Raw genomic sequence first — 57,671 nt, 5'->3', positions numbered from 1 at the left:
TTTCCTGACCGTCCCGTCCAATATTACGCACCCATCCGCAAACCGTGTCTGCGCTTTTTTTCTGCAACAGAATTTCACAGGCTCTACGCAAATAATCCGAACGCTTTTTAGAGGATGGATTGTACAGACAAATTACAAAATCGCCTTCAGCCGCACAAGCCAATCTACGCTCAATTCTATCCCATGGTGTGAGCAAATCCGACAATGAAATCACACAAAAATCATGCATCAGCGGTGCGCCCAAGACGGCCGCTCCTGACAAAGCAGATGTAACGCCTGGAACGACCTCCACTTCCACTTGAGGATACTGAGCTGCCAATTGTACCACAGGCCCTGCCATTCCATACACACCAGCGTCTCCACTGCAAACCAAAGCCACTGTCTTCCCATTTGATGCAGTCTCCAGCGCCCAGTGACAGCGCTCCAATTCCTTGGTCATAGGTGTCACAAAACACTCTTTTTCCGGAAAAAGATCCTTTACCAAATCCACGTATACCGTATACCCGCACAATACATCTGCGCGTTCCATCGCAGCCAATGCCTGCTGAGTCATAAATGTTTTTTTGCCCGGACCAAGACCAACTACATACACTTTATTCATCGTTCCACCGCCAATCTGGAGCAAAGGGAGCCAAGGCTACCGCCATGGTCACTCCATCGCTCACCTGTTTTTTTCGATAGAGAACACCTTCACTGCCCAGCACAGCACTCCGTTCACATACATTGTCCACCCCTGTCACGCTCTGCACAAAATCCGACGCAGAAAATGTTCCGGAAACACTGCGCAACTGAGATGCAGTAAAGGTTTGAAACGCCAATCCCCGATTGGCACAAAATGCCCGCAGACCTGGCTCATTCTGTTTCAAATCAATGGTACATACCTTATAAAAGGCTTTTTCGGACAGACCGCTTTCTTGTAAAAGAAGCTGAAAGGACTGTTCTAACAGACTTTGTGATGTTTGTTTTTTACACCCCACACCCAATACTGCGATTCGGGGAACCACTCTCAAAACACCTTCATCTCGACCGTATAACGTGAGTTCAAAATCACCGGGTTGACCGAGCTGCATCCCCTGCGGCGGAGTCCCCTGCACCGGCCAAAGGCTGTGAAGGGTTACAGTCTTCCCTCCGAGTATCTTTGCCGAAATTTCTTTGATTCGTGAAGGATCTAATACTGCACAGTTTTGTCTTTTAGCCCATTCATCGACGGCAAACACGCCATTTACGTCTGTGGCAGTCGTGATGACAGGCGTCGCACCGCAAATGGCGGCGATACGTTTTGCCAATTTGTTTGCGCCGCCCAAATGACCGCTAAGAAGCGAAACTGCAAACTGACCGCACTCATCCACCACGATTACGGCAGGATCCGAAGCCTTACTCTTGACATATGGCGCCACCGCACGCACTGCAATACCGACAGCTCCTACAAATATCAAAGCATCCGCTTCAGAAAAAGCTTGTTCAGTCCATGCACTCAACGAAAGCGATTCATTGCACCGAAATGCTTTTCCATCCAGCGCTTGTGCTAACTCATTGGCCAACTTCATCCCCTTATCCGTAAACGCCAAAAGCCACGGTCTCATCTTTCTGCCTCCCGAAATCCAGTGGAAAAAGTCGGATCATAAAGACGACTTCTTTGATATTCTTTAGACAAAAAATCTCCTACCAACACCAGCGCCGTTTTGGAAATATCATGTTTTTTCCCCATGGCTGCTAATTCTCCTACTGTACAGCGAACCACTTTTTCTTCCGGCCAACTGGCCTTATAGACCAAAGCCGCTGGTGTATTTTCGGTATATGCCCCCTTTAAAAGAGCCTTCTGAACGCCATCCAGCATTCCGGAGGATAAAAAAATCACCATAGTCGCGCCATGTAAAGCCAGTGTGGAAAGATTCTCCGATTCAGGCACAGGCGTACGTCCTGCCAGACGCGTAATGATCACTGTCTGACTAACATCCGGAAGTGTATACTCTGCATTTAGCGCTGCAGCCGCAGCACAAAAGCTGGAAACACCCGGTGTATCATCATATGGAATGTTTAAACGATCAAGCGCATCCATTTGCTCCCGAATAGCCCCATATAAACATGGGTCTCCCGTGTGCAAGCGAACTACTTCCTGTCCCTTTTCTGAGGCTTTTTGAAAAACCTGCAAAACTTGTTCCAAAGTCATGTGCGCGCTATTGTAAACAGAGCAGTCTTGCCGACACATGCCCAAAATCACGGGATTTACCAGGCTTCCCGCATAAATGACCACGTCCGCTTTCTGGACAAGGAATGCACCTCGCTGGGTGATCAAATCCGGGGCTCCCGGCCCCGCTCCCACAAAATGGACCATCGATTTAATCCTCCTTGACAACAATTGTAGCAAAATAACCCGCCTGCTGCTCCACAGGAAACTTTGACAAATCCTGGTATACCTGTTCGTCTGCAAGTCCGCAGTTACACACCATCGCGCTGGCTTTTAATTTCCCGCTTTTTTCAAGTTGTTCTAACACTTCCGGAAGCTGACGACCGGATTTCATCAAGACTTTCGTTCCAGGCATCTCCAAAGACTTTGACAAAGCCTCTTGACTGGAACCAGGAATAATATGCACAGGCGTATCCATATCGGTTAGACTAAGATTCAATCTTGCAGCCACCGCACAAAAACTTGTCACACCCGGTACCATTTTCGTCTCATATCCATCCTCTTGCAAAATTTGTGCAAGATAAGAGGCGGTCGCATAAATGGAGACATCCCCCAAATTCAACATAGCCACATCTTGGCCCAAATCGAGATAATTTTTTACCTTTTGTGCCGCTTTGAAATGTGCCGCTTGCTGTTCCTTTCTGTTCCGAGACATGGTAAATTGCAGAGGCAAGACCTGCTTATCCTCCAAGTTTACCGCCTGGCGTGCAATGGACAACGCCAACATTTCCCCGCTTTTTGTCTGAGGCGCTGCCACTACCGAGCATTTTCTCAAAATTCGAATTGCTTTCAGTGTGATCAGCTCCGGATCCCCTGGCCCAATTCCAACACTGTAAAAAATACCTTTTCTCACTTTTTGATAGCCTCCCATTGAGCCAAAATCTTTGCGGCTTCCTTTGTCTGCCCTAAAAAACCAAATTGATTTGTAAACAATACAGCACCAATACGATAAGCTCCTGCAGCTCGCCGGTATAGATGGCGTTCTATTTCCTGCAAAAGGCTTTCCAGCACCATTTGTCGTAATCCGACTTTGTCCAAAACGGCAATACACTCATCCACCGTCACAGCATCCATCACTTGAGAACATATCTGTTGGGATGCGCCACAGATGGCGGCGTGCGCACAAAATAGTTCGCTGCGGCAATCAGCCCACCGGCTATGAGTATTCATAATTCCGCCCGCCAGCTTGACCAATTTCCCCGCATGCCCTACTAACAACACTTCTTCGAATTCCAACACAGCGATTTCATCCAACGCATCGCCTATAAAGTTGGAACACTTGATGATGGGAATTCCCATTTGATCCATTCCGGTCTGTGTCAAAAATGCCTCTCCATAATTTCCGGGGGTTAGAACAATTCGCTTTGCCCCCTGCGCTCTGGCCTGACGAAGAGAAATCGCAATCGTATCAACCAGCGCCTGTGTACTCATCGGCTCCACAATTCCGGATGTTCCCAAAATGGAAATACCACCTTCAATTCCAAGGTGTGGATTAAAGGTTTTAGGAGCCAGCTTTTCTCCGTCAGGTACCCGGACAACGACCCGCACTCCGCCTTCAAATCCCCAAGACCGACATATTTGTTGTACCGCATCCTGTATCATCCTGCGAGGTACACTGTTGATGGCTGCTTGTCCCACGGGCTGATCCAGCCCGGCTCTGGTCACTCTTCCTACTCCCGGTCCCCCTTCTATTTGAATCCCATGGTCGTCTGTAAGACAAACACAGGCCTCGATCCATGCACCATTCGTCACATCTGCATCGTCGCCACCGTCTTTTTCAATCGCACAACAGGCATAATCTCCTTCCATGCGGCAAAATTTCGGTTCGACGGTGACCCTAATTCCCTTGGGCGTCATAATGGAAAGGACATCCGGTATCCGTTTGCTCAACAAAAATTGAGTCGCACCAGCAGCCGCCAATGCAGCACAAGTTCCCGTAGTATAACCACAGCGCAGCTTTTTTCCGCCTGACTGAATGTAATATTCAAAGGACATTTTGTTCCTCCGGTCGTAAAATTTCCCGCAGTCGCTCTTGGTACATCTTACGTACTTCGGGAATAGCTCCCAAACCATTGATGCAACATTGCACTTTGAGTCCCGCAGCTTCTAACCGACATTTCCAGCTATCGGGCTGCTCTCCCGCCATGTCATTTAAGGCATGATCGCCCGCCACCAACATAAGCGGGGCTAAAAGAACTTGATGACATCCATCTTCTCTAAGTTGATCCAGTACATCCTGGCAAGATGGCCAACCTTCTATTGTTCCAACGTAAACATGTTGTGCACCCGCAAGACGAAATGCTGTTTGCAGCGCCGGGTAGACCATGTTTGCAAAATGCTCTGTCCCATGCCCCAAAAGAACAAGACCATCCTGTACCGGATAAGTGTGCAGAATACACCTTACCATCTTTTGCAAACTTTCGCTATCCGCTATAAGTGGCCGTCCAAGGCGCAGTCGGCAAAACCGATTTTGAAAACTGAGTGTTTCTTCCCGGAGCTTTTCATACTCAAATCCGTACAAAAAATGTGTGATTGGCACCACTACATCCATATATCCGTTGTTTGCCAAGTACTCCAATGCCTCTGGCAAATTCAAAATTTTTTGTCCCTGCTGTGCGAGGATACGCCGAATCGTGGGGCTGGTATACACACGATAAAAATCCCGCTCGGGCGTTTGGGAAATCCATGCCCGTTCCACTTCATCAATTTCCTTGCGTGCCCGCTCTACACTGCTTCCAAAACTAACCGCCAACAAGGCCCGCTTATTTAGCTGTTCCATCTATGCTCCAACTCCTCTATGGTTCGCGGCGGTGGCGTCATTCCCAACAAGCGCGCGACCCGCAGTAATACCGGCTGCTCCAATCCGCATTCTTTCAAAAGCTGGTCATTTTCCAAAACGACATATGGGCTTCCATCGGCCCTTAAACGCCCTTTTTGAAAAATCAGTACTCGATCAGCCCATCTCCATGCAAAATCCACATCATGAGTCGAAATGACAAGTCCCATTCCACTTTCCGACAACGTGTCTAAATTTTCTTCCAAGCGACGTGTATGGAACGGATCCAAAGAAGATGCTGGCTCGTCCAACAGTAAAAGACTTGGATTCATGACGATAGAATCTGCCAGTGTGACCCGTTTTTTCTCTCCGCCAGAAAGATCATGAGGTGCACGATTTCTATATTCTTGCAGTTCAAAACAACTCAGCGCATCGTTCACACGGCGAAGCACTTCATTTACTGGAAGCCCCAAATTCATAGGGCCAAAACTAATCTCTTCTTCTACGCTTCCTCCCAGAATCTGAACATCCGGATCCTGAAAAACCAGGCCAACTCCCTTGCGCAGCACATTCAAACTTTTTTTATTGTTGTTAATGGCCGTTCCTTTAAAAAAAATCTTTCCTTTTTCAGGGCTTAAAACACCATTTGCCAACAAGAAAAAGGTGGATTTTCCCGCGCCATTTTCTCCCAGCACAGCTACGCGCTCACCAGCGTTGATAGATACATTCAAATCGTGTAGCGCTTCTTGCTGTCCTTGATATTTATAATCTACATGCTCAAATCGAAGTAATTCAATCACACTCTGCTCCATATTATCCCTTATATAATACCGCAATTGCCATCGCGCACATCAATACCGTCCCAACTGCAATATGTGAGATTTTCACCGTATCTTTGCGGGTATAGAACTGAATATGTTCCATACAGCAGCGGCTTTCCATCGCATCAAAACACGCCTGCGCGCGTCGAAAACTTCGTGCCAAAAGGTTCCCATAAAGAATACCCGCTGTTCGGATGCTTCGTCCTGCTCCCACAAACCCTAATCGGCTTGTCGCTGCATGATTCATATTTTGAAAGGTAACGAGCAGCAAAAATATATACCGATAAATCAGAATGCACAAATCCAGGACTACTGGTGGAAAGTGAAAACGACGCATAGCCTCCACTATTTCTGACATAGTCGTAGTAAGACTTAAAAAGTAAAGACAACTGACGGATCCCAACGCACGTGCTGCTACCAGCCTCGCGATTTGCTGACTGGCGTATTCTAAAACTAGATACCCCTTCCCCAAGGGTACGTATACTATTCCACTGGATACGGGAGAATAGGTCCACAACATCGCAACCGTTCCAGCCACTAAAAATAGAGCCGGAACCGTTAAAACCGACCAATAAACACGCACATCAACCCCACCCGCACATGTCATCGTTGCCAGCAGCAAAAACAACACAATCGGTGGCCACGGCGTTTGAGACAAAACGCATAGAATAACCAATCCCATACAGAAAAACAACTTTACACAAGGATCGACCACTGAAAACCGAGAATGTCGTGCTAAATAATCGACTTGGAGCGCAACGGCATGGGAATGTCCATGCCGCTTCAGCATCATGCCTAAAATCGCACCGACGAAAATCGCTCCAGCAGAGGGAATGCTCCCTACCAGAAGACTCCAAACCACAAACGCTGTAAAAACGACGATCAACACCTTTTTAGCGCTCCTTTTCGGATTGGGAGGAATACTTTTTTCTTGCTACCAGATAACCAAATCCAAAAGCTAAAACACCTACTCCAATCCCTGTCTGGACACAAAACAGCAAACTCTCGATCTCTCCGGGCAATTCGCTGCCAATTGCCCTTTCCAAAACAGGTGTAAACCAAGGTTCAAAGGAACCTTCCTCGATTTCTTCTACAACTTCACTCCCCGCATCGTCGGTTCCTTTAAATTCCGCACTTGGGTTTATGCACAAAGGAAGAACTACCAAGAAGATTACAAAAGCCAACGCCAAAAGGACCCATTTACTTTTTTCTCTCATTGCGCGCCCTCCTTCAAAAATCCAATTTCGCGCAATTCCGGTTGCGCATAGCTCTCCATTCCCATCACTACTAAAACCGTCATAATCCCCTCAATAATTGCCAACGGCAATTGAGTGGGCGCAAAGACACTCAAAAAACGTACCGCACTGGCAGCGATTCCGCCTTCAGCAGAAGGATATGCGAGAGCCAATTGTACACTGGTCACGCAATAGGTAAATAAATCTCCCAAGGCTGCAGCAAGAAAAATTGACAACTTTCTATTTACTCGCATCTTTTGACACGCCTGGTAAATCAGCCAAGAAAGCAATGGCCCTGCTACGGCCATGCTGAATGTATTGGCTCCCAGTGTGGTCAAACCACCATGCGCCAAAAGAACAGCCTGAAACATCAACACAATAATTCCCAATACAGATGCAATAGCCGGCCCAAACAAAAGGGCAGGCAAACTCGTTCCTGTCATGTGGCTACAGCTTCCGAATACTGAGGGAATTTTCAGTGAAGATACAACAAAAACAAACGCGCCCGCCATCGCTAATAGCAGCAACGACTTTCTTTTCTCGCGCGCTGTTCGACGAATACGGAGTATTCCAAAAGATAAAAAGGGAATACACAATGCGCCCCAAACTATACAATACAGCGGCGGCAAATACCCTTCCATGATGTGCATTGCAGATGCGCTTTGTGGTACAGTCAAAACGCCGCTTATCCCCATGGAAAAAGCCAAAAATCTTTTTTCATTTTGAGTCATTTTAACATTCCTTTCTATTTTTTTCGGAGCGCAAAAAGCCCTTTCCCGAAACCGGGAAAGGGCAGAAATATCCAAGTGTCCCCAAAATGGTGCACTCCGATCTCTCCCATACGAGCGTTTAGTCCGTCCGTCGTATGGTCCTGCCTTCCGGCAGTGCTGATGGGCAGGTCTTCCGGCTTGAGCATCCTCACCCAACTTCGTCTTCCCGTGTGTACCTCACAGTGACTTGATGAAGTCGGACTCCACTCTTACGGCGGCGGTCCCGCACAGGTCTTGCACCTGTTTCCCTATTCTCCCGACCATTCATAGAATGCCGGGCACCCTTCAACACTTTTACTTATCCACAGTAACATACATCACGTGCTGTTACAAGCGTCTTGCGCAAAATACTTGGAAAAATTTGTGTCAGTATTCTCCGAATTTTACAAAAACCAGAGTCGCCGAAATATCGGCGACTCTGGTTTCTTAATTATACCACGTTCGAAAGAAAGACAATTACAAATCCTATGAGATTGTTTACCTACATACATCAAGAAATTTCTCAAATCGTTCCACAGAGCACCATTTGTCCGACTTAATCGCCTTCCAACAAATACAGTGTTACGTCACTGAGTTGCTCATTCGCCTCAATTTGTACCGCATTTACATCCCCAAGATACCAGTAATAATCTGCACTGCATCTGATCATATAATCATGATATCCTTCTTTGAATGTTACTATATAACGATACTTCGGTTTAAACTGGCCATCGTCTTCATACGTACCCAATGTCACAATACCATCAATAGATTCATCGTCTGCTTCAAACAATCCCCCTGTGTCATTGCCGTTATAAGTGGCAGAGATTTTTAAATAATTCCCATTCGCACGATTGATTGAATCGGCCTCAAATAAATAGACATCGTTCTGTTTTACCATTTTCTGCAATACGGAATTTTCGCTGGACTTTTTGACATCACCCTCTGCCCAAATTCTTGGCAAATCCTTTAGAGTATGATTATGGTTACTGCTCACATAACTATAGGAAACCGTTCCGTTTTCATCGACAGACCGAACCGGACCGTCATATCCATAGGAAATAAAATCATCTGCACCACCCACAGAGAGAGACCGGATTTTGACCGTAGCCTGATCTGGAAGATCTAACCGAATTCGCGTATATTCCGTAACGGGAACTGTAAACGAGGCTACTCCTTCGCCGGAGACAGCAACCGTTTCAGACTTTTCTTCCTGATAATTTTCGCCTGCAACAGTTGTGTAGTAAAGCTTCATCGTTCCATCGTTGTCTGTTTCATACGCTACGTTTACGACCATCTCCAAATTCATAAAGGGAGATAAATCTATCAGGGTTTGCAGCTCCATGATCATCGGGTCTGCCTGCGTATACGCCACAACAGAAGTTCCTTCTTCTGCGGACAACTCCAGATTGTCGAAAATTAAGCCCTCTGAATCCAACAAGGAACTGACATATTCCGTATCCGCAAGATAATCCGTCAATTTCTCACGGTATTCTGTATATTTTTCAGGAAGGCACCAGATAGAATAATCCGCACCGTATTTATAAAGTGGTTGATAATTTTGGTAAATATACTCTGAAATCTTATAATACTTATAGGCATTTGTGATTCCATCCATTGCAATGGAATAGTTGTCCTCCAATTCCGCAGGCATAAGAACAATCGGGATTCCCTCAATCTCTTCAACAAATTTTTCCTGCATAAACTCTCCGGATAACTGTAATGGCGATTGAGAAATATAAACCGGACATTCTCTGCCAAGCATACAATAAAGCAATGTTTTATTAGTAAAATCCACAAAGGTCTCATCGTCCTCCAAGAGGAACTCAATTACTTTATACTTGTCCGCATACTGCTGCAGCCCCTCCGTAAACTGTACTCTCTGAACGATCTGACCATCCGCTTTCAACTGTTCCCAATAAGTATTTTCACCTTTTTCATCAAAGCGACCAGGATTCCAGCTTTCCACTATGGATGAAGGTTTTGCGACAGCGGTCTCTAGCATCGGACTTTCAGAGAAATTTGCATCACTTACAAAGAGAGTACCACATAAAATGAGCACCAAGAAAGAGGGCAAAAACAGCTTCGGATTCTTTTTATAGAAACTTACTGTCATTGCCAAAAACAAATACCCGCACCAAGTCATAAATTTTGTGGCCATCTCAAAAAGTGAGTGACGAACCAGACCTCTTGGAATATTTATAAAATAACTCCACCCGAATATCATAAGCATCAGCCATTTTTCCGGTCCAATGCGTTTTCTTAATTCCTTGGAAAATAGCACGTAGATTAATGAGACAACCATCAAAAATGGAATAATTACATAGAACCAACTGAACGAGGCAAGCGATGGATCGCCGATTTCAGCATATGCCCAGTTCTGATTGGAAAAATTCACCATTAAAAATTCCAATAAACGACTGATGGGATTGACTTGTTTGGCAATGCAAAGGATGCACCAAAGGCAAGTGCCGCCAATTGCCCAACCGATCAATGTAATCGATAATTGTTTGGCAACAGTCACATCCCTTTTAACAATGCAATAAATGGCCATCGAAATAATAAGAGCCAAACCAAAAGCTGTCCCCAAATCCAATCGATAAAAGGCACACCAAATAAAAGCAGCCCAAACCAGAATCGCTTTGGGGTAAGTAGGTTTTTTAATATATGCCATAGCGGCAAGACAAATTAGCATACCCAGCCCGTAGTAATTCCAGGAAGCATAGAACGGGAACAACAAAGCCGCAAAAAGAGCTATATTCTCATTCCAAACGTATTTTACCAAATAGTAAAATAACACACACAGAAAGACATCAAATAATGGGGAATATGGAGACACAAACGCCCCTGCAAAATCTCGATTCACAATTCCGTATAAAATGCCTTCCCAAACCGCCATCATCATATGGCCGCCGTAATGCTCCACATTGGGTATAACACCAAAATTCAAAAAATCATTGATTAAAATTCCTGCATTCGCTTCTTCAAAGATGTGCGAATTGTTCGTCTCCGATACGGGATAAACTTGGGAAAGCGGAATCTGATTGGCCAAACAAGCGAATCCCAAAACAAGTAACGGAAAAACGATTTGTTTCCATTGCGGCAACCTAATTTTTTTCTTGTTGAATATCGCTGCAGCGAGAATCCAGATTACAAACCCCAATAGACAGGCAACCTTATAGTACTTTGCCGGATGTGCTACAAAAATTCCCCATTGGTTCAATACGTGAATCAGCTCAATGTAAACGGACGTCATCAGTGGTGCAAACGACAGAACAAAGACTCCGGTTTGCAAAAGGGAATCAACTCCTGAACGACTAAAAAGACGCCCTCCCCCTAGTTTGACAAATAAAACAATGCCAATTTCAAGGATGAACAATATGCCCAATAGTATTCGTCCCGAATCCCACTCTGTAGCAATGATCACATTGAGAGGATAACTGAGACATGCCCCTATAAAGCACAACTTGCAAAATTTTTCTACCGAAATACAGCGATCCAGATGAAAAAATATGTACGCAGCAGCCATGCCAACAATCAGAAGCATGACATATTCCGAAAGATGAAACGCTTCCTTTGTTTGTGTATTTTCCTGAAAGTAATTAATGCATTTTATCAGCAGTCCACAATTCGCCAGAACAATAAAATGGTCCAAAAATCTTTGCGCTTTTTCCGCCTCTTCGCCCTTTTTGACATGGTGTAAAGCATTGAAAAGCAAATAAAAACCAACAAACGCCAAGCCAAATAACAGATACCAAACGTAAAAATTAGACACACGTTTAGAAACATCCACACCAGACACTACACCAGTGCCAATAACTCTTGAGAACTTTGTCATTTGGTTTCGAGCACTGGCCAAAGGATTGAACAACATGGCAACAATCACCGCAAAAAAAGCGGCGTAAGGCAAACCTGCCTTTTTTTCTGCTTGTTTAAATGCTATCCACATCGTCTCAATGTGGAAGACTGTATAGGATAATAAAAGCCACAAAATGAGCGCAGAAAAAACTTTTATGAAAATTTCAAAAATACTTCCTAAAGTGAGATAGGTATATGTAAACTGAAATCCTATTGCCAATGAGCCATCCATTTCGCCGGATGCGTCAAAGCAATTTTGAAAAATCCCGGATGAACCTGCAGTATTAATAACAAGAAAATTTAAAATATTCTCTCCTGAAAAAGAGATTGTGTAGGCCTGACCTCTTTTCAAGCCATCACAGGAAAAGCCAATTGTATTCCAAGCGTTTTGAGAATAGTCAGCCGTCCGAAACTCAAGCTCTTTCAAAACCTTCCCTTGGGAATCTGAGAGCGTAATCAAAACGTTCTGGTCTGAACCCGCAGCAAGATAAACGGAAAGATTATTTAACAAATTTCCTTCAGAGATAAAAGTCTGTGATACGGACATTTCCGAAACAGGAACACTCGTCTCCGGTGAAAAGATATTTGTAGATTCAAAATCCTTGTAGCTTTGATAAGGTCGTATCCCATTTAAAAACAGTGACTGTAAAAAGACCAGTAGCAACAGCATAGATACAATTATTTTTCCAACAAGCCATATTTTTCTGTTGCTTGTCATTGCACGCATACTAAATTGCATTTTTTAATATCCTCTTTCAACTTTGGCAATCACATTTTAAAATAGAGAAAATTCTCCACTGAATTTCCTGAAGTATATATCTACAAACAAAAAGGACATTTTCCTAAAATGTTTTCCGGAAAATGTCCTTAGGCTCAGGAATCTTAATAAAATACGCAAGCCGGAATATCTCCGTGCCGATTTCCTTTGGCTACACGGTACACACTTTAAACATTCTGCCCCGTATCACAAAACTCCACTAATCCAACGGTTTCATGGTGGGGAACAGCAAAACATCACGGATAGACGCGGAATCCGTTAAAAGCATAACCAAACGGTCCACACCAAATCCCAAACCACCTGTGGGAGGCAATCCATACTCCAAAGCTGTTACATAATCGTAGTCCACCTGTGCTTTGCTGGTCGGCTCCAACTGTTTGCGCTCTGCCACCTGGCGTTCAAACCGCTCCTTCTGATCGATCGGATCATTCAATTCGCTGAACGCATTGCCAAATTCCGTTGCATTGATAAAATATTCAAACCGTTCTGTAATCATCGGGTCATTTGGCTTGCGTTTAGCAAGCGGGCTAACTTCCACAGGATAATCGTAGATGAACGTCGGCTGAATGAGATTGTCCTCTACGAAAGCATCAAAGAATTCGGCCAAAATTGCTCCTTTGGTCGGAATTTCTGGAAGCTCCACATGATGCTCCTTGGCCAACGCAATGGCTTCTTCATCCGACTGGATGGCATTAAAATCAACACCAGAATACTTCTTAACCGATTCTACCATCGTCATGCGTTCCCAATGAGAAAGGTCAATCTCTTTGCCCTGATAGGAAATTTGCAGACTACCGCAGACTTTCATTGCCACGGTTTTCATCATATCCTCAACCAGGTCCATCATGCCATAATAGTCTGTATATGCCTGATAGAGTTCGATGGTCGTAAACTCCGGATTATGCTTCGGATCCATTCCTTCATTGCGGAAAATTCTTCCTACCTCATAAACCCGTTCCATTCCGCCAACGATCAACCGTTTCAGATAAAGCTCCGTCTCAATGCGCAGAACCATGTCCATATCCAGCGTATTATGATGCGTCAAAAAAGGCCGCGCTGCCGCGCCAATTTCGAACGGTGTCAAAATCGGCGTTTCAACCTCTAAAAAGCCTTTGCCATCCAAATAGCTGCGCAACTCTCGCAAAATCGCACTGCGTTTCACAAAAGTCTCTTTGACATCCGGATTTACGATCAAATCCACGTACCGTTGACGATATCGAGTCTCGGTGTCCTTTAATCCATGGAATTTCTCCGGCAAAGGCAAAAGGCTTTTGCTGAGCAAAACAATTTCTTTTACATGGACGCTGATCTCACCCATTTTGGTGCGGAACACAAAACCTTTTACACCAACGATGTCACCGATATCAAATTTCTTGAATGCCTGATATTCCTCAGTGCCTACATCATCCCGGCGAACATACATTTGAATATGTCCCGTGCGATCTTGCAAATCAGCAAAACTTGCCTTACCCATAATGCGTTTGGACATCATACGACCCGCCATACAAACATCCGGGCCGTGCTCTCCTTCGGGTACATCCTCAAAATTGGCTTTCACAACAGCCGCAAAATCGCTTTGAGGATACTTTGTTTGTTCAAAAGGATCTTTGCCGGTTTCCTGCAGTTCTTTCAACTTCTGCCGACGCACCGCCACCAGTTCATTGTATTCCTGTGCGCTCATTTCCTGTTCCTCAGGCTGAGTCGCTGCATTTCGTTCTTCAATCGCCATGTTATCCTCCCGATTGTACCAAAATCATTCTGATGTAGTTGTAGTATAACACAAAAACAGGTGCCGTGGGCACCTGTTTTTGAAAAAAGTCTTTTTATTTGACAACTTTCTTCTCAAATCGAAGAACGGCTGATCTCTAAAAGTTCATAACAGACTACTGCACCATTTGGCAGTGTAATTTCTACTTTATCACCTGCTGCATGCCCAATGAGTGCCGCACCTACCGGAGATTCGTCCGAAATTTTTCCTTCCAGGGGATCCGCCTCCGTGGAGCCGGTAATATCATATTCTTCTATTTCTCCGTCCTCATCCCGCAATTTTACGTGGCTGCCTACGCTGACTGCGTCGTTGGTCAAATCGTCTTCATCGATCACACGAGCATGTTTCAACATTTTCTCCAACAGGGCAATGCGTCCTTCAACCATTCCCTGCTCATTTTTAGCCTCATCGTATTCGCTATTCTCGGACAGATCGCCATAGCCGCGCGCAACTTTAATTTTTTCAGCTACTTCCTTACGTTTCACCGTTTTGAGCATTTCCAGCTCTTCTTCGATGGCACGCAGGCCCGCGTATGTCATTACGATCTCTTTCTCCATGGTGTTCGGTCTCCTTCACTCTGACTATATGACATACCATTTTAAAATGGTAAACATACAATACGAGATATTATATACATTTTATAATGCCATGTCAAGCATCTTAACATTTTTTGTGCATTTTGTAACCAAAACCCAAAAAATACGCTAGATTGACAAAAAGTTGGCATTTGTTAAAAAATGTTTCCTTCTTTTTGTAGGAACACGATGCATTTTATGCATCTTTCCGTCTCTATATGCATTCAAAACTGAAATAGCGCCAATGCAAAGCATTGGCGCTATTGGAAGTGCAATTACTCCTCATCGGACTTAATGTCCATAAATTTCTTTGCGTCTTCGATGACCTTTCCTTCGAGCATAGAGGGCAGCGGCTCATACCGCACAAAGTCAAAGGTAAAGCTACCTCTTCCCTGTGTTGCCTGACGCAAATAATTGGTAAAATCATGCATTTCGCTGACAGGAACTTCCGCTTCCACTATCTGCATATTATCTTCGTCGGGATTCATTCCCAACACACGGCCACGCCGCTTTGTTACCTCACCCATGATATCGCCGGTCACATCACCAGGCACACAGGCTTTCAGAGAACCGATGGGCTCCAGAAGAATTGGGCCAGCCTCTGGAAGAGCTGCTTTATAGGCCAATTTGGCTGCCATTTTGAAGGCCATTTCTGAAGAGTCTACCGGATGATAACTACCATCCAAAAGCGTAGCCTTCAATCCAACGACCGGATATCCAGCCAGAACGCCATGGCGAACTGCTTCCTGCAAACCTTTTTCGACCGCAGGGAAGAAATTCTTCGGAACGCTGCCACCAAACACCTTTTCTTCAAAGATGAAGTCTCCTTCTGTGGTGGGTTCAAATTCAATCCACACATCACCGAACTGGCCATGGCCGCCAGTCTGTTTTTTATGACGTCCCTGTGCCTTGCATTTTTTACGAATTGACTCACGGTAAGCAATACGCGGCTCTGCCAAACCGACTTCTACACCAAATTTACTTTTCAGCTTGGCACAAACTACATCCAAATGCTGCTCGCCCAAACCGGAAAGGATCTGCTGCACAGTCTCTGTGTTAATAGAATATCCAATGCTTGGATCTTCTTCCATCAGGCGCTGAAGAGCACCGCTGATCTTGCTCTCGTCACCTTTCTGTTTTACTTTAATGGCCATGGAGAGCGTGGGTTTGGAAAAGACCGGTGCCGGGAACGCCACCACACGGCTTGGCGCGCACAAAGTATCTCCTGTTTTGGTATTGGCCATTTTAGTGATAGCACCAATATCTCCTGCTCCGATGGAGGAAATATCCGTCTGCTTTTTGCCTTTCAGCGCTACCAGTTTGCCCAAGCGCTCAGGCTCGCCAGTACGGCTATTCACAACCGGACTATCCGCCTTTAATTCACCCGCAACCACTTTCACATAGCTGAGCTTGCCCACGAAGGGATCGGCCACGGTTTTAAACACATACGCACATACAGGGGCATCCGGGGTGCATTCCACTTCTACAGGATTTCCATCCCGATCCGTTGCCTCAGCTCCGGCACCACGAGCCGCACTTGGCAGCAATTTTTTTATACCCCACAGAACCTGATCTACGCCGGCCAACAACGTGGTCGCTCCGCAGAATACCGGAGTAATGGCACCGGTCTTGACGCCGTTTTTAACACCTTCGGTCAGCTCTTCCTGAGTAAAAGGCTCACCCTCAAAGAACTTCTCCATCAGTGCATCGTCCGTCTCTGCCACAGCCTCCCTCATAGCCTCTAACAGGCCTTCGGTACGATGACCATAACTGGGGACTGGCACCTCACGCGCCGCTCCATCTGCCGCATAACTGTATGCTTTCATGGTAATCAGGTTCAAGAACACTCGGCCTCCCGCCTGCTCAATGGGAACTACCACCGGGCAGATGGACGGGCCAAACGAACTTTTTAAATCTTCAAATACTTTATAAAAATCTGCATGCTCTGCATCGACTTTGCCAATGTAAACCATGCGGCTTTTTCCATTTTTAATTGCCAGCTTATACGCTTTCTGGACGCCAACTGTCAAACCGCTCCGAGCGGAAACCGCAATCAAAACGCTCTCCGCCGCACCAATGGCTTCCTGCTGACCGACTTCAAAATCAAACAAACCCGGAGTGTCAATCAAGTTGATTTTTACCCCGTCGTACTCTACCGGCGCCAACGCCAAAGAAAGAGATGCATGGCGCTTTATCTCTTCCGGGTCAAAATCGCATACGGTATTGCCATCCTCTACACGGCCAAAGCGATCTGTTCCTTTTGTTAGGTACAGCATTGCTTCTGCAAGCGTGGTTTTTCCCGATCCACTGTGACCGGCGAGCATGACATTACGGATGTGGTCATTTGCATAATTCATAAACTACTTACCCTCTTTCGTTCGTTGCAAGGCCAGCGCCATCAGCAACTTATACAAAAATATTATCACACACAACGTAATTTTTAAAGTTTTTACTGTAAAAAATTGCAAAAGGGATGTACAATCTTTGCGGGTATCATTGTGCAATTTGTCAAAATTCCTTTTATTTTACATTCTTTTTCTGTTTCACGAATGTTTTATTCAAAAAAAGAAGTGTCTTTTTCATTTGCATAATCTGCTCTTAATATTTGTACTATTTGCTTTACAAAATCATTTGAATATGCTTAAATGAAATTGGATTATAAATGTGGAGAGTGAACGGAAATGAAATACGAAGCACTGCCTCTAAAACCTGCTTTTCAAATCTCCTCCATTGTCTCAGTCCATTATTTTGAATATTCCAGCAATTATTATTTTGAGGGCGAACAGCATGATTTTTGGGAATTTTTGTATGTGGACAAAGGGGAACTGGACGTCATTGCCGATAAAGAAACTCACCACTTGTGCAAGGGACAGATGATTTTTCACCGGCCAGGTGAATTTCATGCGCTTAAAGCCCAGGGCGTTTCCCCGAATCTTGTGGTTATCAGCTTTGTATGCAACGATGCATCAATGGACTTTTTCAGCCGGCGCCAGTTTAGTGTTGGTGACACGGTGCGAATGCATCTTGCTGCCATTCTCGAAGAAGCACAACTTGCTTTTTCCACCCCGTTCGATGATCCTCTGACTACAAGGTTGATTCGGCTGCCAGATGCGCCTTTTGGCGTTGACGGAATGATTGCTACTCATTTGGAACAACTTCTCATTTCTCTTGTCCGGCAAGAACAGGCACGAAATTGTGAAGGGAAGCCTTCCAGCTTGATTCGCACCCGTAATCAACAGGACTTCGTAGATCATGTTACAGCGTATCTCCACGCAAATATTTCTCAACGGTTAACTCTGGCGGATGTCTGTCGTGAAAATCTTGTAGGACGCAGCTACTTACAAAAAATTTTCCGCGAAAAGACCGGGGGCGGCGTGATGGAATACTTTGGCGAGTTAAAAATACGTGCTGCACAAGAATATATTCGTGACGGACGCTACAACTTTACCGAGATCGCTTCTATGCTCGGATATAATTCAATTCATTACTTTTCACGTCACTTCAAAAAGGTAACCGGTATGACTCCCAGCGAGTACGCGTCCAGTGTTAAGGTGCTTGCTGGCAAAAATCGAATTGAATAGGTCAATTCTGCAAAATTTGTATGCAAAAATCCATTTAACAAATGCTTTCCAAAACGTACAATGAAATTAAAGAAGGCCAAGCATTTGCGAACTTGAAAAAGGAGTGTTTTTGATGGCGATTCTGGTAAATGGTGGCGCCGGTTATATTGGCAGCCATACTTGTATTGAACTGATGAAAGCTGGCTACGATATTATTGTGGCCGACAACTTGTACAACTCTTGTGAAGAAGCACTGCATCGTGTAGAACAGATCAGCGGAAAAAAAGTTCCTTTTGTAAATGTAAATCTGTGTGATGCGGCCGCTGTAGATGAGCTGTTTGCCAAACATCCGGAAATTGAGGCTGTCATTCACTTCGCCGCCTACAAAGCAGTGGGTGAGAGCGTTCAGAAACCATTGGAATATTACACCAACAACTTAGGTTGCACATTAACTGTGTTGAACGCCATGCGTAAATATGGCGTCAAAAACTTTGTATTTTCTTCTTCTGCAACCGTATATGGCGATCCCGCCAGTGTTCCCATTACCGAGGACTTTCCTACCGGCGCAACTACCAACCCTTATGGCACAACCAAAGTGATGATGGAGCAAATCTTGAAAGACGTCTGCAAAGCGGATCCTACCATGAATGTAGCTTTGCTGCGTTATTTTAATCCCATCGGCGCTCATGAGAGCGGCCTGATTGGCGAAGATCCTAACGGCATTCCTAACAACTTGGTTCCCTACATTGCCAAAGTGGCAGTAGGAAAACTTGAAAAAGTACATGTATTTGGAAACGATTATCCCACTCCGGACGGAACGGGTGTGCGCGACTATATTCACGTGGTCGATTTGGCGACTGGACATGTGGCGGCTTTGAAAAAATTGGCTACCGGTTGTGGCCTGTTTATCTGTAACCTGGGAACAGGGCATGGATACAGCGTGTTGGACGTGATCCACGCTTATTCCAAGGCTTGTGGAAAAGATCTTCCCTATGTCATCGATCCGCGCCGCCCTGGCGATATCGCCGAATGCTATGCTGATCCCCGCAAAGCAAAAGAGGAATTGGGCTGGGAGGCTCAGTATGGAATTGAAGAAATGTGCGCTTCCAGTTGGAAATGGCAGAGCATGAATCCGGACGGATACAAAGGTTGACCAAAAGCGGGCGGTATTTGCCGCCCGCTTTTTTCACAACTTGCAAAATCTGAAGTGTAACATTATACTGTTGTATGTCATAAAAGGTACTACACTGTTTGTACAGATCGGGAGGGATCCAAATGGAGAAAGTGAAGAGCATTAAAGAAATTGCCCGACTTGCCGGGGTCTCGACCGCAACGGTTTCTCGTGTGATCAACCAAAACGGACGGTTTTCCAAAGAAACCGAAGAGAGAGTACGGCGCATTATTCGACAAACGGATTATGTTCCCAATATGAGTGCGAAAGGGTTGCGCACAAATCGCACCCGTGTGGTGGGGTTGGTCGTGCCTGACATTACGAACCCACACTTTTCAAGTTTGGTCCTGAAACTGGAAATGAATTTTTTTGAGCGGGGTTATTCCTGCCTGATTTGTAACACCAACGAATCTGAAAAGTTGGAACGAAAACACATTCATACTCTTTCCGCCCAAAATGTAAGTGGAATTGTTTTGATTTCCGGAACAAGAAACTACACCGAACTGGGCGATTTGCCTGTGATCTACGTAGACCGTCCCTCTCGCAGCCAAAACAATAATGGCGTGATGATCGAATCCGACAACGAAGAAGGCGGTTACTTGGCGACTAAAGAACTGCTGGATGCCGGTTGTCGCCACCCTTTGATTTTGAAATGTCTGAGCAGTGACACTAACCAAATTTCCCGTTATAGTGGTTTTCAGCGTGCATTGGCAGAACGCAACATCGTGGAAGATGCCAATCTGTATGTGGATCTGCCGGAAGTTTCCAGCGAAAAGGCACGAGACGCCGTGACATGGCTACTAAAACAGAATTTCCATTTTGACGGAATCATGTGTACGACAGACACCATCGCCGCGGGAGCGCTGATTGCTTTGCGCGAACATGGACTTTCTGTTCCGGAAGACGTGCTGGTGACGGGTTTTGATGATAGCCAGTTGGCAGTTTGCTGCGGACCTGGAATCACCAGCGTTCACCAGGATGTTTCTAAAATGGCTCAGCTCGCCACCGAATTGCTGTTGGAAATGATTTGTGGAAGGACCCCACAGCAGACTTATTATCAGCTTCCTGTCCACTTGAGCATACGTGCTTCTACAAAAAGATGATCAAAAAACTCTGCCGCCAGAAGGTTTTGAACCCTTCTGGCGGCTTTTTGTTATAGTTTTGTTATTTTCACAGGTAAATTGCACAATTTGAGCAAACGTTTACCCATCAAATTGATGAAATTCTTTTCTATCTGTTGACTTTTATTTGGCGAAATAATATTATTAGGTCGATGCGAAAACGATTACGCGTTTTTCGTCAAAATTCGTTTTCCGGCCTGTACAATCAGGCACAAATTTTTAGGAGGACAAAGACATGAAAAAAGCAAAAGTTCTTGTAGCAGCTATGATGGCTGTGGTCATGGGTCTGAGCATGGTCGCTTGTGGCGGCAGCTCTTCCAGCACCAGCACTGCAGCAGGCAGCAGCACTTCCGCTTCCCAGCCGGCTGACAGCGTGGGAACAGAGAGCGGCGATGCTGAATACGCCGTAATCCTGAAGGTTCTTTCCAGCCAGTTCTGGCAGAGCATGCGCGATGGCATTCAGGCCAAAGCGGATGAGCTCGGCATCAAAGTGGACATTTATGCAGCCAATACAGAAGACGACGTAGAGGGTCAGGTCACTCTGCTGGAGAACGCAATCTCCAAGGGCTACAAAGCCATCGGTGTGGCGCCCATTTCCAACGTAAACCTGAACAACGCAATCGCAGATGCGACTGAAAAAGGCATCAAGATCGTTAACATCGACGAGCAGATCGATATGGAAGCTCTTGCTGAGCTGGGCGGCGCTTGCTGCGCATATGTTGCCACCGACAACGTAGGTGTTGGCCGTATGGGTGCTGAGTATCTGATCGAGCAAATCGGCGGCGAAGGCGAAGTTGCTATCGTCGAGGGCAAAGCTGGTGCTGTTTCCGGTGAGAACCGCCGTGACGGTGCAAAAGCTGCGTTTGAAGAAGCTGGTTTGACCATCGTTGAGAGCCAGCCTGCTGACTGGGATCGTACCAAAGCGTATGACTTGGCAACCAACTACATCACTGCACACCCCGATCTGAAAGCGATCTATTGCTGCAACGACACCATGGCTATGGGCGTTCAGGAAGCTGTTGAAGCTTCTGGCAAGGACATCAAAGTTTGCGGTACCGACGGCAATGATGATGCGATTCAGTCCGTTGCTGACGGCAAACTGTGCGCAACTGTTGCTCAGGACCCCGCTGCTGTTGGCGCAAAAGGCCTGGAGCTGATGGTTGACGCCGTTGAGAACGACGCTGCTATGGAGCCGGGTGCTGAGGTTCCCTCCACTGGCATCGAAGCCATTCTGATCACCGCTGACAACGCGTCTGATTATCTGGCATAAAATTCGAACTTTTATCTCCGACCATGCAGGCTGCGCCTGCATGGTCGGAACCTTAATGGGAAGATGCTGTGAGCGATGCACACTGCGGCATATCCGGAATGTTCATCTTGCTGACAGCGTCTGATAAGGCACAGGTCAACAAATATTTGAAGGAGGAGGACGCGATGGAGCCCATTGTCCAAATGAACGGAATCACCAAGCGCTTTCCGGGCGTGGTTGCTCTGGATCACATCAATTTTGATGTGCGCCCCGGAGAGGTCCACGTACTGCTTGGCGAAAATGGTGCCGGAAAATCCACTTTGATGAAGGTACTGAGCGGTGCCTACACCCCGGATGAAGGAACCATTGTTCTGAACGGAAAAGAATACAAACGCCTTACACCGCATTTGTCCGCGGAAGGCGGTATCAGCATCATTTATCAGGAATTGAGCGTTGTAAACTGGCTGGACATTCGCGAAAACATTTTTATGGGGCGCTTACCCTGTAAGAAAATCGGCCCCGCACATATGGTGGATTATGCGGCCATGAACAAACGGACGGAAGAGCTTCTTGCAAAAGTGAATCTGTCACACCGCAAACCGACCACCAGCGTAGGCGATCTGAGCATCAGTGAAAAGCAAATGGTAGAGATCGCTAAAGCGGTTGCTTTCAACGCAAAAGTGATTGTTATGGACGAACCGACGTCTTCCCTGACCGAGGAAGAGGTGCAAAAACTTTTCACCATCATTCGTCAACTGAAAGAAGAAGGAAAAGGCGTCGTTTTTATCTCGCACAAACTTTCGGAGATTGCTGAAATTGGCGATCGCATCACGATCATGAAGGACGGCGGTTATGTCGGTACCTATCAAGTAGCGGATCTTACAACCGATGACATGATTCGTCTGATGGTTGGCCGTGAAATCAAAGGTACATACCAGCATGCTCCGGAAGAAAATTACCAGTTCGGAGAAGTCCTGTTTGAGTGTAAGCATCTCACCCGAAAGGACGGACGCGCTAAGGATGTTTCTTTCACACTTCGCAAAGGTGAGATTCTTGGCTTCTCCGGACTGGTCGGTGCGGGACGCAGTGAAACCATGTGCGCCATTTATGGTGCAGCTCCCATGGCATCAGGCGAGATCTGGTTAAATGGAAAACAGCTTCATATCAAAAATCCGTACAATGCACTTCGTCAGGGGATTGGTTTGGTTACGGAAAACCGGCGTGAGACTGGTTTCTTCCAAAACTTTAGCAATAAACGCAACATCTCCATCGCTTACCAGTTGAAGAATTCTTCGTTGGATGGCATGGGAGGAATCACAAACGATTCTCTTGAGAAGAAAATCGCAGAAAAGCAGCGTATGGAAATCCAGATCAAATGCGCTTCTCTCGATCAATTGACCGCAGAGCTTTCCGGCGGAAACCAGCAAAAAGTCATTCTGGGAAAATGGATGGCCGCCGATGTAAAACTTTTGATTTTTGACGAACCAACAAAGGGCATTGACGTTGGCACCAAGAGTGAAATTTACAAATTGATGCGCGGTCTTGCTGATCGCGGAATCGGCGTCATTGTCGTATCCAGCGAAATGCCGGAGCTCCTTGGTTTGTGCGACCGCATCGCCGTTATGGCGGATGGACGCATTACCGCTATGTACGACATTGCAGATGCAACAGAAGAGAAGCTTGCCAAAGCCGCCACCGGCGAAGCTACCGTCGGTGAAACCGCGTGACCATACGGGAGGAATGGAAATTGAAAACGCTAGAGAAAAAGAAATTTACTTTTACTGATTACTGGGACCGTTACAGTACGATCACCATTCTGGCGATTATGATCGTTGTGTTTGGTATTTTGCGTCCGGATAGCTTCCTTACAGGTTCCAACCTGATCAAAATCGTCGAGCAGAGCTCCATTACGATTCTGCTTGGTTTGGGTGAATTCTTCGCCATCTTGCTGGGCGGTATCGATTTGAGCGTAAGCTCCACCATGGCTCTTTCCGGCGCTCTGACCGCACAATTGATGGCCAACGCCGGCATGAATCCTCTGCTGGCTGTTCTCATCGGTGTCATCATCTTTGGTGCACTGATTGGTCTTTTGAACGGTTTTCTGGTCACCGCTACTGGCCTTCCGCCTTTCATCATCACATTGGGCACACAGGCCATCCTTCGAAGCCTTGTTTACATCATTACAGATGCCCGTGCAGTCTCCGGACTTCCCGCTTCTTTCTCAAAAGTCGTAGGTGGCAAACTGTTTGATGTCATCCCTGTTCCCATCGTGGTGGCACTGGTCACCGCTGCTATTCTGACCGTATTCACTGCTAAACTTCAGTGTGGCCGCAACCTGTATGCTTTGGGCGGAAATGCACAGTCCGCTTGGTACGCAGGTATCACTGTTAAAAAACACACCATTTTGGCCTTCTGCATTTCCGGTGTATGTGCCGCTCTGGCTGGTATGGTCAACATCGCTCGTTTGGCGGCTGCTGAGCCTAACGCAGGTACTGGTTATGAAACTTACGCCATTGAGGCCGTTATCATCGGCGGTGCATCGTTCTTCGGCGGCGTTGGTAAAATCCCCAAAGTTGTTATCGGCGGCTTAATCATTGGCGTTATCAACAACGGTTTGAACATGGTTGGTGTTTCCAGCTACTATCAACAGCTCGCTATGGGTTGCCTGCTGATTCTGGCCGTTACACTTGACCGCTTCTTCGGCGCCAGCCGCAAAAACTGATTGGCTCTGTTTTTTGGCACTGGCCAATCCGATAGGAGGAATTGTATATGAAACCCGAATTTTCTGTCAGCTTGATGTGCATGGATTTTTTGGACATCAAACATCAAATTGAGGTTTTGGACCAAAATGTGGATGGTTATCACATTGACATTATGGACGGCCATTACTGCAAAAATATTACCCTTAGCCCGGACTTCATGAAGGCTTGTGCCCGTGTTGCTAAAAAGCCTATGGATGTTCATCTGATGACCACCAATCCCAATGACTGGATCGACGCTTGCGCCGCGGCTGGCGCAGCGATGATCAGCCCCCATGCGGAAACGATCAACACGGATTGCTTCCGTACTTTGAATCGTATTCGCGATGCTGGATGCCAGGTGGGTGTCACCTTGAATCCTGCTACTCCCCTCTCCTATTGCAAACATTATCTGAATCGCATTGATGTACTTACTTTGATGACGGTGGATGTAGGCTTTGCCGGTCAACCATTTATTACAGAAGTTCTGGATAAAATCGCAGAGGCAAAACGGCTTCGTGAGGAAAACGGCTGGCACTACAAAATCATGATTGACGGTTCGTGCAACAAAAAGACGTTCAAACGTCTGCACGATGCCGGAGCCGATGTGTTTATTCTCGGCTCTTCCGGTCTGTTCTCTCTGGATGCGGATCTTCAAACCGCATGTGATAAAATGAAAGCGCAGTTTGAGGAAGAAACCGGCGTAAAAGCGTAAAAAGGGGGAGGACACCATGAGTGCATCTGAGCGTCTTGTGCTCGGCATCGACATTGGCGGCACGAACATGCGCTTCGCGCTGGTGGACGGGAAACAAAACATGACCGCGTTTGAACGACTGAGTACACAAAGTGTATTTGTCGGAGTGGAGCATCCTACGCAGAAACTGGCAGAATGCATCCGCGATTATTGTGCGCGTCATCTGGATGGCAAAATGCCATTGGCTGTTTCCATCGGATTCCCTTCCACCATCAACCGTGACCGCACAATTGTGGTGCAGACGCCAAACATCGCGTGCATTCCGGATAACTACGCAGTGGTGGAAGAACTGGGAAATGCTCTTGGCATTCCGGTTTATATCAACCGGGACGTCAACGACCTTCTCCTGTTTGACCTTGTGGATCTCGGTTTAACCGATTGTGACTGCGTAGCAGGTATCTATTTTGGAACCGGCATTGGCAATGCCGTGCTCGTCAACGGAAAGATCATGTTGGGCCGCAATGGCGTAGCTGCTGAGCTGGGTCATTTGCCCGTATATGGAAACAAAAAAATCTGTAAATGCGGAAACATGAGTTGTCTTGAAACCGTAGTTTCCGGTGTAGCGTTGGAACAAATTCAAGCGGATCATTTCCCGGAGACTTCTATTAAGAAAATTTTTGCCGATCACTTGGATTCCAACATTATCAAAGAGTTCGTGGAAGGCATGGGGCAAGCGGTGGCTACCGAGGTCAATTTGTTTGATCCGGACTGTGTAGTGCTCGGCGGCGGACTTCTTCAAATGGAAGGATTCCCGCGCGAATTACTCGAGACTGCCATTCATCGTTATGCACGTAAACCCTATCCGGAAGCCAATCTGGATATTCGTTATTCGCGTCCAAATCAAGCCAATGGCACAGTGGGTGCTGCCATCTATGCTTATAAGCGGATGGCGGATCCAAAATATCTATAAAAAAGGACCTGGCCCTTTTCCAACAAAAGGGCCAGGCTTTTTGACCAATTCACAGGAGGCATAAAATCATGAAACTTGCAATCGGAAATGACCACGTAGCAGTGGAAATGAAAAAAGAAATCAAAGCTTATCTTGAAGAAAAGGGAATCGAAGTGATTGATGTAGGCACCAACAGCACTGAACGTTTCAACTATCCGGTCAGCGGCTACAAGGTTGCCAAACTGGTTGCCGCCGGTGAAGTGGATGGCGGCGTTCTGATTTGTGGAACAGGTGTTGGAATTTCTCTGGCTGCTAACAAGGTAAAAGGTATTCGTGCCTGCGTGTGCAGTGAACCTTATTCCGCTAAGCTGTCTAAACAGCACAATAATAGCAATATTATTGCCTTTGGTGCTCGTGTCATCGGTGTGGAAACTGCAAAGATGATTGTAGACGAATGGCTGAATGCAAAATACGAAGGCGGTCGCCATCAGGTCCGTATCGATATGATTGCAGAAATTGAAAATACTGGTCATCTGGAAGCGGCTGAACAATAAAAAGAGAAGGCCCGCGGAAACACATTCCGCGGGCCTTTTTTATTTTAAAGAATTCTATAACCCATACCGGCCAAAAGCTCCAATGCACGTTGGTGATTCTCATCGGTTACCGCCGCACATAAAGAACCGAAAATGCCAATCGATGCATCCAGAAAGTGGCTATGAAGTAAAATCGCATTGGATATAACACAAATATCGGTGACGACGCCGCAAACTGCAATCTCGTCGGGCGCTCCTCCACAAAGTGTCAGTACCTGTCCGGGCAATGCAGCGCATCCAAAAGTCGGCTTATCCACTACCATCACATTCTTGTGTACGCCGCTCTCGTAACCGTGCAGAGCACCGTACAAATGCCAACCATCCGAGCCACGAATGCAATGGGGTACCGGCAGAAATTGCCCTTCTCTTGTCTTGAGATACTCTTCTGGATGAGTATCTCGCGTAAACAGAACATAGCCGCCATTGCTCTCATATTCTTTTACTTTCTGCACAATACCATTTTCAAGCGCCTTTGCCGCCGGATTTCCAAGGGCTCCTGTCACAAAATCATTTTGATAATCCACAACCACAAGCAGTCTTTTCATCCGGATCATTCCCCTTCCAGGTAATTGACAAAATCTACCTCTCTGCCGTTTTCCACATAGACCCTGGGCACTCTGCGCCCGATGTCGCAAAGAATTTCGTAGTTTACAGTATCCGCGGCGGCTGCAATATCATCTACACTGTGTGCAACTCCGTCCCCAAAAATCACTGCTTCATCCCCTGCTTTCACATCGGGAATCTCGGTCACATCCACCATCATTTGGTCCATGCACACACGGCCCAAAACACGGGCTGGTTTTCCATGCAAAGACACAATTCCCCGATTTGACATCACCCGGGGATATCCGTCTGCGTATCCCACCGGCAAAGTAGCTACACGCATGGGTTTTTCCGCGGTGAAGGTACATCCGTAACTTACTTTATCACCCTGGGACAAATTCTTAACCATTGACACAACTGCTTTCAACTTCATAGCAGGCACCAGTCCCGGCAACCGTACCTCCGACGAAGGATCGCAACCGTATAAAATAATCCCCGGACGAACCATGTCCAGATGATACTCCGGCCAAGCAAAAGTACCCGCTGAATTACAGCAATGAGCAACTGCAATGCGATGACCCCGCTCTTTCAAAGCCTGAATTACCTGCTGGAACACATTGTATTGTGCCTTGGTATAGGCTATATCCTCGGGCAACGTGCTGTCTGCTACTGCAAAGTGTGTAAAAATCCCACTCACAGCGAGGCCCGGCATCCCACACACCTCATTCATTTCTGAAATGGCTGCATCCAAATCATCGCGGGCCGTAAAACCGATGCGCCCCATACCAGTATCCACTTTCAGATGCACATTAACCGTCACACCTGCTTTCTGTGCGGCACGCGAAAGTTCTTGCGCATATTCCAGAGAAAAAACCGTCTGCATAATGTCATTGACGGCCAATGCCGCCGCATTGTGCGCTCCGGTGTATCCCAAAATCAGAATCGGCTTTGCCATGCCAGTCCTACGAAGACGCACAGCCTCTTCAAATCCGGATACTGCAAATCGGTCCGCGCCTTCTTCGTCTAAAAGCGTGGCCACCGCTACATCCCCATGTCCATAAGCATCCGCTTTTACCACGGCCATGACTGCCGCGTCGCCGGCCTTTTCCTTCACCAGATGATAATTTTTGCGCAGTGCGCCAAGATCCACCTCAGCCCAGCAGCGTCTATCAAAATCCATATCAAAACCACCTTATCGGAATTTGAAACTTTCTTTATCGTTTCAAAATACATACCTTATATATAGTAGCACAGCCGTGCGGGCAAGGCAAACAAAACCCTGTCGTTTTTTTAAAATCGCATGTGAGTATTCACGAGAAAACAAGAGAATTCGAGAGATTTAAAGAGATTAAAAATGATAAATTAAAAAAATGAGAAAAAGGTATTGACGCGAACGATTCTTTTCGCTATAATCATATCTGCACGATTTCAAAAACAGGTTTTTTATATCTGTTTCGAGACAAATTTAGGAGGATCTACACATGAGCACGACTCTTGCAAAAGCCGGCAAAGTTGACCGCAAGTGGTATGTGATCGACGCCGCTGGAAAACCCCTCGGCCGTACCGCTGCTACTGCTGCTGTTCTTCTGCGCGGCAAGAATAAGGTCACCTTCACCCCGAATGTGGACTGTGGCGACCATGTTGTCATCATCAACTGCGATCAGGCAGTTTTGACTGGCAGCAAACTGACCAAAAAGTATTACTATCATCACAGTGGTTGGATTGGCGGCATGAAAGCCGTTCAATACCGTACCCTGATGGCCGAGAATCCTGAAAAGGCCATGATGTTGGCTGTAAAAGGCATGCTGCCCGGCAACTCTCTGGGTGCCAGCGCGCTGAAACGCCTGCGCGTGTACAAAGGCAGCGAGCACGGCCACGCTGCTCAGAAGCCCGAAGCTTATACACTGTAACAGGAGGCAAACGAGATGTACGAGACAAAATCTTATTTCTACGGCACTGGTCGCCGTAAAAACTCTGTTGCCCGTGTTCGTGTATACAACGGCACTGGCAAAATCACCATCAATGACCGCGATATCGACGACTATTTTGGTCTGGAGACCTTGAAGCTGATCGTTCGTCAGCCTTTGGCTCTGACCGGTCTTGAGAGCAAATTTGACATCGTTGTCCGCGTTTCCGGCGGCGGTGTTTCTGGACAGGCTGGCGCTATCCGCCATGGTTTGTCCCGTGCTTTGCTGGTATACGATGAGAATCTGCGTCCGGAGCTGAAAAAAGCAGGCTTCCTGACTCGTGATCCGCGTATGAAAGAGCGTAAGAAGTACGGCCTCAAAGCCGCTCGTCGCGCTCCCCAGTTCTCCAAGCGCTAATTGGATTATTGCGCATCCAATTCAAGAGCACCCACTTTGTGGGTGCTCTTTTTTAAAAAATGCCGGAAGGAAATTCCTTCCGGCATTTTTTAAAAAGCCCATTCTCCATTTTCAAAAATACGTACTGTCTCGCCATTCTTGGTGATGCCGGTAATGGTCATATCCGGGGCGCCTACCATTACGTCCTCATGCACTAAGCTCTCGTTGACACCACAGCGCAACAATTCTTCCTGCGTCATATTGTTTCCACCTTGTACGGTGCCTGGGTATCCCTGGCCGAACGCAATATGACAGGCCGCATTCTCGTCAAAGAGAGTGTTGTAGAACAGCAGGCCGCTTTGATTAATTGGGCTAGAAGCGGGTACCAGAGCAATCTCGCCAATGCGGCGTGCACCTGGATCCGTATCCAGTAACTTGGTCAAAAGTTCTTCACCTTTTTCAGCGTGGTGCTCCACGATTAGACCGTTCTCAAAACGGACCCAAAAGTTCTCAATCAAGTTTCCATTATAAACGTAGGGTTTTGTACCATACACCACACCGTTCACTTTCTCGCGATGGGGAGCTGTAAATACTTCTTCCGTTGGAATATTGGCGATGAAAGTATATCCATTGGGAGTCGTACTTTGGGCGCCCTCCCAAACATGCCCTTCCGCCAGTCCTACTGTCAAATCTGTTCCATTGTTACTTTGAAGGCGAATGCTCTCCAATTGCAACGCGTTTAGTCTATCTTTTCTCGCTATGGTTTTCGTCACATGTTCTTTCCAAGCAGCTACTACATCTGCTCCCTTTTTCACACGACACACATCAAAGATCGCCTGCCACAGCTTTTCCTCTGCATCCGGCTGACCAGGAAAAATCTTAGCAGCCCAAGCAGCACTTGGAATTGCTACGATACTCCACTGTACTTCATCCTTCAAAGTCTTTTCACGCCATTGTTTCAAGGCCTCTCTGCGGGCTGCCGAAACACGATTGATTTTTTCCGCATCCAATCCTTTATAAATTTCCGGATCCGAAGCGATTACATTCAGAATGCATGCGCCACCCTCGCTGTCCGCATAATCCAAATAACTACGCAAAATATAGGGTTTCACATCTGTCAAAACATTCAATTCTGTGCGCTCCATGCGAATACGATTCAATTTTTCATCATCGTATTTCACCACTACCTCGCGCACGCCCACATCATATGCCTCTTGAGCACATAAACGCACAAAATCAGCTCCTTCGATGGGGGCGCTGATAATCAACGTCTGTCCGTGCTGAGGATTGACTCCTACACGCACCGCAAAGGCAGCATACTGCCGTAGTAATTCTTGGTCCATCTTATTTCTTCCTTTCATTTCTTCTCTTTACAGTGTCTGCTCTAAACGAACAAAAAATGCAACCGTACGGGCAATTTCTTGTACCGGTATGCGTTCGTTGTCATTGTGAATCAGCCCTCGCTGGGCAGTGCTTAGTTGCATGGCACTAAACTTATATACATCGTCACAAAAACCAGTATAATGGCGACTATCCGAACATGCAATCATCAAATAAGGCGAAACCAAACAGCCTTTCCAGGTGTGCGCAATGGCCGCAGACAGTTTGTGCCAATGGGCATTGTCTGTAGAAGCATAAGGCGTGGCCGACTGGGCATGCGTTACGCAAACAGAGACATGTGGGTCTCCAATAACCTTTTCCATATACGTCTTTACACTTTCCGGTGTATCAACATTGACCAATCTTACATTCACACCGGCTACTGCTTGGTTTGGCATAACATTGATTTGTTTGGAACCTTGGGCCATGGTAAATGCAAATGTAGTACGCATCATGGCGTTGACCTCACCACCCAGCTTTTCAGCCAGTAGGCACAACAATCCGCCAAAGCACCACAAGTTATTCAGTACCACACGAAGAGCAAAAGGTGCATGAGGGGCCATTGTTTGGAACAAGCCATATACCGGCTTTGTCAGTACGGCTTTCATTGGATGCGCCTCTAGACGCGCCACTGCACGACTCATGGCGCCCACCGCAGAAGGCCGAGTGGGATGACTGGCGTGTCCACCCTCGCTGACTGCGCGCAGTTCTACATTCATCATGCCTTTTTCTCCGATGCCAACCACTGCAATGGGACGGGTCACACCTGGAAAAACTCCTTCAACCACGGCGCCACCTTCGTCTACGACCATCGCGGGTTTTACGCCTTTCTCCTTTAAATAAGCGATGATATCCGTTGCACCGTGGCCGGACACCTCTTCATCTCCGGCAAACGCAAACCAAATATCATTTTGCGGCACAAATCCCTGCTCAATCAAATGCTCTGCCGCCTCCAAAATTCCCATCAAAGTAATTTTGGTATCCAGCGTTCCGCGTCCCCAAAGTTCTCCATCAAACACTTGTCCGCAAAAAGGAGGATGCTCCCAAGCTTCCTCAGTCACCGGAACTACATCGTAATGCGCCATTAGAACCGTGGGCTCTAAATCGGACGCGCCTTTCCAATGGAACAAAAGTCCCGTATTTCCACACAGTACCGGATTGCACAGCTTATGTACTTTCGGATACAACTGTTTCAGTTTTTCGCGAAATTTCTGAAATTGGGAAAAATCCACCTTACTCTCATCATAATTTGACACGGTAGGAATTTTGACCAACTGTGCAAGATGTTCAGCGGCTTTATCCAGATTGATGTCTGCCCCCGGATCCGGACCATAATCCGGTTCCACCGGTTTACAGGCAGCCGCTCGAACGACCAGAATTGCCACCCATATCAACAGTACTGCGAGAAGAATCAATGCAATCATATCTCTCGTCCTTTCCTGCAGGAATTGTCTTTATCATACCACAACCCGCCTTTTTATGCACGCCTTGTCAGAAAATCGTTTTCGTCTTTTAAAACCTTGTCTTTTTTGGAAAAACATGGTATATTATAAAAAGAATGCATGCCATGAAGGCGGCGACTTAATAAACGATTAAAACAAAGACCCGGAAGACTTTTCCGCATGAAGCGGGAAAAGTGTTTCTTGGTCTTTTTGTTTTGTAAACAGGAGGAAAAAATATGACCAAAACTAAAAAATTGATTCTCGCCGCTCTTTGTTTTGCTCTCGGATTAGTACTACCAAGCGCTTTTCACATGATTGGCGCTGGAACGGTATTTCTGCCCATGCACATTCCGGTTTTAATTTGCGGTCTTGTATGCGGGTGGCAATATGGGGGAGCTTGTGGTCTTCTTGTACCGTTGATTTCTTCCCTTTTGACTGGAATGCCACCTCTTTTTCCCACTGCACCGGCCATGATGTTGGAATTGTGTGCCTATGGCATTCTGACAGGTCTTTTATATCACCGCGTTCGTGCACCATTGTATCCCTCTCTGATTGGCGCAATGCTGGGTGGGCGCGTCGTATCGGGACTCGCCAACGCATTTTTTATGGGCATTGCAGGAAAACCTTATGGTTTGAGCGCTTTTGTGGCGGCTTCTTTTGTAACGGCCCTTCCTGGAATCGTCCTTCAATTGGTAGTTGTGCCCCTTCTTGTAGTGGCCTTGCAAAAATCCGGGGCGATCAATGGACCTCGGCCTGCAATGTAACCATGGAAGGAGATCTTTATGGACGACGTACAGCACGTAAAAGAATATTTTGATTGTCGTGCAGAACAATGGGACCAAATTTGCCATCATGACCCGGCCAAACTTGAAGCATTGGCAACCTTGGCCGATATCCAGCCCGACCAAAATATTCTCGATATTGCCTGCGGAACCGGCGCTATGTTTGACGTTTTACTACGCCGAAAACCTCATCGTTTAGTAGGAGTTGACCTTTCGGATCGTATGATTTCTGTAGCGCGTCAAAAATATCCTTTGCCCAATGTGGAACTTTTTGCCCAGGATATTCTTGAATTTTCTCAAACTGGCTTTGACACTGCTTTTATTTACAGTGCCTATCCCCATTTTTCAAATAAAATCGCACTGTGTAAAAAAGTTTGGGAATGCCTAAAAACCGGCGGCCGCTTTCTTGTAGCGCATAGTGAGGGAAGAAAAACCATCGACGCCCGTCACCAAAGCCCGCAGGTACAGCGGGTATCGACCCATTTAGGAACTGCTGAACAGGAAGCACGGATTTGGAAAGAGCAGTTTGATGTGGATATTCTGATTGATACACCTTTCCTTTATGTAATTTCAGGCGTCAAAACAACCGGCCTATAAAATTGACTTGATGATAGTATACTTTAAGGTTACCTTATATTACAAACGGACACTCGGTTTGCCAGACCCTTCGTTCATCATTTTCTCTTCTTGTAAAAGGCCCCCTGATGCAAAAATTGCATCAGGGGGCCTTTTGAAGTTTTACTATTTTGATTTTTCTACAAGCCAACGGAACAACGCCGCGTGGACCGGGAACTGCGCTTCAAGGTTTTCTGGATGCCATTGAACGCCCAGCATACATCCCTTCTCATCTTCCACCGCTTCTACAATTCCATCCGGAGCATGCGCAACCGCCATAAAGCCAGCAGCCACATCCCGAATTGCCTGATGATGAAAAGAATTACATTCCTGACGAGTATTTCCCATGATTCCAGCCAGAATGCTTCCAGGTGCAATGCCAATACTATGGAACAACTCGCTTCGATTTTCCTGGCTTTGCGTATGGCAAATTGACCCTCGGCACTGAGCCGGAATATCCTGCCATAAAGTTCCGCCAAAAGCCACATTCATAACCTGCGCACCGCGGCAAATGCCCAAAACCGGCTTTCCCATCTGCTGTGCACCGCGGCACAAAGAAATCTCTACGCTATCCCGCAACCGACTGGTGGCACCAATTTGCGGAATAGGACTCTGTCCATAATAAGCAGGGGCCACATCTCCGCCTCCTGACAACAAGAAACCACCGCACAGTGTCAGCCACTGCTCCAGCACCTCACTGTCCGCTCCGGCCGACACAGGCAGCAAAAGTGCAAGGCCTCCCGCCCGCTCTATTGCGCGTACATACGCACTGGAAAGGACAACCTGCGGCACCACACCGTTTGCCTGCCCTGTTACAATTCCAATCACAGGTTTCATTTTGTTTTGCTCTCCTCACCGGCGCAGCGACCGCGCCCGAAAATCAATCATTTGCAAAAGGTCTTACTTTCCCATCTGCATCCGTATGCAACGATGAAGAACTTGCAGACGCAGGCGTGGATGTGCTTGTCGTCAAAGAACCGCTCTCTGTTTGAACGGAATTGCCTGCATCCGGAACCGAAACGCTTTCTGATACTGAAGAAGAATTTCCGACTGCAAGAGCGTCGCCGTCCGCGCTGCCCAAACTAAAATGCGTAAAGAAATACCAACATGTTCCTGCCAACGCAGCCAACAGTATAATCAGAACTACAATAGGCCCTGCCGACTTATGAGAACTTTTTCGACTCAATGGTTCATCCCAATCAAAATCCGTATTTGCCTTGAAAACACGGGCATTTTCCACGGGAATCTTTGCCGCCAACCGTCGCACGATATCCAATGCAGCCAATGCAGCATGCTTTCCAGCATCCGAAGCTGCTTTGAAACTGCGCATATAAACATACCCTTTATAGAACACAGCAAGATAGAGCGGCTGTCCTCCATTTCCGCCTGTGATAGAAACGCCAAACTCGGAGCGGGAACACTTTGCAGCCGCCGCAGCACGCGCCGCAGCCATTTGATACAAGTTGCCTTTCTCATAGTTGCGCGCCGCCGTGGTCTTAATTTTTCCCATCACACGGGAATCATTATAGCTCACATCGCCAAAATCAAATACAGTATTTCCTCTTTTGGTGTGGGAAAACTCTTCTGCCAACAAGGCTCCTGTAGCCGAATCGGACGCTACAATACTTGCTTCATTCTCAATGAGTTCACCAGCGGCGAAATAGGCCAGCCCGCCTTTTCCACGTCCGTAAACAGACTCGCCCAAAACTTGTTCAAAACGATCAGCGATTGTTTCTGTCAATTCCGTAGCCGCTGCGGAAGCAATGGCCTTTGCAGTAATCACAATCAACACTTCTCCGGCTTGACCGTACAAATTCAACGTTATATTGGGCATAGACATAAGCTGCTTTGCCATCGCCTTTAACTGGCTCATATCCGGCTCAAACGTACGCAAAATCAACTGTTTTTCTACATTTTTCTCCATTTGCATCCGACTGGGTCCTCCTTTTCATCAAACATCCTTTATCTGGACATCCTGGGGGAAATCCGCCGGCGTCCCGGCGGGGAACATACGACATCCCGGCTGTTCAAGTTGCAGTGCAAGACGACGAATCATATCCAAAGCGCGCTGTGTAGAGGAAAGGCGCACAATCTCGCGTGTGCGACCGGTGATGACCAACTTTTGCACATACGTCGTATCCGCACACGCAGCCGCCACATAAACGAGCCCCACTGGTTTTTCGGGTGTACCACCGCCCGGCCCTGCAATTCCGGTGATTCCAACACCAAAATCCGCACCGGATACCCGACGCACACCTTCCGCCATCTCCGCCGCAACCTGGGGAGAAACTGCTCCGTACTGCTCCAACGTCTCGTGTTTCACATGCAAAACTTGTTCTTTTACGTGGTTGGCGTAAGTACAAGCGCCGTACTCAAATACTTCGCTGGATCCTGGCACCGCCGTGATCCGAGCGGACAAAAGACCGCCTGTACAGCTTTCCGCAGTAGCCACGCTCTTGCCCTTTTCTTTCAGAATATGCACCACGGTCTCTTCCAGTGAATCCTCCGTCTGCGTATAAATGAAATCTCCCAAAATTTTGTAAAAACGATCGGCATACTCGCTGCACAAATCTTTAGCAGACTGCAAATCTTTCGCCTTCGCGGTAATACGTATCACTACCTCAGAAGTTTTTGCATACAAAGCAGCCGTGGGATTCTGATTTTCCAAAAGATGCCCAATCTTTTCCTGAAGATGGCTCTCTCCGATTCCCATCACTCGCAAAGTCAACGAGTACAACACACTATCGCTCATTGAGGCAAGCCACGGCCGCACCGTCTGTAAAAACATCGGTTGTAATTCTTTGGGCGGCCCGGGCAAAAGCACCGCATATTTTCCCTTTTCACGGGTGTCCTCAAAAATCATTCCTGGCGCCGTGCCGTTGTGATTCTCAATTTTACGACCGTTTACTGGCACATACGCCTGCCGCCGATTGTTCTCCGGCATCGTGCGGCCCCAGGCTCGAAAGAAGCCTTGAATTTTCTTGAGCTCTTCCTCGTCAAACCGAAGCTCATCTCCATAAGCTTTTGCGACGGTCTGTTTTGTCAAATCATCCTCCGTAGGGCCAAGTCCACCGGAAAAAATCAAAAGGTCGCTGCGCTGACGTGCTCTGTGGACCACATTTTCCAGGCGTTCTGCATTGTCTCCCACAACGGTCTGATAGTGTACGCTGATTCCCAATGCCGCCAATTCACGGCTTAAAAACTGAGCGTTTGTATTCAATATGTCACCGAGCAAAAGCTCCGTACCGACAGCGATAATCTCTGCTTCCAAAAAGAGTCCTTCTCTCGTTTACAAATTCACGTGTTCCAGCGGCGTCTGACAAGCTGCTTGCTTCTCCAATTCCAAAAGGTCGGGCATTCCCGCCTCGGCCATTTCAATTTCCTGCAAGGTAGGCTTAGTTTTCGGATGAGGCGGCGTAAAAATCGTACAGCAATCTTCATAAGGTTCAATGCTGGTTTCATAGGTACCGATTTGGCGAGAGATGTGAGTGATCTCCGTTTTATCCATACCGATGCAGGGCCGCAAAATCGGCAAATCCTGTGCAGCATCGGTGCAAGCCAACGCCATCAAAGTCTGGCTGGCAACTTGTGCAAGGCTTTCTCCTGTTATAATGGCTTTTGCATCTTCCTGCTTGCACAGGATATTCGCAATGCGCAACATGCTGCGCCGCATCAGCACGGTAAACAAATCCGCCGGCGCATGATCACGTATATATTCTTGGGGTTTGGTATAGGGAACAACGTATACGTTCAAATTTCCCGTCCAAGGGGTCAGCTCTTTGGCCAATTTCATGACCTTCAGCCGAGCCCGCTCACTGGTGTAAGGTGGGCTGGCAAAATGCACGCAAATCAATGATAAACCGCGTTTTGCCATCATATATCCTGCCACCGGACTGTCGATACCACCAGAGAGCATCAAAGCAGCCTTGCCGGAAGTAGACACGGGCAAACCACCCGCCCCTGGATGCTTGCCACCATGCACATAAGCTGCAAAGTCACGAATCTCCACCATCACATTGATTTGCGGATTGTGTACATCTACTCGCAGATGCGGGTAAGCCCTCAGCAGTGCAGCGCCCAATTCCCGTCCAAGTTCCATACTATTCATCGGAAAAGTCTTATCTGAACGCTTTGCACTGACCTTGAAGGTTTTTACATTGCGCAATGTGTCACGCAGATAAGTCACAGCCGTCTGCTTGATAATTTCAAAGTCCTTCTCGCACACAGCAGCTCGAGATAAGGTCGCGATTCCAAACACTTTGGAAAGGCGATCAAACGCCAAATCCATATCCTGATTTTCATCCGCCGGTTCTGCATACATGGTGGACTGTGCACGGTACACTTTGAAATCGCCCACTTTCGCCAAGCGGCGTCGCATCGTCTTCATGAGAACGCTTTCAAAAGTCGCCCGATTCAGCCCTTTCAGTGCCATTTCGCCCTGATTGGCCAAAATAATTTCTTTCATCTATAAATCTTCCTCATCATCGTCTGATTTTTGCGATTTCCGAAACACCGCAGCGCAGTGCCTCGAGCAGTGCGTCTACATCCTCTGGTGTATTGTCCCCGCAGAATGACACGCGAACCGCTGTATCTACTCGCTCCCGAGGCAACCCCATGGCCTGAAGGGTATGGCTGGCTTCCCCTTTAGAACAAGCTGATCCACTGGAAACGTAAATATCTTTTGCCTCCAAATAATGCAACATCGTCTCACTTTTGATGTTTTCTACTGAGAAGTTACACACATCCGGCATTGCGTCCGCAGGACTATTACGCACAATTCCCGGAATGTTCTCCAGTCCCGTCCACAGGCGAGAAGCCAGCGCTTCCACCCGGGCACGGCGCTGCCGATCCGCATTGATCCTTTCTACTGCGCAACCCAATGCTGCGATGAAGGCTGTATTTTCCGTTCCAGGGCGCATTCCCTTCTCTTGGTGACCTCCATACAAAAACTTATCCAAATGGTAACCCCGGCGCAAATACAGAGCTCCCACACCCTTAGGTGCATGGATTTTGTGTCCGGAGACCGCATAGCTGTCAATTTGAGTGGCGTTCAACCGAATGGGCAATTTGCACCAGGCCTGTACACCATCCACATGGACTGCCGTACGATTATTTTTTTCTTTGACTAGTTTCGCCAAGGCTGCCACATCGAGCACCGAACCTACTTCGTTGTTCACGTGCATAGCTGCAACCAGTGCTGTTTTTGCACAAACCTCCTTGACTAATTGGTCCACAGTGATATGTCCTTCTTTGTCCGGATTCACTACACTGACACGCCAACCATCCCGCTCCAATGCAGTCACTGCATTTTGAACCGCAGGGTGTTCATAGCCGGTGACCACCACATGGTCCGCCCACGCCCGCCGCGCTTTACAAGCGCCGAACACAGCAATATTATCCGCTTCGGTCCCACTGGCGGTAAAATAAATTTCTTCCGGTTTTGCTCCCAGGGAATTTGCCACAATCTGGCGAGCCTGATCGATTACCATTTCGCTGTGCGCACCCGGCGCATACAAAGAAGAAGGATTTGCAAAATGCTGCCGCAATACAGTGTAAACCATATCAGCCACCGCGTCATCCACGCGCGTTGTTGCAGCGTTGTCAAGATAATGCACGCATATGCCTCCAGAATACAATATATAAAATAATTATACTACACGCGACATTTCTTGGCAATGTAAAACCAGTGAAAAAGCGGGCAGAATCCCGCCCGCTTTTATAAGCCCATTCTATTCGCCCCAGCTTTCAAGCTGCCATTCCAGCATTTCCTGGTCCAATGGAAAAACTGTAAGATCCACCTTGTTCATTCCGCTTTCTTCCTCGTATGAATAACTGTTGCACACGACAATTGTCTGTGCCTGTTTGGAATACAAAGCCGAACCAACCGTTCCAACATTGTAATTTACTTCTTCCCAATCCTCAAAACCTGAAAGGTCGAGATAATCTATGTATTTTTCAAGCATTTCCTTTGGACTCATTTCGGAAAACACTTCGCCAAAAATCGGAAGATTCAGGGACACTACTTTCCCCGTACGGCTTTCAATAATCACCGATGCATAATAGTACTCGAGCCCATATGAAGGCACAAACGCAAACGCATTCAACGTAATAAAACCAGCCGTATCCCCTGTATAGGTAAACGAAATATCTTTTTCAGCCACTGTGTCAGCCATCCATGCCGATACAAAATCCGGATTGATTGGAATCCAGTCAATCCATTCTTCTCTAAATACCCCGGCTTGTACCAAATCTTCTACGTAGCGAAATATCAGGGAAGCGCCCTCGTAGGGTTCCATCTCTAACTCGCCGCCCTGTACATATAAATCACCATCGGGTCCTTCTGTCTGCAGTTTTTCTCTTTCCCGCAAAGCACGAATCAGATAATAATCTTCGTCCCCGGCTCTTAAAATTTCCGCACTATGCCACACGCGGGTACGCGACCCCTGAAACAAAGGGATATCTGCCAAGTGCAAAATAAGCAACGGCAGCGCACTAATGACAAACGCCAAAATGCCCGTGGCAAGTATCGCACATCGAGGATGTCGTTTGGTCCAACTTTTTCTTTTCATTACCCGCTCTCCTCTTTTACATCGACACGGTCAAGCAAAAAGCTTACCTTTGTTCCTTTTCCCTCTACGCTTTCAAAATAAAGCTTTGTCCCATGCAAACGGGCAATTTCGTTGCATAGTGCAAGACCCATTCCGCTGCCACCTTGATTGCGTGAACGAGATTTATCTACCATGTAAAATGGTTCCGTGATTCGTTTTATTTGGTCGGCCGGAATACCGCATCCTCTATCCACCACCGTAATACGCACCTTGTTTCCCTCTTCCTTCCAAAGTGCATATACCCGGCCATCCTTAGGTTCCGCTTTCAGCGCATTGTGTACCAAATTGTACACAAGATCCGTGAGCAAATCCGGATCTGCCCGCACGATCACACCATCCGATTTTTGGAAACAAAGCTTAATTCTCCCACTTATTGGGAAAAGCGAAACATATGCCGAACGAAACACCTGTTGCAAAACAACCTCATGCAATTCCGGTGTCTGTTCAGAGAGTCCTAAAAGCGTCAACAGCTTACGACTCAAAGACTCTACACGTTTGGCTTCCGAAAAAATATAATCCGCAGCCATCCGTTGTTGCTCCGGGCTGACCTGCATACTCCGCAAGGTATCCGCATATCCGATAATGGCAGTCATGGGCGTTTTTAATTCATGAGAAAAGGCCCCCATAAAGTCTTCTCGCTGGCGTACCGACATTTCAAGTTCGTCCACATTCTGCTGCACTGCTTGTGCCATTGCATCGAAGTTTCGACTCACCTGGCCAATCTCATCCGCCGTGCTCACCCCTGTGCGCGCACTATATTCTCCTTGTGCAATACGCGTACTTGCTTCACTCAGTGCCCGCAACGGTCTCGTCATTCGATTGCTGAAAAAAACAGCCGCTCCAGAGCACAATATCAGCGTTACCGCCTCCATTTGCCACAGTCGCCAAAGTTGCCGATTCCGAGCAGAGAATACTCCAGAGATGTCGCTGACGCTCTGCAAATAGTACGTTCTTGTTGGGGTATTGATTTCATTTTGCAAAAGGACGAACACCTGTCCGTTCTCTTTTTGCAATTCATAAGAACTGTCTCCACCCTTAAGGGGGAACCAGGTTTCCTGCGTCTGGTCCAGCTCAGAATAAATTTGCTTATCCTCGCTCAACAGACGAATAAAAAAGTTAGAGGCCAGATATTCGCTTTCATAACTGGGCAAAGATTGAACCGATTCTTGCATGTCCTTATCCGTAATTTCAACGCCCTGTGCCATTTGTGTCAAAACATCGCTTTCCAAAGCATAGCATTGCATTAAATGCCAACGTTCCGCCTGCGCTTCAGCCTCATTTAGCGAATCATTAAAATTTGCCCAAACAAGCAAAAATCCGCCTACGGAAAATGACGCCGCAACCAAAAGAACGATTGCGCAGCTCAATTTCTGCGCGAATTTCATGCGTTCACTCCTTTTCCAACATATAGCCCACTTTGTAAACCGTTTTAATTTTTTGATGCCAATTCAACTTTTTTCTCAAACGCTGAATGTGCAGATCCAATGTGCGGGTATCGCTGTCCATCTCGCCCCCCCACACGCGACTGAACAAAACATCCCGATACAGTGCCGCTCCCCGGTTGCGCATCAACTGCTCCAGTAAATCAAACTCGCGGGGAGTAAGTGCCACTTCAATGCCCCCTTGCATCACCGTGCGCGCCATTGTATCCAGCGTGACATCAAAGGCTTGCAGCTTCGCACCACCTTTTCCCGCACGCCGCAGAACACTCTCCACGCGTGCTACCAACTCTTCCACTTCAAACGGCTTTACGATATAATCATCTGCTCCCAAATTTAATCCCTTTACACGATCGCCCAGCGTCCCCTTGGCCGTAATAAAAATAACAGAGGTATCCATTGGACGCAGATATTCTAAGAGCTCATATCCATCTAAACCCGGAAGCATAATGTCTAAAAGTACTAAATCATAATCCGTCTGCTCAATTTTATCCGCGGCTTTCAGGCCATCATGCACCATTTCGCACTGATAGCCTGCACGTACAAGACTCATCTCAATGAGTCTTGCAATAGCCACCTCATCCTCCACAATCAAAATGCGATTCATAACATTATGCTCCTTTCCATTCTCATCAAAAGCATAACGTCCAAATGTATCGAAAATGTTTCATTTTTCTCACTTCTTCAAAACATAGAAAACCCCACGGCAACCCGTAAGTCGCCATGAGGTCCTGTTCTGTTTATGGGTTTATCCACCGATTAAAAAGTCCAATACATTCATACCTTCGTCGTTTACAGCTTTATACAATTCGGTATATCCACATTGCGCACAACTTATTGTATAAAATTTCTTGTTTTGGATGTCAAACAACTTTGCAAAATTACCGCCTGTAGCCTGAAATTGATCACTTTCATAATTCGTGCAGCCGCATTTAGGGCATACATACTGCCGTGTTTCCATGCTCAGTCTTCCTTTCCTCAAACCAAGTTCAAACGCTTACTTAAAAGATATAAGGTTATTTTATAGCATATCACATCCCAAAGTATTGTGACAATGGTAACAATCCCCAAAAAAGCAACGCACAGAGAAGCAGGTTGTGCTGTGGCGAATGTGCTAAAAACACCGCAAGCTGCTAAAATAGCACCCGTAATTACAATTCCAATCAAAGCAACGATCTGCAATACAACGGGAATTCCAAAATAGAGGACCAGCGTAGCAAGAAGTCGATTTGTGCCAAATTGCATCCCAAGAGCACAACACGAATACGCATACAAGAAATTGCCGACCAAAGTCAAAATAAACAAAAATACTAACATGATTAAAAAGAGAACAATCCAGCTTTGATTCAACTGAGAGAACATTGCCAGTTTTATTTGTTCCATCATGTCAAAGGGTTGCAAAACCAACGCCCAAAGACAACCGAAAAACACACCCAATGATGCAATCATCCATACACAAGCGGACAAAAGTTTCGACCAAATTTGCTGTGAAATGGTAGCCGGGATAGAAAACAAAAGATAGCCCTCTTGCCCTAACATTCGATAAAAATGCAAAACGGGAAGGCCAAATGAGGCAGCAGTCAAGAAAATCGAACAGAAAAGGGTTCCTATCAATAAAAAGGCAGTCGGTATGGAAAGCCACAACGGCGCTCTCCCCTGCCATCCCAAGCACACTGCCTCCATCACGCGAGTAAGTGCTGTCAGAATCAGCAACGCCCCAAACACTGGCAGCAAAAATCGCCCGATGCGTTTGGCCTCATGCGTAATCAATTTGCTCAGCATCGAAATACCTCCCTGAAAACTGCGTCCACACTTTTTCCGTACTGCTCTCGCACACTGTCCACACTTTGGACCAAGTTTATTTGACCGTTCTGCAAAAATACTACATCATCCAAAATCGTTTCAATATCACCAATTAAATGGGTGGACAAAATCAGCGTGGCATCTTCACTATAATTGCGGATGATTGTATTTAAAATGTAATCGCGAGCAGCGGGGTCTACTCCACCAATGGGTTCATCCAAAAGATACAGACGCGCTGCGCGGCTCATTGTCAGCGCCAATTGTAACTTTTCTCGCGTCCCTTTGCTCATAGCTCCAATTTTGTCTTTAGCACCTATTCCCAAATCCGCCAACATACTTTTGGCTTTTTCCGCGTCAAAATCCATAAAGAAATCCTGATAAAAAGCCATTACGTCCCTTGTGTACATATAAGATGGAAGTGCCAAACGATCTGGCAGGTAAGCAGTCATTCCCTTCGTCGCTACACCGGGCTGCTGACCATACACTCGAATTGCACCACCAGTAGGCATCAACAGTCCTGCCGCCAACTTCAAAAGGGTCGTCTTTCCAGAGCCATTGGGTCCCAGCAAGCCAATGATCCGACCCTGTTGGAAATGAACAGTCAGATTTGTCAAAGCCGCCCGGGTACCGTAGTGTTTATTCAAAGCCTCACATTCCAATGCATAAGCCATCTCTTCATTCCTCCTTCGCCTGTCGCTGAATCATCTGGACAATTTCCTCACCCGACAAACCAAGCTTTTTCATATTTTCCCAAAAGGCGGCTACCTGTGTCAGAGCCATTTTCTCTCGAAGTTTTATAAGCATCTGCGCATCCTGCGTAACTGTGCGACCAGACGTACGCTGCGTATTAACCAGGCCTCGTATCTCTAGCTCCTGCAACGCTCTTTGCATGGTATTTGGGTTGACGCCCGCCTGTGCTGCCAATTCCCGCACTGCAGGCATCCGCGCACCGGGTGGGTATTCGCCGGTAACCAACGCCAACTCCAGTTGTTCTATTAGCTGAAGATATACTGGTCGGTCCGGCTGGATGTTCCACGTCATCCCCTCGCCTCCTTTTGTATTATTGTATTAATAGCTTAATACAATAATACATCCTTTTTCAAAAAAGTCAAGAACTTTTTCGAATTTACTTGACGATTAAAAAAAATGCAGTTATGATATGTGTCAAGACACTTATCCAATCAGAGAGGGAGTAACTAAAAAATGCATTCAAACGAACGAATTCAAAAAATGTGCATCGCGGCTCTGCTGTGCGCAGTGGGCATCCTTGTCCCCTTAATTTCACCGGTACGTATCCAATTAGGCCCCATGAGTTTTACTCTTGCAAGTCATGTGGCATTGTTCTTGGCTCTATTTATCTCTCCCACAGTAGCTGCTGCTGTAGAGTTGGGCACCACACTTGGCTTTCTTCTTGCCGGATTTGCACCGGTGGTTGTACTGAGAGCCGCCTCACAGATTGTCTTTGTATTGATTGGTTCATATTGGTTAGCCAAACAACCTCAAATCATGACCTCCCCAGTTCGAATTGGACTGTTCGGCCTTGTCCTTGGAATTATACATGGTGCGTTGGAAGCGGTAGTGGTGACTTTATTCTGGTTCGGTGGTGCTACCATGGATGGAGGCTTTGTCTCCACAGTACTTGGCCTTGTAGGAGTCGGTACCGTCGTGCATAGTATGGTGGACTATGGCATTGCTTTATTAATTTGGCAGCCAGTCAGCCGTGTAGTTCACGTTTCGGTGAGCTATCGGGTCGCAGCGTCCTCCCATTAAAAAACCGCAGGAAACAATTCCTGCGGTGACATAGAAAAAAAGCACAGGCCGGAAAACTTACTTTCCGGCCTGTGTTTTTTAAAATTCCACTTTTTTCTCAATATAAGATTTCAGCTCACTGATAGGGATACGAACCTGCTCCATCGTATCTCGATCACGCACCGTCACGCAGTTATCCGCTTTTTTCTCTGCGTCACCCACCGTTTCAAAGTCCACAGTGATGCACAGCGGTGTTCCAATTTCATCCTGCCGACGATAACGCTTACCGATAGAACCTGTCTCATCATAGTCTACCATAAAGTATTTGGACAGCTCATTACGGATTTCCATGGCCTTATCAGTCAACTTCTTGGACAGAGGCAAAACCGCCGCTTTAAAAGGTGCCAGATATGGATGCAGGCGCAATACTACACGCACATCCTCTTTGCCCTTGGCGTCCGTCAAATGCTCCTCATCATACGCCTCGCACAGGAAGGCCAAAGCGACGCGATCCGCACCCAAAGAAGGTTCAATAACATAGGGGATATAACGCTCATTGGTCTCAGGATCAAAATACTCCAGACTCTTACCCGAAGCCTGCTGATGACGGCCCAGATCATAATCCGTACGATCCGCAATCCCCCACAACTCACCCCAATCTGTGAACGGGAAAGCATATTCAATGTCTGTCGTAGCACGAGAATAAAATGCCAACTCTGCAGGTTCATGATCTCGCAGACGCAAATTCTCCTCTTTAATGCCCAAGCTCAGCAACCAATTCTTGCAATAATCTTTCCAATAAGCAAACCATTCCAGATCTGTGCCAGGCTTACAGAAGAATTCACATTCCATCTGCTCAAATTCACGAGTACGGAAGGTAAAATTGCCCGGAGTGATCTCATTACGGAATGCCTTACCCACCTGGCAAACGCCAAAGGGTAATTTTTTACGTGTACTGCGCTGGATGTTGGCAAAGTTAACAAAGATTCCCTGCGCAGTTTCCGGCCGCAAATAGCAAGTAGAGGAAGAATCCTCCGTCACGCCAATAGCTGTTTTAAACATCAAATTGAACTTGCGGATCGGAGTAAAATCGTGCTTTCCGCATATCGGACAAACTACATCGTCATGCTCGGCAATGAACGCATCCATCTCATCAAAGCTCATCGCGTCCACATTGACTTCTGGATGAACACCGCCAATCAGCTTATCTGCACGATGACGCGCTTTGCAGCTTTTACAATCCAGCAAAGGATCCGAAAAACCAGCCACATGGCCGGTAGTTACCCAAGTCTGAGGATTCATGATAATGGCCGCATCCAGACCTACATTGTAAGGTGATTCCTGTACAAATTTCTTCAGCCAGGCCTTTTTGACATTGTTTTTAAATTCTACTCCCAAAGGTCCGTAGTCCCAAGAGTTGGCAAGTCCTCCGTAGATCTCGCTTCCGGGAAAGACAAAGCCCCTATTTTTGCAAAGGGCAATGATTTGGTCCATGGTCTTGTCGCGGTTATTCATTGCTCACACCTGTCCCTTACTATAAAGTAACATTCAATGATGCTATTGTACGGCGTAGTCGTAGTTTCGTCAAGTTTTTTCTTGACTTAATAGAAAGTGTTGACGTATAATGATATATGTTTTTGGATGGGTTGTAAATGATTGATTGTTTATAGACTTCCAAAAGGAATCAATTGAAAAATGCAACCATTGGGAAATCACCGTTAAAGACAGAACTCTTGCTACAAAATATTCGCTTAAAAGGTGAATCCCAACAAGTCAATTATTTTAATAACCGGGTGTAGCGCAGTTGGTAGCGCGCCTGCTTTGGGAGCAGGATGCCGCAGGTTCGAATCCTGTCACTCGGACCAAAATCCCTCAGCTTAGGCTGAGGGATTTTTTGTTGTATAAAAGACGAAGATAAAAACATGGCAGTGTGCCGATGTGTTCAAAAAAACAGTCCCGCGGGCCGTTCGTTAGTCCGCGGGAAAATCCATTTTCTTACAACCAATGCCTCCGTCTTTCGGCCGAGGCATTGGTTGTTTATTCAGTTTCCACAGCGGATATTTAACCGCAAATCACTTGATATCCTGCTGCTTCAAAAGCTTAAAACCGACCAAAACAGACAGAATCAGATATCCGCACAACACAGCGAAGCACGGCAAGAATGACGACAAATCATTCGACGCCGCATAAACAGATGGCATATACGTAGAGATTTTGATAAAGTTGAGGTCAACAGGAATTTTCAAAAATCCCAAAACCATTTCCAAAATTTTGGGGATATTCGGAATTACAATGCCAAAAACAACGCCTGCAATTGCATTCCTGGTGTAAACCGTCATGGTAAGTGCAAAGCTGATATGCGCCATCACAAAAATGATACGTGCTATTACGGCAAGAGCATAGTAAACAGGATAAGCAATTGCCCCCATTCCAAATCTGCTGCCCGCAAGAACACCCATGACAATGCCGCCGATCAGCATTACCAACACATATGCGACGGACTCCGTCAAAACAATGGAGAGATAGTATTGTTTCTTCTTGATCCCTCGCCCCACAATGTTCTTCATCACGCCGGAGCGATAGGCCTCTGCGACCGTATTCGCTGTCAGCAGCATAAAGACATACAGGACGATGTCACCGCCCAAAAATGTATCAAACAGCCCCTCTATCCCCATAACAGGGTTTGATGCAGATGCCAGGGAAAGTGAAAGCCGGATTGATGCAACCAGAGAAACGCAACTGAGAGCAAGGCATCCGTAAAAGAAACGGTCTTTTTTCAACTGATAGATATGTCCGCGAATTAAATTTTTCATACTGCTCGTCCCCCAGAGAGTTTTTCTACAAAAAATCTCTCAATATCCTCATCATTTGTTCTTAGACCACACACACGCACCTTGTTTTCCACCAGGAATTGGTTAAGGTCCGCCGGATTGACCTTCTCATGCAGTTGCAGGCTTTGTTTGGAAAGTATCTCACACGGAACATCCGGATATCGGGATGCAATGAGTGTTTTTGCTTCCTGCAAATATTTCGGCTCGACCGTTACCTGCACGCCGCTGCTGCAAGCATTTTCCAGCGTATCCTTACTGAACTCGTCAATCAGATGTCCGCTATCAATGATGGCATAATCCGTTGCCAGTTTATGTAACTCGCTCAGAATATGGCTGGCGATCATAATCGTGGTACCTTGTTCACGATTCAGTGTTTCTAGCATTTTACGCATCTCGTATACGCCTTCGGGGTCAAGGCCATTGATTGGCTCATCGAGAATCAGAAAATCGGGATTTCCCAGCAAAGAGATGGCAATGCCCAACCGCTGCTTCATCCCCAGAGAGAACTGACTCGCTTTCTTTTTTCCGGCGTTTTGCAGTCCGACCATTTCCAGTATTTTGTGATGATCCTGAGGTTGGATACTAAACAGAAGAGAAAAATAGTTCAAATTTTCTAATGCTGTCATATGCTCATAGATGCCCGGTTTTTCGATCAGCATCCCCATATTTTTCCGTACCGCATCATCATTTGTCTTTCCCAACAAAGTATAACTACCTTGACTTTGCTGCGTTAATCCGCAAACAATACGCATAAGCGTGGTTTTTCCGGCTCCGTTTTTTCCCACCAGGCCATAGATCGACTTTTTCGGCACATGAATGCTCACATGATCCAGAACGGTTTTTGATCCATAGACTTTTGATAGATTATCTGTTTGCAAAATATATTCCATATCATCTCCGCCTTTTCTGTATTTTTGAGGACAAAAGCGATGAATATCTTGTTGCTTTAATGTAACCTATCAACCTTTATTTTTGCTTCAGAAATTATGAACTTTTGATTAATTTTTCAAAGTCGTAGGATAGAACAGATGTTATCTTTGTCGGTTTCTTTAGAGCGTTGGTAACGTTTCTATATGAAACACATTTTCTTTCCATCAGCCCTCGTGAGCAAGAGCCGGAATCTGACCGACCCACAAATTTTCGCTGCTATTGATGTATCCGCGAAACTCATAGACCGGTTGATAAAATCCCTTGGTATCATAAAGATAATTGAGCTTACATTGATTTATATAAAGTATATCTCCTGATTGGAAAGGAACATATTGTTTAAAATTGCCGCTTTCTACTTGCATATAAGCCTGATTTTCGGAAATCATCTTTTCCGTTTTCACATACTCGTTCCATGTGATTTGATAAAAAAAGTTTGCCAGAGCACCGGATTGATCAAACTGTATCATAACGGAGCCTTTTTGAAATGCTTCGCATCCTGATGAAATATCCTGTTCTAAAGGAATGTCCCACCGAAGAGTATCGCCATTCTGGACGGAAAAATTCGCATTCTCCGGGAGCAGTTTCATCTCTTGCATCCAGGTTTCATAACGTTCTCTCAACCGCTGCGCCATTTCCTGCGTAATCTGAGCGGTCGTTTCCGAAAATGTGGTATAACTCCATTCGCCTGTCCGAAAGAAAAACATCATTTGAAAATCGGTACCATTGGCATCCGTTCCAAGATACCCCAAATTTTCATCTTCACGACGAGTCAAATTGGAGAACGTCAAATTTTCCAAAGTTGCAAGCGCCGATTTGATGTTTTCAAGGTAGTCATGGTTCTCAGCAAATCGGTTTTTGTAAACAGCAGCCGTCTCATCCTTTTCAGAAAATTTTAACTCGGTCACCATATGAACTGCGGACACATCCTGTCTTACCGCAGGCAGGATGCTCATATTGCCATAAGGCTGACTGTCATAAATATAAAAGACTACGCCAAGCGTCAGGCCAAGCACACAGGGAATCATCAAAGCTTTTGCGGTTGGTGCAAAGCGTATATTTTTTTCATAAATCGACGTGAGGACAGCCATAATGCAAAAATATCCAAAGAGACTTCCAATGAGGTTATGGAACAAATCGTCCAGTTCAAAAATTCCGGTTCCCGTAAAAAGCTGAAACAACTCAATCAACGCCGTTACGCCGAATGAAACGGCCAATGTCACCCAGAACTTCTCCGCTTTTTTCCATAAAAGGGGCAATAAAAATCCGAGCGGGGCAAACATAAGCATATTAAAGATGATTAGTTGCAATTCGCTGATTGACCAGTTGTTCCATGCGCTGATATAGCCGCTCAAAAAATCGACATTGAACGAACCCGTGAAATTTGAACCACGACTTAGTGAAGTGAGGCAAAAAACCAGAATGAACCAGCAACACAGCAGACCTGCACAGATAATCTGCATTTTTGTAAACAATATTTTTCCGTGAAAAGCCTTTTTATAAATTCGATAAATCCAGCTTAAAACAAAAAGGACCGCAAGTCCACCGACAAAAGCAAGCATTCCCCAACGAAATAATGTCTGAAAAACTGTAATAGCGTCCATATACATTCTCCTAAAAAACACTGGTTCATTGTTTTCATTTTTATTATATCCGAAAATAGTGAGCCATTGTTCTAAATCCACATTGAGAAAACCCTAAGAATATCTTACGATAAATTTTCCACTCATAAAGGGCACTGAAAACGCAGGATTCTGATTACCCTTTCCCCACAGAGCAAATTTTTTTGCAACCACTAAACTAAGGCCTGTTCCATCGAAATCAGACACCCTTTTGTACTTTTCTCGATTGCAATTTTGGCCCTTTATCGTTTAGATGTCAGCACCCTATGCATACTAGCGGAGAAAGCATCCGCTTTGTCATAACGTTGCAGGCAAATTTCTCATCATTGAGCAACTTTTTATGGAAGAATAGAAAGATTGTCGATTTTAGGAGGTATAAAAATGAGGCGCATACTGCTTTTGATACTCTCTTTACTCTTTATTACGAGCTGCCACGGAAATCAACGCAATGATTCCTATCAACAAATCACGCAAAAACAAGCGAAAGAAATGATGGACACTGAAGAAGTTATCATTCTAGATGTGCGCGAGCAAAATGAATACGATAGCGGACATATTCCCGGCGCTATTCTGTTGCCAATGAGAACCATCGATGCGAATACTGCTGCCGAAATCATTCCCGAAAAGGATTCCACCGTTTTGGTTTACTGTCAAAGCGGCAACCGCAGTAAAGCTGCCTGTACCATACTTGCGCACTTGGGGTATACTGACATTTACGAATTTAGCGGTATAAGAACTTGGCCTTACGAAATGGAGGATTGATTCTTTTTATATCAACGGCGCACATTAAACATGACAGACAGTTGTCATATTCCTATGCTATAATACAGAAAAGGCGGAAAGGTGTGCATCTTATGAAAATGGAGCGGCTTATCGGAATTCTATCTATCTTGCTCCAGCGAGAAAAGGTCACCGCTCCGGAACTGGCCGAGCAATTTGAGGTATCTCGTCGGACCATCCAGCGGGATATTGAATCTCTGTGTAAAGCAGGAATTCCCCTCTCCACTGTCCAAGGCGCGGGTGGTGGAATTTCCATTATGGAGGGGTATCGGGTGGATCGCACTTTACTTACCGCCCCAGAAATGCAAGCTATTTTAGCAGGTCTGCGTAGCCTGGATAGCATCAGTGGCACTCGTCGTTATGTGCAATTGATGGAAAAGCTCTCGGCAGGAACAGGCGGACTTGTTCCCGGCAATGCGCACATGCTGATCGATCTCTCCTCTTGGTATAAGAACAGCTTGCCGCCGAAAATCGAACTGATTCAAAAGGCCATTGAGCAACACTACACCATCCGCTTCACCTATTACTCTCCCAAAGGAGAATCGGTACGAATCGTAGAGCCATACTACCTGGTATTCCACTGGTCCACCTGGTATGTATGGAGCTGGTGTCAAATGCGCAAGGACTTCCGTCTTTTTAAACTAGGCCGCATGACCGAACTCACCTGTGAGGCTCCTTTTGAGCCCCGATCCGCACCGTTTCCCAACTTGGAGCCGGAGAACATTTTTCCAACTAGATATCAGGTCACCGTTCTTTTTGATCCTGCTTGCCGCTGGCGGCTGATAGAGGAGTATGGCGCAGACCGTTTTACTGTAGAGCCGGACGGAAGACTGCGCTTTGTCGGTGGCTTTCCAGATGCGGACAGCGTGCTCAGTTGGGTCTTGACTTTTGGAGATAAGGCGGAACTTTTAGAACCAAAAGAGCTTCGCAAGCGGCTGAGTATTTTGATAAAAACATTGGCCGACCGCTACCAAGGGAGTAATTAACATGGCATCTCATCCGAATTTTGTAAACTATGTAGTCGAGCAACTGCGAGCGGCCGGAAACATTCGCAGTAGAAAAATGTTCGGCGAATACGGTCTTTATTGCGACGATCTGTTTTTCGGCGTTATTTGTGATGACCAGTTTTTCGTAAAAATCACTTTGCAGGGACAAGCGGCGTTTCCCGATCTTCCCAAAGCCCCGCCCTATGAAGGGGCTAAGGATTCCTTTCTTATAGAAGATGTAGATGACCAAGAGAGGATGACCACACTGGTTCGCATCACTTGTGAAGCACTGAAAAACCACCCGCCAAAGAAAGGGAGGCGCAGAACATGTCTTTTGATTATAAAAAAGAGTATAAGGAATTCTATTTGCCGTCCAAAGCGCCCGGTATTGTTACCGTACCTGCCATGAATTTTTTGGCAGTACAGGGGCAGGGCGACCCAAACGAGGAAAACGGGTCTTACAAGCAGGCGCTGGGGCTGCTTTACGCCGTAGCATTCACTATCAAGATGAGCAAGCTCGGCAAACATCAGTTGGACGGCTATTTTGACTATGTGGTACCGCCACTGGAAGGCCTATGGTGGCAAAACGGAATTCAGGGTGTGGACTATACACGCAAACAGGACTTTCAATGGATTTCGCTCATTCGTTTGCCCGAGTTCGTCACAAAAGGGGCCTTTGACTGGGCCATTCAGGAAGCTACGAAAAAGAAGCAGCAGGATTTTTCCCCTGTAAAATTCTTTTCCTGGGAAGAAGGATTGTGCGTTCAGTGTATGCACCTGGGACCTTACGATGATGAACCTGCCACAGTAGCCGCGATGACAAAATACGCCAAGGCTCAAGGCTATGCTTCGGACTTTGGGCCCAATCGGTTCCACCATGAAATTTACTTAAGCGATGTACGCCGCTGCAAACCGGAACGATTGAAAACCGTCATTCGCCATCCGATTCGAAAGGCTGAGTAACATCGCAAAACACATCCGAGAGACGGAATATTTCATGCTGCGGGAGCTTTTCAATACGCCGTAGCAAAAGGAGAGAATGCAATGAAAGGTTTTACCCGGGAGGAACCGCGTTTTTCTCTATGCGGGCTGAATTGCGCTTTGTGCAGCATGCATTTGGGCGGTTATTGTCCCGGCTGTGGCGGCGGACCAGGAAATCAAAGTTGTGTTATCGCCCGGTGTTCCATAGACCATGGCGGCATACCGTTCTGCTGGGAGTGTTCGGAGTATCCTTGCTCCCATTACGAAGGATTTGACAACGTAGATTCCTTTATCCCCCATCGGAATCGTACACAGGATATTGCATTGGCAAAATACATGGGACTTGAGACGTATCTGGCTTTGCTGCAGGAAAAACGATTCATTTTGGAAGAGCTTTTGGGGCGATACAACGATGGCCGCCGCAAAACATTTTTCATCACTGCGGTTTATCTTTTGCCACTGGAAGATTTGCGCGCCGTAATGGCTGATCTTGGAAATCGGGCGGAATCAATACAGCAGCCAGCAAAAGAACGTGCTCTTGCAGCCGTAGAACTTTTAAAGGATGCCGCGAATCGCCGTGGCATTTGTCTGAAACTGAACAAAAAGCCCACAAAGGAGTGAGTGTATGGCGGTTTCAAAGACAACGGTTTCTTTTTCCCAGCCAATCGAACAAGTATGGCATGTAGTGACCGATTTGAAACACGTTGACTGGCGCAGCGATCTCGCAAAAGTAGTGATCGTGGACAAAATTCACTTTGTGGAATATACCAAGACTGGTTATGCCACCTACTTTTCCATTACGGACTGGAAGCCACCCTACTTTTGGGCATTTACGATGGAGAATGAAAACATGTGTGGTATTTGGGAAGGAAAATTTTCCTCTGTAGATGGCGGTACTCGACTGACATGCACCGAGACCGTCACTGCCAAACGCTGGTGGATGCACCCCTTTGTTCCTAGATATTTGAAACGGCAGCAGCAACTGTACTTGCGCGATTTACAAAGAGAATTGCTGAAATAAGTCGTGTTAATTTGCGTTGCTTGTAGCAACGAATCATTCTGCTTACAATGGCGGTAAGACCTGAGTGAAAGGAGTTATCCCCTATGTTAAGCGAAAACATAAAGACAATCCGAAAATCCAAGGGACTTTCCCAACAAGAGCTTGCCCTAAAGCTGAACGTGGTACGTCAAACCATCTCAAAATGGGAACAGGGAGTTTCACATAGCAACAGAAACTACAAGTAAGCCCACGCTGACTTTTGCTCAAAACAAACCGTTTTCCAAGGCGCGAATGTGTATCTGGTTGACCTTAGATACTACATTGACACACAGTATGGAACATAAAATGACGGGGCGATTTTCGCCCCGTCATTCTTCATAGTCAAGGTCATCAAACAATTCGCTGTTCCAAAATTCCTTGAATGGAATTTCAAGACCATAGCAGATTTTTTGTATGGTTTCGGTGGAAGTGTTCTTTATGGTCGCATACGGTTTGACCGTCCGCTTCAAACTGCTTGGTGCAATCCCGGAACGCTCAGCCAGTTTATTGACAGACCATTTCCGTTCTTTTATCAGTTCCAGAATCCTAAGCTGAATCGCGGTTTGCAGATTCATACTGCGCCCCCTTTCGTGCATTCATACACGAAAAGGATACCCGTCCCTCAACTAAGAAATCGTGCGTATACACACGAAATTCTTGCTATTTCATCTGGACGTGCTATAATGCTGGTAGTTCTATTAAATATTGGATGTGAGTTATTCGTTATGAAATCGAAAAAATGTGTTGCGGCGATAATGGCAGTGGCCTTTGCGCTCTGCTTTACCGCTTGCGGCGTTCAAATCACAAGTATCACGCTGCCGGAGAGCGTGGAGCTGGAAGTTGGCGCGAACGAGGTACTGACGGTGGAGTATGCCGCCGGAGAGGATGCCGCCGAGGACGCGGTGGCCGAAGCCGCCTCAAAGCTGGCGCTTGTTTGGACGAGCAGCGACGAGGCCGTCGCCATAGTGGACGCAGAGGGTGCGGTGACCGCAGTAGCTCCCGGCGAAGCGGAAATCACCGCCGCGAGCGAGGACGGCAAGCTGACGGCGAGCTGCCGGGTCACGGTGGGCGTTTCGGTCACGGGCGTTGACGCACTCGAAACGCTGGAATTGCAAATTGGAGATATAGAGACCGCCGAATTGGGTGCGGTCATACTGCCGGAAACGGCAACGGGCGCGACGCTCACGTATGAAACGAACGACAAGGCGGTCGCCACGGTCGGCGCAGACGGTACGGTGACGGCAGTTAGCGCGGGCGAGTGTGAAATCACCATCAAGGCAGCGGGGTTCGGCGCGTCCAGCGCAGAGACCACGGTCAAGGTGGTTGTCAAAGAGGCAGCGGTCAAACAAGCTGCAACGGGCAGTACTTCCAATAACAATTATTCCAATAAAGGCAGTTCAAAAAATGTCACGACCGCTACGGGCGGCAACACATCCAGCGGCGGAAACACGACTCCGCCTGCACCCACTCAGCCCACCCCGGCGCCGGCTCCTGACCCCACTCCTGCACCCCAGCCTGACCCGGTGCCGCAGCCGCCTCAGCTCGAGACTCCTCCGGAGGGCGGTGCTGCTGGATTACCCGGTAATACCGTCATTCCCGGCGGCGGTTCTGATGAGAACAATGGCGGGGATGCCGAAATCGTGGAATAAAATCAGCTATCCCAAGGGGATTCACCAGTGCTCCATGCACTACATCCGCTAGGATGTTCTGTACGCCTATGTGCTGTCCCATCTGCAATTACTGGTCAGGGCTGGTACAGCGCAATGAGGAACAGCTTTTGAAACGGCTGCTGAACGCCATGATAGAGGAAAGGCTGCCGCGACGAAGACGACCGCAGAACTAAACAGGGCCGAGAAGCAGAAAACCGAGGTCGATTCCCTGTTTACCCGGATGTATGAGGACTGGGTGGTGGGACGCATTACGGAATACAATTTCACGATGCTGTCGGCAAAGTACCAGAGCGAACAAGCGGAAGTGACCGCGAACTCGTGAACACGCTGATTGAGGAAATTGACGTGCATGAGGCGGAAAAGAGCGAGGACGACGGCCGCCAACAGGAGGTCGAAATCTTCTACCTCTTCATCGGCAAAATTAATTGAGGGCCGGCGAATATTCATAACTAAATGAAACCGGATTGTCGGTTCCGGATTCTGATCTATTAATCACCTTGTCGGAAGTGCTTGACACACCTGTGAGTACGTTACTTGGAGAGACTGTAACTGAGTCGGAAGCTGATACAATAAAAGTAATCGCCGAAAAGCTGGAAATCCTGAACTTGCAGTTTGCTCAAAGGAAGAGCATGCAAAAAGCGATTCTCCATTGGCTTCTGATTTCATTATGCGTAATCATAGTGACTGTTTCTGCGGTCTTAATCTTAATAAATAGTCCCTACTTAACTTGGGATTATGGCAATCCGGAAATTGCTGTCGCGGGAACAGTTTTTCACGCATTGGAATGGTTATTTGTCAGATTGGCCCCCATTGTCTTGATTGCCGCAATCGTTGGGGTCTGTTTGACAAAAAAGCACAAATCGTTTTTCTGATACTAAAATACCACCGGACAAATATGAGCACAAAAAATCGGGCGGCATCTGGCGATTAAGAGTATGCTGAGTTTGAAAGGAGGGTGTGATCAATGGACTGGGTAGAAAGCATCCATCAAGCAATTCAGTATATCGAGAACAATCTCCGGGAGGAACTGGCCATCTGTGATATCGCACAGCAGGCAGCGCTGTCCCCTTTTTACTTTCAAAAGGGATTTTCCATGTTGTGTGGTATGACGGTGGCCGATTATATTCGACAGCGCCGGCTTTCCGCCGCCGGGCTGGAGGTCCTCACGACGGACCGGAAAATCATTGATATTGCACTGGAGTTTGGCTACGACTCGCCGGACAGTTTTACCAAGGCCTTTACCCGCTTCCATGGTCTCACTCCCGCCGCGCTTCGAAAAAGCGGAGGTGCGGCTCGATCCTTTGCTCCGCTTCGAATCAAAGTGACATTGGAAGGTGGTCAAAACATG

The 57,671-nt window shown here is 46.7% G+C and carries 57 protein-coding genes, 1 tRNA gene, 3 pseudogenes and 1 riboswitch (1 of these 62 running past the window's edge); of the genes and pseudogenes, 26 read left to right on the top strand and 35 right to left on the bottom strand.

Annotated elements, in window-relative coordinates:
- From cobJ to AB5H98_RS02360, 14 genes are all read right to left on the bottom strand, one after another.
- Positions 1–601, bottom strand: the 5' portion of a protein-coding gene (gene cobJ, locus AB5H98_RS02425; RefSeq protein ID WP_367924323.1) for a precorrin-3B C(17)-methyltransferase. The gene continues 134 nt to the left of window position 1, outside the view; 601 of the gene's 735 nt are visible here — the first part of the coding sequence; its start codon is at positions 599–601; the stop codon falls past the left edge of the window.
- Complete coding sequence (locus AB5H98_RS02420) at positions 594–1,583, bottom strand: cobalt-precorrin 5A hydrolase (RefSeq protein ID WP_367924322.1); 990 nt, start codon at positions 1,581–1,583, stop codon at positions 594–596. The genes cobJ and AB5H98_RS02420 overlap by 8 nt, the downstream gene beginning before the upstream one ends.
- A complete protein-coding gene (cobM, locus tag AB5H98_RS02415; RefSeq protein ID WP_367924321.1) occupies positions 1,580–2,335 on the bottom strand; it encodes a precorrin-4 C(11)-methyltransferase in 756 nt (251 codons plus the stop codon). Before cobM ends, AB5H98_RS02420 begins: the two co-directional genes overlap by 4 nt.
- Positions 2,336–2,339: 4 nt before the next feature.
- Positions 2,340–3,041, bottom strand: a complete 702-nt coding sequence (gene cobI, locus AB5H98_RS02410; protein WP_367924320.1) for a precorrin-2 C(20)-methyltransferase — start codon at positions 3,039–3,041, stop codon at positions 2,340–2,342.
- Positions 3,038–4,183: a cobalt-precorrin-5B (C(1))-methyltransferase CbiD gene (gene cbiD / locus AB5H98_RS02405; RefSeq protein ID WP_367924319.1), complete on the bottom strand. Its 1,146-nt coding sequence runs from the start codon at positions 4,181–4,183 to the stop codon at positions 3,038–3,040. Before cbiD ends, cobI begins: the two co-directional genes overlap by 4 nt.
- A complete protein-coding gene (locus tag AB5H98_RS02400; protein ID WP_367924318.1) occupies positions 4,173–4,967 on the bottom strand; it encodes a sirohydrochlorin cobaltochelatase in 795 nt (264 codons plus the stop codon). Before AB5H98_RS02400 ends, cbiD begins: the two co-directional genes overlap by 11 nt.
- The gene (locus AB5H98_RS02395; protein WP_367924317.1) at positions 4,955–5,776 is read right to left on the bottom strand and encodes an energy-coupling factor ABC transporter ATP-binding protein; all 822 of its coding nucleotides are present in this window, start codon (positions 5,774–5,776) and stop codon (positions 4,955–4,957) included. The genes AB5H98_RS02400 and AB5H98_RS02395 overlap by 13 nt, the downstream gene beginning before the upstream one ends.
- Position 5,777: 1 nt before the next feature.
- Positions 5,778–6,674: a cobalt ECF transporter T component CbiQ gene (gene cbiQ, locus AB5H98_RS02390; RefSeq protein ID WP_367924316.1), complete on the bottom strand. Its 897-nt coding sequence runs from the start codon at positions 6,672–6,674 to the stop codon at positions 5,778–5,780.
- A 4-nt stretch (positions 6,675–6,678) separates the two neighbouring features.
- Positions 6,679–7,002, bottom strand: a complete 324-nt coding sequence (locus tag AB5H98_RS02385) for an energy-coupling factor ABC transporter substrate-binding protein (RefSeq protein WP_367924315.1) — start codon at positions 7,000–7,002, stop codon at positions 6,679–6,681.
- Positions 6,999–7,751, bottom strand: a complete 753-nt coding sequence (locus AB5H98_RS02380) for an energy-coupling factor ABC transporter permease (RefSeq protein WP_367924314.1) — start codon at positions 7,749–7,751, stop codon at positions 6,999–7,001. Before AB5H98_RS02380 ends, AB5H98_RS02385 begins: the two co-directional genes overlap by 4 nt.
- 144 nt (positions 7,752–7,895) lie before the next feature.
- A riboswitch (cobalamin riboswitch) is annotated at positions 7,896–8,091 on the bottom strand.
- A gap of 234 nt (positions 8,092–8,325) precedes the next feature.
- Complete coding sequence (locus AB5H98_RS02375) at positions 8,326–12,366, bottom strand: hypothetical protein (RefSeq protein ID WP_367924313.1); 4,041 nt, start codon at positions 12,364–12,366, stop codon at positions 8,326–8,328.
- Between the two features lie 238 nt (positions 12,367–12,604).
- Positions 12,605–14,134, bottom strand: coding sequence for a lysine--tRNA ligase (gene lysS / locus AB5H98_RS02370; RefSeq protein ID WP_367924312.1), 1,530 nt, complete (start codon positions 14,132–14,134; stop codon positions 12,605–12,607).
- A gap of 113 nt (positions 14,135–14,247) precedes the next feature.
- Positions 14,248–14,730, bottom strand: a complete 483-nt coding sequence (gene greA / locus AB5H98_RS02365; RefSeq protein ID WP_367924311.1) for a transcription elongation factor GreA — start codon at positions 14,728–14,730, stop codon at positions 14,248–14,250.
- Positions 14,731–15,023: 293 nt separating this feature from the next.
- Positions 15,024–17,105 carry an elongation factor G gene (locus AB5H98_RS02360; RefSeq protein ID WP_367924310.1) on the bottom strand — a complete coding sequence of 694 codons (2,082 nt, stop codon included), beginning with the start codon at positions 17,103–17,105 and terminating at the stop codon, positions 15,024–15,026.
- A 324-nt stretch (positions 17,106–17,429) separates the two neighbouring features.
- Between AB5H98_RS02360 and AB5H98_RS02355 the strand changes: the two genes are divergently transcribed.
- The 9 genes from AB5H98_RS02355 to rpiB all read left to right on the top strand — a co-directional run bounded on the left by AB5H98_RS02355 (position 17,430) and on the right by rpiB (position 26,784).
- Positions 17,430–18,329: an AraC family transcriptional regulator gene (locus AB5H98_RS02355; RefSeq protein ID WP_367924309.1), complete on the top strand. Its 900-nt coding sequence runs from the start codon at positions 17,430–17,432 to the stop codon at positions 18,327–18,329.
- 112 nt (positions 18,330–18,441) lie between these two features.
- The gene (gene galE / locus AB5H98_RS02350) at positions 18,442–19,461 is read left to right on the top strand and encodes a UDP-glucose 4-epimerase GalE (protein WP_367924308.1); all 1,020 of its coding nucleotides are present in this window, start codon (positions 18,442–18,444) and stop codon (positions 19,459–19,461) included.
- Positions 19,462–19,583: 122 nt separating this feature from the next.
- Positions 19,584–20,582: a LacI family DNA-binding transcriptional regulator gene (locus AB5H98_RS02345; RefSeq protein WP_367924307.1), complete on the top strand. Its 999-nt coding sequence runs from the start codon at positions 19,584–19,586 to the stop codon at positions 20,580–20,582.
- 253 nt (positions 20,583–20,835) lie between these two features.
- Positions 20,836–21,870, top strand: a complete 1,035-nt coding sequence (alsB, locus tag AB5H98_RS02340) for a D-allose transporter substrate-binding protein (RefSeq protein WP_367924306.1) — start codon at positions 20,836–20,838, stop codon at positions 21,868–21,870.
- Positions 21,871–22,034: 164 nt separating this feature from the next.
- Entirely contained in the window at positions 22,035–23,576 is a 1,542-nt protein-coding gene (locus AB5H98_RS02335; RefSeq protein WP_367924305.1) for a sugar ABC transporter ATP-binding protein, read from the top strand.
- Positions 23,577–23,596: 20 nt separating this feature from the next.
- The gene (alsC, locus tag AB5H98_RS02330) at positions 23,597–24,571 is read left to right on the top strand and encodes a D-allose ABC transporter permease (protein WP_367924304.1); all 975 of its coding nucleotides are present in this window, start codon (positions 23,597–23,599) and stop codon (positions 24,569–24,571) included.
- Positions 24,572–24,618: 47 nt separating this feature from the next.
- Positions 24,619–25,302: a D-allulose 6-phosphate 3-epimerase gene (gene alsE / locus AB5H98_RS02325; RefSeq protein ID WP_367924303.1), complete on the top strand. Its 684-nt coding sequence runs from the start codon at positions 24,619–24,621 to the stop codon at positions 25,300–25,302.
- 16 nt (positions 25,303–25,318) lie between these two features.
- The gene (gene alsK / locus AB5H98_RS02320) at positions 25,319–26,251 is read left to right on the top strand and encodes an allose kinase (RefSeq protein ID WP_367924302.1); all 933 of its coding nucleotides are present in this window, start codon (positions 25,319–25,321) and stop codon (positions 26,249–26,251) included.
- Between the two features lie 68 nt (positions 26,252–26,319).
- Entirely contained in the window at positions 26,320–26,784 is a 465-nt protein-coding gene (gene rpiB / locus AB5H98_RS02315) for a ribose 5-phosphate isomerase B (RefSeq protein ID WP_367924301.1), read from the top strand.
- Between the two features lie 44 nt (positions 26,785–26,828).
- Here rpiB and AB5H98_RS02310 read toward each other — a convergent pair whose 3' ends face one another.
- Positions 26,829–27,368, bottom strand: a complete 540-nt coding sequence (locus AB5H98_RS02310; RefSeq protein WP_367924300.1) for a cysteine hydrolase family protein — start codon at positions 27,366–27,368, stop codon at positions 26,829–26,831.
- A gap of 5 nt (positions 27,369–27,373) precedes the next feature.
- Entirely contained in the window at positions 27,374–28,546 is a 1,173-nt protein-coding gene (gene alr / locus AB5H98_RS02305; protein WP_367924299.1) for an alanine racemase, read from the bottom strand.
- A 301-nt stretch (positions 28,547–28,847) separates the two neighbouring features.
- Between alr and rplM the strand changes: the two genes are divergently transcribed.
- Both rplM and rpsI read left to right on the top strand, forming a co-directional pair.
- Positions 28,848–29,276, top strand: coding sequence for a 50S ribosomal protein L13 (gene rplM, locus AB5H98_RS02300; RefSeq protein WP_367924298.1), 429 nt, complete (start codon positions 28,848–28,850; stop codon positions 29,274–29,276).
- Between the two features lie 15 nt (positions 29,277–29,291).
- Entirely contained in the window at positions 29,292–29,690 is a 399-nt protein-coding gene (gene rpsI, locus AB5H98_RS02295; protein ID WP_367924297.1) for a 30S ribosomal protein S9, read from the top strand.
- Between the two features lie 89 nt (positions 29,691–29,779).
- Here the strand turns inward: rpsI and AB5H98_RS02290 are convergent, their stop codons facing one another.
- Positions 29,780–31,012, bottom strand: a complete 1,233-nt coding sequence (locus AB5H98_RS02290) for an aminopeptidase (RefSeq protein WP_367924296.1) — start codon at positions 31,010–31,012, stop codon at positions 29,780–29,782.
- A gap of 27 nt (positions 31,013–31,039) precedes the next feature.
- Positions 31,040–32,473 (bottom strand): M20/M25/M40 family metallo-hydrolase, encoded by a 1,434-nt coding sequence (locus tag AB5H98_RS02285; RefSeq protein ID WP_367924295.1) that lies wholly within the window; start codon positions 32,471–32,473, stop codon positions 31,040–31,042.
- Between the two features lie 254 nt (positions 32,474–32,727).
- On the opposite strand from AB5H98_RS02285, the gene AB5H98_RS02280 reads away from it, so the two are divergent.
- Positions 32,728–33,255 carry an ECF transporter S component gene (locus AB5H98_RS02280; protein WP_367924294.1) on the top strand — a complete coding sequence of 176 codons (528 nt, stop codon included), beginning with the start codon at positions 32,728–32,730 and terminating at the stop codon, positions 33,253–33,255.
- Positions 33,256–33,273: 18 nt separating this feature from the next.
- The gene (locus tag AB5H98_RS02275) at positions 33,274–33,870 is read left to right on the top strand and encodes a class I SAM-dependent methyltransferase (RefSeq protein WP_367924293.1); all 597 of its coding nucleotides are present in this window, start codon (positions 33,274–33,276) and stop codon (positions 33,868–33,870) included.
- 144 nt (positions 33,871–34,014) lie between these two features.
- Here the strand turns inward: AB5H98_RS02275 and AB5H98_RS02270 are convergent, their stop codons facing one another.
- The 12 genes from AB5H98_RS02270 to AB5H98_RS02215 all read right to left on the bottom strand — a co-directional run bounded on the left by AB5H98_RS02270 (position 34,015) and on the right by AB5H98_RS02215 (position 44,779).
- The gene (locus AB5H98_RS02270; protein ID WP_367924292.1) at positions 34,015–34,725 is read right to left on the bottom strand and encodes a gamma-glutamyl-gamma-aminobutyrate hydrolase family protein; all 711 of its coding nucleotides are present in this window, start codon (positions 34,723–34,725) and stop codon (positions 34,015–34,017) included.
- Positions 34,726–34,768: 43 nt separating this feature from the next.
- Positions 34,769–35,818: a hypothetical protein gene (locus AB5H98_RS02265; RefSeq protein ID WP_367924291.1), complete on the bottom strand. Its 1,050-nt coding sequence runs from the start codon at positions 35,816–35,818 to the stop codon at positions 34,769–34,771.
- Between the two features lie 21 nt (positions 35,819–35,839).
- Positions 35,840–37,159: a competence/damage-inducible protein A gene (locus AB5H98_RS02260; RefSeq protein ID WP_367924290.1), complete on the bottom strand. Its 1,320-nt coding sequence runs from the start codon at positions 37,157–37,159 to the stop codon at positions 35,840–35,842.
- Positions 37,160–37,177: 18 nt separating this feature from the next.
- Positions 37,178–38,353: a tRNA uracil 4-sulfurtransferase ThiI gene (gene thiI / locus AB5H98_RS02255; RefSeq protein WP_367924289.1), complete on the bottom strand. Its 1,176-nt coding sequence runs from the start codon at positions 38,351–38,353 to the stop codon at positions 37,178–37,180.
- Between the two features lie 16 nt (positions 38,354–38,369).
- On the bottom strand, positions 38,370–39,503 hold the full coding sequence (locus tag AB5H98_RS02250; RefSeq protein ID WP_367924288.1) for a cysteine desulfurase family protein: 1,134 nt from the start codon (positions 39,501–39,503) through the stop codon (positions 38,370–38,372).
- Positions 39,504–39,617: 114 nt separating this feature from the next.
- The gene (locus AB5H98_RS02245) at positions 39,618–40,457 is read right to left on the bottom strand and encodes a hypothetical protein (protein ID WP_367924287.1); all 840 of its coding nucleotides are present in this window, start codon (positions 40,455–40,457) and stop codon (positions 39,618–39,620) included.
- The gene (locus AB5H98_RS02240; RefSeq protein ID WP_367924286.1) at positions 40,457–41,881 is read right to left on the bottom strand and encodes a sensor histidine kinase; all 1,425 of its coding nucleotides are present in this window, start codon (positions 41,879–41,881) and stop codon (positions 40,457–40,459) included. The genes AB5H98_RS02245 and AB5H98_RS02240 overlap by 1 nt, the downstream gene beginning before the upstream one ends.
- A gap of 4 nt (positions 41,882–41,885) precedes the next feature.
- Entirely contained in the window at positions 41,886–42,542 is a 657-nt protein-coding gene (locus AB5H98_RS02235) for a response regulator transcription factor (RefSeq protein ID WP_367924285.1), read from the bottom strand.
- 141 nt (positions 42,543–42,683) lie between these two features.
- Positions 42,684–42,896 carry a zinc ribbon domain-containing protein gene (locus tag AB5H98_RS02230; RefSeq protein ID WP_367924284.1) on the bottom strand — a complete coding sequence of 71 codons (213 nt, stop codon included), beginning with the start codon at positions 42,894–42,896 and terminating at the stop codon, positions 42,684–42,686.
- A gap of 17 nt (positions 42,897–42,913) precedes the next feature.
- Positions 42,914–43,717, bottom strand: a complete 804-nt coding sequence (locus tag AB5H98_RS02225) for a hypothetical protein (RefSeq protein WP_367924283.1) — start codon at positions 43,715–43,717, stop codon at positions 42,914–42,916.
- A complete protein-coding gene (locus AB5H98_RS02220) occupies positions 43,711–44,409 on the bottom strand; it encodes an ABC transporter ATP-binding protein (RefSeq protein WP_367924282.1) in 699 nt (232 codons plus the stop codon). The genes AB5H98_RS02225 and AB5H98_RS02220 overlap by 7 nt, the downstream gene beginning before the upstream one ends.
- 4 nt (positions 44,410–44,413) lie before the next feature.
- Positions 44,414–44,779 carry a GntR family transcriptional regulator gene (locus AB5H98_RS02215; RefSeq protein WP_367924281.1) on the bottom strand — a complete coding sequence of 122 codons (366 nt, stop codon included), beginning with the start codon at positions 44,777–44,779 and terminating at the stop codon, positions 44,414–44,416.
- Positions 44,780–44,941: 162 nt separating this feature from the next.
- On the opposite strand from AB5H98_RS02215, the gene AB5H98_RS02210 reads away from it, so the two are divergent.
- Positions 44,942–45,508 carry a hypothetical protein gene (locus AB5H98_RS02210; RefSeq protein WP_367924280.1) on the top strand — a complete coding sequence of 189 codons (567 nt, stop codon included), beginning with the start codon at positions 44,942–44,944 and terminating at the stop codon, positions 45,506–45,508.
- Positions 45,509–45,586: 78 nt separating this feature from the next.
- Here AB5H98_RS02210 and AB5H98_RS02205 read toward each other — a convergent pair whose 3' ends face one another.
- Entirely contained in the window at positions 45,587–47,002 is a 1,416-nt protein-coding gene (locus tag AB5H98_RS02205; RefSeq protein ID WP_367924279.1) for a glycine--tRNA ligase, read from the bottom strand.
- Positions 47,003–47,276: 274 nt separating this feature from the next.
- Between AB5H98_RS02205 and AB5H98_RS02200 the strand changes: the two genes are divergently transcribed.
- Positions 47,277–47,352 (top strand) — tRNA-Pro (locus tag AB5H98_RS02200).
- A 207-nt stretch (positions 47,353–47,559) separates the two neighbouring features.
- On the opposite strand, the gene AB5H98_RS02195 is transcribed toward AB5H98_RS02200, so the two are convergent.
- The 3 genes from AB5H98_RS02195 to AB5H98_RS02185 form a co-directional block, all read right to left on the bottom strand.
- A complete protein-coding gene (locus AB5H98_RS02195; RefSeq protein WP_367924278.1) occupies positions 47,560–48,300 on the bottom strand; it encodes a hypothetical protein in 741 nt (246 codons plus the stop codon).
- Positions 48,297–49,208, bottom strand: a complete 912-nt coding sequence (locus AB5H98_RS02190) for an ATP-binding cassette domain-containing protein (protein ID WP_367924277.1) — start codon at positions 49,206–49,208, stop codon at positions 48,297–48,299. The genes AB5H98_RS02195 and AB5H98_RS02190 overlap by 4 nt, the downstream gene beginning before the upstream one ends.
- Before the next feature lie 204 nt (positions 49,209–49,412).
- Positions 49,413–50,849 carry a VanZ family protein gene (locus tag AB5H98_RS02185; RefSeq protein WP_367924276.1) on the bottom strand — a complete coding sequence of 479 codons (1,437 nt, stop codon included), beginning with the start codon at positions 50,847–50,849 and terminating at the stop codon, positions 49,413–49,415.
- A gap of 399 nt (positions 50,850–51,248) precedes the next feature.
- Between AB5H98_RS02185 and AB5H98_RS02180 the strand changes: the two genes are divergently transcribed.
- The 7 genes and pseudogenes from AB5H98_RS02180 to AB5H98_RS02150 form a co-directional block, all read left to right on the top strand.
- Entirely contained in the window at positions 51,249–51,629 is a 381-nt protein-coding gene (locus tag AB5H98_RS02180; RefSeq protein WP_367924275.1) for a rhodanese-like domain-containing protein, read from the top strand.
- A 92-nt stretch (positions 51,630–51,721) separates the two neighbouring features.
- On the top strand, positions 51,722–52,633 hold the full coding sequence (locus tag AB5H98_RS02175; RefSeq protein ID WP_367924274.1) for a helix-turn-helix transcriptional regulator: 912 nt from the start codon (positions 51,722–51,724) through the stop codon (positions 52,631–52,633).
- Between the two features lies 1 nt (position 52,634).
- Positions 52,635–53,042, top strand: coding sequence for a TfoX/Sxy family protein (locus AB5H98_RS02170; RefSeq protein WP_367924273.1), 408 nt, complete (start codon positions 52,635–52,637; stop codon positions 53,040–53,042).
- A complete protein-coding gene (locus AB5H98_RS02165; RefSeq protein ID WP_367924272.1) occupies positions 52,961–53,596 on the top strand; it encodes a GyrI-like domain-containing protein in 636 nt (211 codons plus the stop codon). Before AB5H98_RS02170 ends, AB5H98_RS02165 begins: the two co-directional genes overlap by 82 nt.
- An 81-nt stretch (positions 53,597–53,677) precedes the next feature.
- On the top strand, positions 53,678–54,235 hold the full coding sequence (locus AB5H98_RS02160) for a DUF3795 domain-containing protein (protein WP_367924271.1): 558 nt from the start codon (positions 53,678–53,680) through the stop codon (positions 54,233–54,235).
- A 4-nt stretch (positions 54,236–54,239) separates the two neighbouring features.
- On the top strand, positions 54,240–54,635 hold the full coding sequence (locus AB5H98_RS02155) for an SRPBCC family protein (protein WP_367924270.1): 396 nt from the start codon (positions 54,240–54,242) through the stop codon (positions 54,633–54,635).
- Positions 54,636–54,718: 83 nt separating this feature from the next.
- A pseudogene (locus AB5H98_RS02150) lies at positions 54,719–54,835 on the top strand (helix-turn-helix transcriptional regulator); the annotation flags it as partial.
- A gap of 147 nt (positions 54,836–54,982) precedes the next feature.
- On the opposite strand, the gene AB5H98_RS02145 reads toward AB5H98_RS02150, so the two are convergent.
- A complete protein-coding gene (locus tag AB5H98_RS02145; RefSeq protein WP_367924269.1) occupies positions 54,983–55,228 on the bottom strand; it encodes a helix-turn-helix domain-containing protein in 246 nt (81 codons plus the stop codon).
- Positions 55,229–55,378: 150 nt separating this feature from the next.
- Here AB5H98_RS02145 and AB5H98_RS02140 point away from each other — a divergent pair, with 150 nt between their 5' ends.
- The 4 genes and pseudogenes from AB5H98_RS02140 to AB5H98_RS02125 all read left to right on the top strand — a co-directional run.
- Entirely contained in the window at positions 55,379–56,302 is a 924-nt protein-coding gene (locus tag AB5H98_RS02140) for an Ig-like domain-containing protein (RefSeq protein WP_367924268.1), read from the top strand.
- A gap of 13 nt (positions 56,303–56,315) precedes the next feature.
- Positions 56,316–56,752 (top strand): annotated as a pseudogene (locus AB5H98_RS02135) (DUF4368 domain-containing protein); the annotation flags it as partial.
- Between the two features lie 32 nt (positions 56,753–56,784).
- Positions 56,785–57,195, top strand: a pseudogene (locus AB5H98_RS02130) (transcriptional regulator); the annotation flags it as partial.
- A gap of 92 nt (positions 57,196–57,287) precedes the next feature.
- The coding region (locus tag AB5H98_RS02125) for a helix-turn-helix transcriptional regulator (RefSeq protein WP_367924267.1) at positions 57,288–57,671 on the top strand (384 nt) is incomplete at its 3' end.

The sequence above is a fragment of the uncultured Ruthenibacterium sp. genome, from assembly GCF_963558415.1.
In the GTDB taxonomy this organism is placed as follows: Bacteria; Bacillota; Clostridia; order Oscillospirales; family Ruminococcaceae; genus Ruthenibacterium.
Note: the sequence above shows the minus strand (reverse complement) of the source record. Positions and strands in the feature narration are given on the sequence as shown.

What these genes read in the sequence shown, in the direction of transcription:
- AB5H98_RS02155 (WP_367924270.1), top strand. Translation starts at nt 54,240, where the DNA reads ATGGCGGTTTCAAAGACAACGGTTTCTTTTTCCCAGCCAATCGAACAA.
- galE (WP_367924308.1), top strand. Translation starts at nt 18,442, where the DNA reads ATGGCGATTCTGGTAAATGGTGGCGCCGGTTATATTGGCAGCCATACT.
- AB5H98_RS02380 (WP_367924314.1), bottom strand. Translation starts at nt 7,751, where the DNA reads ATGACTCAAAATGAAAAAAGATTTTTGGCTTTTTCCATGGGGATAAGC.
- thiI (WP_367924289.1), bottom strand. Translation starts at nt 38,353, where the DNA reads ATGAAAGAAATTATTTTGGCCAATCAGGGCGAAATGGCACTGAAAGGG.
- alsB (WP_367924306.1), top strand. Translation starts at nt 20,836, where the DNA reads ATGAAAAAAGCAAAAGTTCTTGTAGCAGCTATGATGGCTGTGGTCATG.
- AB5H98_RS02275 (WP_367924293.1), top strand. Translation starts at nt 33,274, where the DNA reads ATGGACGACGTACAGCACGTAAAAGAATATTTTGATTGTCGTGCAGAA.
- alr (WP_367924299.1), bottom strand. Translation starts at nt 28,546, where the DNA reads ATGGATTTTGATAGACGCTGCTGGGCTGAGGTGGATCTTGGCGCACTG.
- AB5H98_RS02335 (WP_367924305.1), top strand. Translation starts at nt 22,035, where the DNA reads ATGGAGCCCATTGTCCAAATGAACGGAATCACCAAGCGCTTTCCGGGC.
- AB5H98_RS02185 (WP_367924276.1), bottom strand. Translation starts at nt 50,849, where the DNA reads ATGGACGCTATTACAGTTTTTCAGACATTATTTCGTTGGGGAATGCTT.
- AB5H98_RS02210 (WP_367924280.1), top strand. Translation starts at nt 44,942, where the DNA reads ATGCATTCAAACGAACGAATTCAAAAAATGTGCATCGCGGCTCTGCTG.
- AB5H98_RS02235 (WP_367924285.1), bottom strand. Translation starts at nt 42,542, where the DNA reads ATGAATCGCATTTTGATTGTGGAGGATGAGGTGGCTATTGCAAGACTC.
- alsE (WP_367924303.1), top strand. Translation starts at nt 24,619, where the DNA reads ATGAAACCCGAATTTTCTGTCAGCTTGATGTGCATGGATTTTTTGGAC.
- AB5H98_RS02230 (WP_367924284.1), bottom strand. Translation starts at nt 42,896, where the DNA reads ATGGAAACACGGCAGTATGTATGCCCTAAATGCGGCTGCACGAATTAT.
- AB5H98_RS02175 (WP_367924274.1), top strand. Translation starts at nt 51,722, where the DNA reads ATGAAAATGGAGCGGCTTATCGGAATTCTATCTATCTTGCTCCAGCGA.
- AB5H98_RS02145 (WP_367924269.1), bottom strand. Translation starts at nt 55,228, where the DNA reads ATGAATCTGCAAACCGCGATTCAGCTTAGGATTCTGGAACTGATAAAA.
- AB5H98_RS02345 (WP_367924307.1), top strand. Translation starts at nt 19,584, where the DNA reads ATGGAGAAAGTGAAGAGCATTAAAGAAATTGCCCGACTTGCCGGGGTC.
- cbiD (WP_367924319.1), bottom strand. Translation starts at nt 4,183, where the DNA reads ATGTCCTTTGAATATTACATTCAGTCAGGCGGAAAAAAGCTGCGCTGT.
- AB5H98_RS02285 (WP_367924295.1), bottom strand. Translation starts at nt 32,473, where the DNA reads ATGATTGCATTGATTCTTCTCGCAGTACTGTTGATATGGGTGGCAATT.
- rplM (WP_367924298.1), top strand. Translation starts at nt 28,848, where the DNA reads ATGAGCACGACTCTTGCAAAAGCCGGCAAAGTTGACCGCAAGTGGTAT.
- AB5H98_RS02195 (WP_367924278.1), bottom strand. Translation starts at nt 48,300, where the DNA reads ATGAAAAATTTAATTCGCGGACATATCTATCAGTTGAAAAAAGACCGT.
- rpiB (WP_367924301.1), top strand. Translation starts at nt 26,320, where the DNA reads ATGAAACTTGCAATCGGAAATGACCACGTAGCAGTGGAAATGAAAAAA.
- AB5H98_RS02265 (WP_367924291.1), bottom strand. Translation starts at nt 35,818, where the DNA reads ATGCAAATGGAGAAAAATGTAGAAAAACAGTTGATTTTGCGTACGTTT.
- AB5H98_RS02280 (WP_367924294.1), top strand. Translation starts at nt 32,728, where the DNA reads ATGACCAAAACTAAAAAATTGATTCTCGCCGCTCTTTGTTTTGCTCTC.
- AB5H98_RS02375 (WP_367924313.1), bottom strand. Translation starts at nt 12,366, where the DNA reads ATGCAATTTAGTATGCGTGCAATGACAAGCAACAGAAAAATATGGCTT.
- AB5H98_RS02165 (WP_367924272.1), top strand. Translation starts at nt 52,961, where the DNA reads ATGTCTTTTGATTATAAAAAAGAGTATAAGGAATTCTATTTGCCGTCC.
- AB5H98_RS02270 (WP_367924292.1), bottom strand. Translation starts at nt 34,725, where the DNA reads ATGAAACCTGTGATTGGAATTGTAACAGGGCAGGCAAACGGTGTGGTG.
- cobM (WP_367924321.1), bottom strand. Translation starts at nt 2,335, where the DNA reads ATGGTCCATTTTGTGGGAGCGGGGCCGGGAGCCCCGGATTTGATCACC.
- lysS (WP_367924312.1), bottom strand. Translation starts at nt 14,134, where the DNA reads ATGGCGATTGAAGAACGAAATGCAGCGACTCAGCCTGAGGAACAGGAA.
- AB5H98_RS02180 (WP_367924275.1), top strand. Translation starts at nt 51,249, where the DNA reads ATGAGGCGCATACTGCTTTTGATACTCTCTTTACTCTTTATTACGAGC.
- AB5H98_RS02220 (WP_367924282.1), bottom strand. Translation starts at nt 44,409, where the DNA reads ATGGCTTATGCATTGGAATGTGAGGCTTTGAATAAACACTACGGTACC.
- AB5H98_RS02385 (WP_367924315.1), bottom strand. Translation starts at nt 7,002, where the DNA reads ATGAGAGAAAAAAGTAAATGGGTCCTTTTGGCGTTGGCTTTTGTAATC.
- AB5H98_RS02140 (WP_367924268.1), top strand. Translation starts at nt 55,379, where the DNA reads ATGAAATCGAAAAAATGTGTTGCGGCGATAATGGCAGTGGCCTTTGCG.
- AB5H98_RS02205 (WP_367924279.1), bottom strand. Translation starts at nt 47,002, where the DNA reads ATGAATAACCGCGACAAGACCATGGACCAAATCATTGCCCTTTGCAAA.
- AB5H98_RS02245 (WP_367924287.1), bottom strand. Translation starts at nt 40,457, where the DNA reads ATGAAAAGAAAAAGTTGGACCAAACGACATCCTCGATGTGCGATACTT.
- AB5H98_RS02190 (WP_367924277.1), bottom strand. Translation starts at nt 49,208, where the DNA reads ATGGAATATATTTTGCAAACAGATAATCTATCAAAAGTCTATGGATCA.
- AB5H98_RS02355 (WP_367924309.1), top strand. Translation starts at nt 17,430, where the DNA reads ATGAAATACGAAGCACTGCCTCTAAAACCTGCTTTTCAAATCTCCTCC.
- AB5H98_RS02420 (WP_367924322.1), bottom strand. Translation starts at nt 1,583, where the DNA reads ATGAGACCGTGGCTTTTGGCGTTTACGGATAAGGGGATGAAGTTGGCC.
- AB5H98_RS02160 (WP_367924271.1), top strand. Translation starts at nt 53,678, where the DNA reads ATGAAAGGTTTTACCCGGGAGGAACCGCGTTTTTCTCTATGCGGGCTG.
- AB5H98_RS02400 (WP_367924318.1), bottom strand. Translation starts at nt 4,967, where the DNA reads ATGGAACAGCTAAATAAGCGGGCCTTGTTGGCGGTTAGTTTTGGAAGC.
- AB5H98_RS02225 (WP_367924283.1), bottom strand. Translation starts at nt 43,717, where the DNA reads ATGCTGAGCAAATTGATTACGCATGAGGCCAAACGCATCGGGCGATTT.
- AB5H98_RS02215 (WP_367924281.1), bottom strand. Translation starts at nt 44,779, where the DNA reads ATGACGTGGAACATCCAGCCGGACCGACCAGTATATCTTCAGCTAATA.
- AB5H98_RS02240 (WP_367924286.1), bottom strand. Translation starts at nt 41,881, where the DNA reads ATGAAATTCGCGCAGAAATTGAGCTGCGCAATCGTTCTTTTGGTTGCG.
- AB5H98_RS02395 (WP_367924317.1), bottom strand. Translation starts at nt 5,776, where the DNA reads ATGGAGCAGAGTGTGATTGAATTACTTCGATTTGAGCATGTAGATTAT.
- AB5H98_RS02360 (WP_367924310.1), bottom strand. Translation starts at nt 17,105, where the DNA reads ATGAATTATGCAAATGACCACATCCGTAATGTCATGCTCGCCGGTCAC.
- alsK (WP_367924302.1), top strand. Translation starts at nt 25,319, where the DNA reads ATGAGTGCATCTGAGCGTCTTGTGCTCGGCATCGACATTGGCGGCACG.
- AB5H98_RS02310 (WP_367924300.1), bottom strand. Translation starts at nt 27,368, where the DNA reads ATGAAAAGACTGCTTGTGGTTGTGGATTATCAAAATGATTTTGTGACA.
- AB5H98_RS02170 (WP_367924273.1), top strand. Translation starts at nt 52,635, where the DNA reads ATGGCATCTCATCCGAATTTTGTAAACTATGTAGTCGAGCAACTGCGA.
- greA (WP_367924311.1), bottom strand. Translation starts at nt 14,730, where the DNA reads ATGGAGAAAGAGATCGTAATGACATACGCGGGCCTGCGTGCCATCGAA.
- AB5H98_RS02290 (WP_367924296.1), bottom strand. Translation starts at nt 31,012, where the DNA reads ATGGACCAAGAATTACTACGGCAGTATGCTGCCTTTGCGGTGCGTGTA.
- rpsI (WP_367924297.1), top strand. Translation starts at nt 29,292, where the DNA reads ATGTACGAGACAAAATCTTATTTCTACGGCACTGGTCGCCGTAAAAAC.